Consider the following 57,671-nt stretch of genomic DNA (forward strand, 5'->3'; position numbering starts at 1 on the left):
TGCCAACCACAAGTTGTAGTATACTGGTATTTGTTTACAGTGGAAAGTCTGTTTACTATATGTTGTTTACAATTAATGTTTATCTCGGGACATAGTCACTAGAGTAGATGAATGAATTCTATTCAGGCTAGCGCATAAAAAAACCCGGTATGCGCTACCGGGCCAAGTAAGTTGGATTTAAATGCTAGTATTCCGTACTCTCTAACCAGCCGTTAGCCAATACATCCGCAAGATGCATGGTCTTTAAGGGAATATTGTTCTTTTCGATGTATCCTTTTATATGGAGCAGACACGAGTGGTCTGTCGATATGATGTAATCAACATCCTGCTCGAGCGCATTATTCACCTTCTGCTCGGCCATTGCTGAAGATATCGAGTCAAATTTCACGGAAAAAGTACCGCCAAAACCGCAGCACATATCGGTATCGCGCATCTCCACCATTTCGAGTCCAATTACCTTCGACAATAACTGCCTTGGCTCCTCTTTAATTTTGCATTCGCGCAAACCACTACAGGAATCATGGTAAACCGCGCGCCCGCCAAGCTCTGCCCCAAAATAGTCGCGCTTGAGGACATTAATCAGGAAGTCTGAAAGTTCGAAGATATTACTCTGAATGCTTCTGCATCGATTATGAACGTTAGAGTTGGTGAATAGGTCGTTAAAACCAGATTTAACCATCCCTACGCAGGATGCAGATGGTGAGACAATATATTTGGTATCAGAAAAATCATTGAGGAATTTGTTACCGATCACTTTTGCTTCTTCCCAGTATCCCGCATTATACGCAGGCTGTCCACAACAAGTCTGACTGGAATTATAGCTTACCTCACACCCTGCTTTCTCCAGAACCTTGACCGTATTAAAGGCAGTTTCAGGATATAATTGATCTATAAAACAGGGTACAAAAAGTTCTACTTTCATTTTGATGTATATAATGGTCGTGATGCCTTTTTAAGGGCCAGCAAAAATACCAATCCCAGGGCAAAAAACAGGGTCAGTGCAATAACGGAGTTTCGCATGTTGCCGGTTAGCTGCTCAATGTAAGCGAAACATGCCAATCCTGCAACAATGGCCAGCTTTTCAGTAACGTCATAAAAGCTAAAAAAAGATGCGGTGTCGGGTGTATTTTCGGGTAGGAACTTGGAATAGGTTGAGCGTGAGAGCGATTGAATACCACCCATCACCAATCCTACTACACCAGCGAGCAGATAGAACATTTCAATAGAGTTCACGAAATAAGCAGCGATACAGATGCCGATCCAAACGACAACTACAAACAAGAGCACCTGCACATTGCCATATAATTTGGAAAGTTTCGACATCAGGTTTGCGCCAGCGATCGCCACCAACTGAATGATCAGTATCGTAATGATCAGACTTGAAGTTGGAAGCTGTAAGACTTTGGCGCCGAAACCAGCAGCTGCTAACATCGTTGTTTGCACACCCATAGCGTAAAAGAAAAATGCCAGCAGAAACTTCTTCAATTGCGTCATGTTCTTCAGTTGGCGCCAGACCTTGGCAAGTTCTGCAAAGCCACTCGAAATCTTACGCTGCACATCCACATTGAAATTGGGACTTCCCTTTGGTAGCACAAAAAAGGGAATTTGTGCAAATACAATCCACCAGAGCCCCACAAGGAGAAAAGATAATCTTGGAGGGAAACTGGCATCCGAGATGCCGAACCAGTCTGGTTTAAGGACAAAAACCAGGCATATCAGTTGTAACACTACACTACCCACGTATCCATAAGTAAAACCCTTTGCGCTTACCGCATCCTGGCGGTCAACGGAAGCAATCTCGGGCAAGTAAGAGTTGTAAAACACGAATCCTCCAGCATAACCGATTGCAGCAAGCGCAAAGCAAATGACGCCAAGTTCAAGCGTTTCCAATTTAAAGAAGAACAGTAAACAGCATGAAATTGAGCCAAGCCAGGTGAACATTTGCATATAGATCTTCTTATTGCCCCGGTAATCCGCAATTGAACTAAGCAAGGGCGAGATCAACACGATGATCAGGTAGGCAAAGGCAAGCGCATAGTTACTCAGTGCCGTGTTCACCACATTCCAGCCGAAGAAGGATACCCGATCACCCTGTGCCGCGGTAGTCGTAATCGCAGTGAAGTAAGCCGGGAAAATCGTTGAAGTAATCACCAGATTGTAGGCCGAATTCGCCCAGTCGAACATGGCCCATGCCCGGATGACCTTCTTATTATTCTTGATTTCCACCTAGTTAACTTTTTCCAGTTTGGATGTTCCGGATTTCTTATCCGATACGTTCTTTGGATTTCCTTTATAGTAGATGGTGCTGGACCCGCTGGTTTTCACCTTAAGATCATTCAGTACATTGATGTTCGATTTTCCTGTACCTTGGATATCAATATCATATTGAGCAACAACAAAGTCAAAGGCATTCAACTCAAGTACACCTTTGCTATCAAGTTCGTGCGCTCCGGCCTGTCCACTTAAGGTTAACCTTGCCGCACCGTCACTTTCAGTTTTAACTTTACCAGCATATAGGTTAAGATTTAGTTCGGTTGCACCCGAAAGCTTCATATCGATATCTCCAACATGCAAGGAACCTTCACTGTAGACTTTGCTTGCACCGGCAGCTTTGATCTCCGTCAGTGCACCGATACCGGCATGTATAACAATAGAGTCACCGCCGCAGTACTGCATTGGATCTAAAGAAACTTTAAACTTTTCGCCGCTAACCGTGGTCTTGATCTTGTCTATGATACTGGAGTCGGCCGAAACCGCTAGCTTGAATGAACTATCCTGACGAAGGACAAGCTTTACAGGTCCATCGATCTCAATTTCATCGAAGGGTGAAACCGTGATATCTCTGACGATGTGGTTTCCGGAATCCTCGATACATTTGGATGAACATCCGGCGAATGAGATCGCTGCCACGAGCAGCAGGCTGAACTTGTGTTTTAGGAGAAATTGTTTCATTTTTTTCTATTTATGGTTCATATATAGTAACAACTAATTTTCAGGAAAGGTTACAAGTAATAGTTCTTACCATCAGTCTTAATCTTTCCTGCGTCTAAAAGATTGCGAATTTGTTTTAAGCGATCCGCTTCGGTTCCGGTTTTCAGTGCCGGTACCAAGGCATCCAACGTGTGTGGATCTGATTGCAACAAAGTTGCGATTTCGAACGAGATTTTTTCTTCAAGTTCATCCAGGTCCTGCTGCTTTTTCTCGGCTACGCAGATGTCACAAAGTCCACATTTGTCTGCAGCAGGCTCGTCGAAATAAGCCAGCAGCTGCACACTCCGGCATAGTGGCGTAGCGGCATAAGCAAGTACAGCTGAAATCTGGTCTTCCTGACGCTTCTTCCTAAGTTCTATGTAGCGCACATCGATGTCCATGTGCAGCTGATCTACCCTCGGCACAACAAACTGTAACTGCGGTTTGTCCGTATGTGGAAGATAAGATATGATTTCCTGCTCCTCTAATTTCCGGAGCATGTTTATGACCGTTTGATAGGACACCTTTAACCTGCCTGCAATTTCATTTTCATTGACCTTCACGTACTGATCGAAGGATCCGCCATAAGCACGAAGTACGGTCTTAATCAAAGGGTCATATCCGGCATTTTCTATCTGAAAGCGGTAAACGTCTTCGTGGCCTTGAATAAACATCAAACGAGATTGCAAGAAGATATTCTCCGACAGGGTGAGGTATCCGTCATGCTCCAGAAACTTCAACGCAGCAATCGTTTTAAGCACGCTAAGATTAAATCGTTTGCAGAAATCTGCCAGATCAAAGGGAAAGCTTAGCCCCTGCCCGGCCCCATAAGCAAGCTGGTAGTAGCTACCAAGGTAATGATAAGTCTTTTTGATGTCTTCTGGTGTCGGAAAGCTATCGGCATATTTGGACTGTAATGCCAGGCGATCTGATTTGTTTGCGAGTAATACCGCGAAGGCTTTGTGTTCATCCCGGCCGGCACGGCCAGCCTCCTGGTAATAAGCCTCTAGGCTCTCTGGCAGATCCAGGTGCACAACAAAACGTACATCGGGCTTATCGATCCCCATTCCGAAAGCATTTGTTGCAACCATCACCCGGATCTTATTCTGCTTCCATGCTTCCTGCCGCGTGCTCCGCTCATTTTTCTCTAGTCCTGCATGATAGAAGTCGGCGGCAATGCCTTTACGCTGAAGGAATAGCGCCACTTCAGTCGTTTCACGCCTGTTGCGAACATAAATAAGTCCGCTGCCTTTAACATTTTTCAGGATGTCTAGCAGCTTGCCATATTTGTCTTCAAGGTCCATAACCACGTAACTCAAATTTCTGCGGGCAAAGCTCTTAACGAAGATCTGAGGATCGCGGAGTTCAAGCTTCTCCACAATATCTTTGCGTACAAAACTGGTTGCTGTAGCCGTGAGCGCAATCATGGGGACATCCGGGTGGATCTCACGCAGATCTTTTAACAACAGGTAAGGCGGACGGAAATCATAACCCCATTGAGAGATGCAATGTGCTTCGTCAATGGCGAAGAGGTTAACTTTCATGTAAGATAACCGTTCTTTAACTAGAGTAGAAAGCAGACGTTCCGGGGAGAGGTATAGGAACTTGATGTTGCCGTAAATGCAGTTATCCAACAAGATATCGATTTCCCGCTTACCCATTCCAGCGTAAATAGCCACCGCCTGTATGCCTTTGGCTTTAAGGTTTTCTACCTGATCCTTCATCAGAGCGATGAGTGGAGAAACAACAATACAGATCCCTTCTTTTAACAAGGCGGGTAATTGAAAGCATAACGATTTACCACCACCTGTAGGTAACAGCGCCAGCGTATCTTGTCCGTTCAAAACAGCATCAATAATGTCTTCCTGTAAAGGTCTGAAAGTATCGAAGCCCCAATATTGCTTTAAAAGCTCGGTTTTATTCATAAAGGTCCCGATCAAAACTATAAAAACGAAGCGATATTATTAAATTGCCCGCTCATAAATCGATTTAAAATATGCGTAAGACCTTACTAAGTGTTTTAATTATTGCTGCTGCTCATCCTGCATTTTCGCAGGAAAAGAAAGAGGCTCCTAAATGGGACGTTGAGAAGTTCCGCGGAACGACAAAGAATTTCACCATCAATACCGACGAAGGAACCTGGATGAACCTGGATGTTAGTCCTGATGGAAAAGACATTGTATTCGACATCCTTGGTGATATTTATATTATGCCAATATCAGGCGGAACGGCTAAACTACTAAGTGGTGGTGCTGCATTCGATGTGCAGCCGCGCTTTAGTCCAAACGGCCGGTATATTTCATATACCAGCGATAAATCTGGCGGCGATAACATCTGGATCATGAACCGGGATGGCGCAAACAAACGGCAGATTACAAAGGAGAGTTTCAGGCTGCTGAATAATGCAACCTGGATGCCTAATAGCGAATATATCGTAGCACGAAAGCACTTTACCGGCACACGTTCTTTAGGTGCAGGAGAAATGTGGATGTACAACATCAACGGCGGTGATGGTGTGCAGCTTACGAAGCGGAAAAATGACCAGCAAGATGCGGGTGAACCGAACATTTCGCCCAACGGCAAGTTCCTTTATTATAGTGAAGATGTTACGCCAGGGCCGACTTTCGAGTACAGCAAAGATCCAAATGGCACCATTTACGCCATCAAACAACTTGACCTGAATACAGGCAAGACGATAGACCTGATCAAACAACAGGGCGGTGCTGCAAGACCACAGATCTCCCCGGATGGTAAGTTGATGGCTTTTGTGAAGCGGGTTAGGTTAAAATCTGTACTCTACATTCAAAACATTCAAACTGGCGAGGAGTCTCCTGTTTTTGATGATCTAAGTAAGGACCAGCAGGAAACCTGGGCAATATTCGGGGTGTATCCGAACTTCGCCTGGACGCCGGATTCAAGAAGCCTGGTCTTCTATGCTAAAGGAAAGATTAAAAAAGTTGACCTATCCTCCCTTTCAGTGGCAGAGATTCCATTTCAGGTAACAACAAATCAGTCCGTGCAACAATCCCTGCATTTTCCGCAGCAGGTATTCACACCGGAGTTCAACGCTAAAATGATCCGGCAGTTAACTACTTCACCGGATGGCAAAATGGTTGTTTTCAATGCAGCAGGCTTTTTATACAAGAAAGAGCTGCCAAATGGCACACCAGAGCGCCTGACTAACGGTCTTGATTTTGAATTTGAACCATCATTTAGTCCGGATGGTAAGTATGTGGTATATACCAGCTGGAGTGATGAATTTAAAGGCTCGATAAAACGTGCTGATGTACGTTCGGGACGATTTACCACGCTTACAGACGAGAAAGGATTCTACTACTCTCCATCTTACTCCAGCAATGGTGATCGCATTGTTTTTAGAAAGGGTCGTGGCAATGATGTGCTGGGACATACTTTCGGCAGAGGCGGCGGTATTTACGTCATGTCTGCGAATGGTGGTGCGAAGACCTTAGTCTCCGAAAGTGGCATAAAGCCGAAGTTTAACGCCGATAACAGCCGTATTTTCTTCCAATCTTCTGAGAACGGCAAAAAGGCTTATAAGAGCATTGGCGTAAATGGTGGCGGGGAAATCACCCACTATACTTCAGGTTATGCCACGCAGTTTGAGCCAAGTCCAGATGGTAAGTGGATGGCGTTTACAGAGTTCTTCAACGTCTACCTCACGCCTATGGTATTAACGGGCAGTCCACTTGACCTTTCCTCTGGTAATAAATCCATTCCACTAACCCGTTTAACTAAAGACGCAGGATCCTACATTCACTGGAGCAATGATAGCAAGCGTCTTTTCTGGACTTTAGGTGAGCAATATTATGCACAAGACATTAAAAATGCTTTCCCTTTCGTAGAGGGCGCTTCAGGTCAAAGGGAAGTTGCACCTGACAGCCTTTCAGTCGGATTAAAGCTCAAAGCTGATGCACCTACTGGAATGATCGCACTTACGGGTGCTCGCATCATCACCATGAAAGGCGACGAGGTTATCGACAATGGTGCCCTGCTGATTGAGAATAACAAGATTGTCAGCATTGGAAAAGCTGCTGATGTTAAAATTCCGGAACAAGCCAAAGTTGTAGATCTGAATGGAAAAACCATTATGCCTGGAATGGTGGATGTGCATGCACATTTACGTACGAGCCCGGATGGCATTAGTCCGCAGACAGATTGGTCTTACCTTGCAAACCTTGCTTTCGGTGTAACCACTGCACATGATCCTTCAAGTAACACCGAAATGGTGTTTAGTCAGGCCGAGATGTTGAAAGCTGGCAGGATGATCGGTCCGAGGCTTTATTCTACCGGCTCGATTCTATATGGTGCAGATGCAGACATGAAAGTAGTAATTAACAGTCTGGACGATGCACTTTCCAGTCTTCGCAGACTAAAAGCTGTTGGGGCATTCTCGGTTAAATCTTACAATCAACCTCGACGTGAGCAGCGTCAGCAAGTGCTGGAGGCGGCAAGACAATTAAAAATGGAGGTGGTGCCTGAAGGAGGTTCAACGTTCTTTACCAACCTGAACATGGTGATAGATGGGCATACAGGCGTTGAACATAGTCTTCCAGTAGCCCCTGTTTACAAGGATGTGCTTGGCTTATGGAAGAATACTCAGGTTGGTTATACCCCTACTTTAATTGTGGCTTACGGAGGCCAATGGGGTGAAAATTACTGGTATGACCGCACCAACGTTTGGGAAAACGAAAGGTTACTTGCTTTTACGCCACGATCAATTATCGATGAGCGTTCCAGGAGAAGAACCACTTCGGAGTATGGCGATTACAACCACATTGACATATCTAAAGCAACTAAGCAGCTTGCTGACGCGGGTGTAAAGGTTAACTTGGGCGCCCATGGTCAGATTCAGGGGCTCGGTGCACACTGGGAATTGTGGATGCTTGCACAAGGTGGCATGTCACCATTGCAGGCGATCCGCGCAGCAACCATCAATGGGGCAAGTTACTTAGGCATGGAAAAAGAGATCGGTTCTCTTGAAGTCGGTAAGTTGGCAGACCTTCTGGTAATGGATGCAAATCCTCTTGAAGATATCCGCAATTCGGAGAAGATCAAATACGTGATGATCAATGGCAGGCTTTATGACAGCATGACCATGAACGAGCTGATCTCAAGAGAAAAGATCAGAGGTAAAATGTGGTTTGAGATGGGTAATGGCAACAGCTATTCCCTACCATCGGGGCCATCAGAAACCTGGACTTTCACTGTTCCGCAATGCGATTAATATAACAACAAAAACGAATTGGCCTTGAGAATTGTTCTTAAGGCCAATTTCGTTTTATACAAAATTAACAATATGAAAATGTTTCAGCGGGCGATAACGCTTAGATCTTACCCAAGAGGGTTCCACTTAATTACGACTGAGGTGTTGCAGGCTTTTCCAGAGTTGCAAGAAATTCAGACTGGAATCTGTCAGGTTTTTATACAACATACATCGGCTTCACTTACCATCAACGAGAATGCTGACCCTACCGTAAGATCTGATTTCAAGATGTACTTTGACAAAATTGTTCCAGAAGAAGACCCGAACTATAAGCACGACGACGAAGGGCCTGATGATATGCCTGCACATTTGAAAAGCGCTCTTTTAGATACCGGATTAACTATTCCTGTAACGAAAGGCCGGTTAGCCTTAGGCATATGGCAGGGGATTTACCTATGTGAACATCGAAATCATGGTGGCCGGAGAAATCTTGTCATTACAGCATGGGGCATATAGCGTTTCACTTTTAATGACATAAAGCTTTCTATTTCACTTTTTATGACATAAACTACTTTATTTCATTATTTTTGACATAACAATTGCCAGAAATGAAAAGAAGAGACCATATAATCCTGATGGCTGATATCGTCGATAGCCGAAAAAGTGACCAGAATGAACTCATGAGCACATTTAAAAAGCTTACCGCCGAAGTAAATCTAAAGCACAAAAAAAAGCTGCTCTCTCCAATAACCATCACCCTTGGTGACGAATTCCAATGTATAGTAAAAGACATTTCCAAAGCCGTAACACTAATCCTGGAGCTGGAAGAAAAGTTGGTTGTTAGTCAGGCAGGATTCAGATTGAGATATGTGTTATATGAAGGCATAATAGATACGCCCATTAATCAGGATATTGCATATGGCATGCTTGGTGAGGGCCTTACCAAAGCCAGGGAAGCCCTCGAAAACTCCAAGCAAACCAACAACAGGTATAGCTTTCATCTGCGCAAACAGCAGACAGCAGCGGCCCTGACAGCAAGCTTAAGTATTTACCAAAGTATAACAGACGACTGGAAATTAGAAAAGGATCATGCCCTGATTAGCAAGTTTATTGAACTACAAGATTATAAGTTAGTTGCTGCAGCCCTGGGAAAGACAAGATCTCAAATTTGGAAAAGGCACAAGAATTTAAAAATAGAACCGTATTTTGCAGTTAAACAGGTAACGCAATACATAGCTGATCAGGTATGAGATTATTAATTATAATAGCCGTGATGGCTGTTTGTGAAATATTACTTTGGTTTATTTTCTCGGTAGTCGCAAAGTTCTACTACAAGAAAACAGAGATAGACTTAGAGTCCTTGTTCAAAGGTTGCCTGGAGCGACTCTTCCTCGCTTTATTCCTGTACAACGATCTGCCACATGCCCTGACTGTATTCAGCGCACTTAAAATAGCCACTCGCCTGAAACACGAGGAAAGACATGAGGAAACCCAACGGTTTAACAACTATTATCTGATTGGCAATTTAATCTCGGTAAGTATGTCTTTATTTTATCTGTTTCTATGGAACCACGCTGGCACCATTGACGCAGGACTGGAAAAACTCTTTTCAAAATAACCGGACATTATTACTGAAGCGGTTCTTTAAGTTGAACCAAAAACATGGGATCAGTACGAAACATAGCCCAGTGAGACAAACATTGTTTGTATAAGGCTTCAATATCTTCACGTACCTGCGGATCGAGGCTGGCATATTGCTGCTCATCCTTAGCATACTTCAGCTGTTCTATGTAGAGCATCAGGTTGAAACACATGGTCATCTGGCCGGTTGCCACCAGCTTCTTCAATACATTATCCAACTTTTCCTGTTCGGTAAACCACAAGGTAGTGCCGAAAGCTGCGGCCTCCTCAACCACCGCTTGAATAGCCGGGCCAACATCAGCATCATAATTGCCGCTAAAAAAGCCTTTACGCGTTTTAGTGCCACTATTTGCGCCCGTCAGGTTTTCCCGGGTAAGACATTTGATCAGGGTGGAAACCCTTCGAAACTGATACGTATCCTCCTCATAGAGCCTATTATAATTTAGGCGGCGTACAACTTTCAGGAATACACTGCTGAGCAGTGTTAGCAGCGAATTTACCCGATCCATGATCAGTGGCTCAGCGCGGTGTACAGATAATTCGTCGATATCAAAATTTGCAAGCCGCTTCAGGTAAAATGCTGGTATATGATCCCTGATTTTAAATAAAAGCCTAAACAGTATAGACTTAAGCTTCTTTTTAACCACAAACCGGGCACCAAGGAAGAGCAAGGCAAATACGGCAACAGTCCAGCAAACACCAGCCAGCCAGTTTGTGCCAAAGCCAAAAAGGACAGGTGCAAGTATGCCAAGGCAGGCTACAGCCCAAAGCAAAAGGCTCCCAATGCGGTCAAACCGCTCCGCACGATGCTTCAGTGTTCGTAACGTAAGTGCTCGAAAGCCGGTTTTGGGATTCTCCTTAAACGGGACAAACGCCTTCATATCCGGAGAAGCAACATCAGAAAGAATGATCAGGTCGAAGTAAGGCTGTTCTGAATTATCTTTATACCGGAGGATACTATCGATCCCCTGGTTGTCATAGATTCCACCATCCATAATACCCAAAGGACTGATATCTGCAGCGGCATTCATCGTTGCCATGTCCTCCAGATGCGGAGACTGTGCATGTACAAAATCATCAGGCCAGCACATCGGCTCAAATCCACCAGGAAAACAGGACGAACTTGCCATTACGTCTGAAAGTTTAACCTCCCGGAGCATCCTGACAGGAATACGGTTGTAATAATTTCCGGAGTAGCTCCATTCCGTATTTCGAAAGCGAAAGTTTACGGCATTCTCAAATTCCGTACAGTTGAAGACAACCGCTTCCAAATGAGATTTCATCTCATCGAACACCTGCATCAAGGCACCCTTGGTAAAGGCTTGATCATACTGCTCCGCAAAAACATTAATCAAATTTTTCCGCTTAAAAGTATAGGGCCATGTTGCTGTGGGGTTCAGCTTGTCGATACCAGCGTGTAAAAGATCTATATTGATCAGCCGCTCTAAAAGAAAATGATAGACTTCGTCAAAAGACTTCCCCTCCTGTTTCATTAAAGCATATACGACCCCAGTGATAGAGCCACCCGAAACAGTGGAAATAAGTTTCACCTGCTCCAGCAAGGGTGTGGCCCCAAGTTTAACATGATTCAGGTAGGACATGCTGCCCAAATGAAATGAAGCAGCGCGATAACCACCGCCGGAACAACTCAGTGCAATTTTTCCGAACGGCTTTTCAGGTAGCGGTATGTTTCCCATAGGATGATTTTAGTTCACATTGCCTTACCCTAATTTAGCAAATAAAAAAACCCGGTGAAAGCCGGGTTTAATACTTAGCCATGAATGGCTTCTTTAGTACCGAAACTTTGGATCAATTCTCCTTCAAATTCCAGCCATTGCTTCCATCTTTTATCAACGTCTACATCAATTGTGTATTTACGTGCAAAGTTCAAAAATGTGGTATAATGGTTTGCTTCCGAGACCATCAGGTCGTAGTAGAACTTGGCCAGCTCGGCATCCTTGATGTTCTGCGAAAGCACCCTGAAGCGCTCACAGCTTCGGGCCTCAATCATTGCTGCAAACAACAGACGATCAATGAATGCAGTGTTTCTGCTACCATCTTTTTTGCTGAACTTGATGAGCTTACCTACATAATCATCCTTGCGCTCCCGCCCCAAAGTATATCCCCGTTGCTTGATGATTTCAATCACCATCTGAAAGTGCTGCATTTCCTCAATTGCAATTGCCGTAAGTTCTTCGACCAGATCCATATGCTCTGAATTGTTGGCGATTAAACTTATCGCATTGCTTGCAGCCTTTTGCTCACACCAGGCATGATCAGTTAAGATCTCTTCGAGATTAGATTCTGCAATGTTTGCCCAACGAGGGTCGGTAAGTAATTTTAATCCCAGCATGTCTGTGTATGTTTATAACGGCAAAATTAGGAATAATCGTCTCCATTTGAAATGCCTGAATATAAAACTGCTGAATGCATGGATGAAAACTCCTTACTTTGCGCAAATTAAGCTATGCAAGAGAAAAGGGTTCTGATAATAGGATTAGTTTGGCCGGAGCCAGATTCCTCAGCTGCCGGCACCAGGATGATACAACTACTGCAGCTCTTCCTGGACAACCAGTATGAGGTGGTGTTTGCCTCTGCGGCACAAAAAAGCGAATTCAGTGTTGACCTAAAAAGCCTGGGTGTGCTGGAAGAAGTTATAAAGCTAAATGACGATTCCTTTAATGACTATGTACGTAATCTGCAGCCCCATGTAGTCATATATGATCGCTACATGATTGAGGAACAATTTGGCTGGCGGGTAAGACAAGAATGCCCGGATGTTTTAGCCATCCTGGACACCGAAGATTTACATTGCCTGCGAGCTGCGCGACAACAGGCTGTGAAAGCTGGCAATATGGATCAAGCCGACCTATACAATGATACCGCCAAACGCGAGATTGCTTCCATCCTACGTAGTGATCTATCGCTTATTATCTCCGAGGTCGAAATGGACTTGCTGGTTACACAGTACGGAATAGACCGATCCTTATTGCACTACCTTCCATTTTTAGAGCCGCCGATAACAGCAGAAGTTCAGCAAACATGGCAGGCTTTCGAAGATCGTGAAGGTTTCCTCTTTATTGGTAACTACCTGCACGAACCGAATTGGCATACGCTACAGGTGTTGAAATCGGAGGTTTGGCCCTGTTTAAGCAAACACCTCCCGGGTGTAAACATGCACATCTATGGCGCTTATCCCGGTCAAAAGGTGATGCAGCTACACAATCATAGGCAACGGTTTTTGGTCCATGGACGTGCCTATAGCGCTGCAAGGGTGATGTCAGCACACCGGGTCCTGCTGGCACCTATTAAATTTGGCGCCGGACTCAAAGGCAAGTTTATTGATGCCATGCAGACCGGAACACCAACGGTGACGACCAGCATTGGCATGGAAGCTATGGCAGGCACCTTGCCCTGGAATGGCATCGTGGCCGATGATATGACTAATTTTTGCAGGGCGGCAGCCAGATTGTACAACGATAAAGCCGCTTGGATGCAGGCCCGGGAAAACGGCGCAACGATAATAAACGCCCGGTATGCACTGACACTATTTGGGCCGCAGTTTATGGAGGCAATAGAAGTGCTAAAAAGCAATTTGGAGCAACATAGGAGAAATAACTTTATTGGCCAGATTTTGCAACACCATACGTTGAACAGCCTGAAATATATGTCGCTCTGGATCTCGGAGAAAAACAAACGCTAGCGGTGCCACGCTGAAACTTGATCAATCATACCTTCCGTAGCAATAGCTGCAAAATCCCTGTTGCTTCATTTTCAAATGACCTGCTTGTACTAAGCTTCTATGTAGCATATAGACACAGTATAAAATCTTAACTAAGAACAGTTAACTAACGCGCTTAAACGATAACTACAGTGCGCTGTGATTAGCATATAGATATTATACGTTAAATACGTGTTACCACCTAAGACCCAGCAGATTACATCATAAAAAAATGACAATCCACCTGTAATTTTTCTCATAAATACAGTAGAAACTAACTAATCTATACAGTACTTTTGCGCCATGTTTTTAGCGTTAAATACGCACCACGTATAAAACGCAAAACACTACTACCTACAGAAAAAGAAAATGAACTTAAACACGATCCCGGCGCTTAACGACAACCAGATTAATGCCGGTCAGAAATTTATCTTAAAAGACAGCTTAGCTGGCGAAGCCATGGTAAATTTATCAGGCGGGGCCTTTATCACTGCCATGGCCCTTCATTTAGGCGCTTCAAACTTTCAGATTGGCCTTTTAGCCAGTTTGCCCATTTTAACCAATATCTTTCAGCTATTTTCCATCTGGCTGGTACAGCGATACAATAACCGGCGCGCAGTTACGGTAATAAGTGCTATTCTGGGGCGTTTCCCAATGCTATTCGCTGCATTTCTGCCATTCATGTTCTCTACTGAAGTGAGTTTACAGTTATTACTTGTGATCTTATTTGTACATTATGTTTTTGGCTCGATTGCTGGTGCAAGTTGGAACTCCTGGGTAAAGGATCTTATTCCCGAAAATCGCTTAGGTAGCTTTTTCTCACACCGTACGAAACTTACGACGATATTAAGTGCCTCTTTAGGCTTGGCAATGTCGATCTCGATAGACTTCGTTAAAGCAAATTATACTGAATACCTCACTTTGATGTATTACACGATCTTCGTTTTAGGTGGTCTTATAGGACTAGTAGGTGTTTATTGGCTCGCCAATGCACCGGAGCCGACACCTATGGTTAACAAGGATAGCGTATTTGAGCAATTCAAAAAGCCACTTAAAGATAAGAACTTCAAAAACCTGCTTGTTTTTAATGCCGCATGGGCTTTTGCTTTGAACCTTGCGGTGCCGTTCTTCACGGTTTATCTGATGAAAACCATGGGTCTACCGCTGTCGTACGTTATTGGCTTTACCATACTTGCCCAGATCAGTAATATTTTATCAATAAAAACACTTGGACAGTATGCGGATCGCTTCAGCAACAAGACCATCCTGAACATCTGCGCCCCTGTCTATATTGCCTGCATCTTAGCTTGGATCTATGCATCTATGCCCGAACAGCGAATTTATGGATTAATTATCCTTACTGTCATCAGCATCTTTAGTGGCACTGCAACCGGTGGAATTAATCTTGCTTTGTACAACATCGGAATGAAACTGGCTCCTAGAAGAGAGGCGATGGCTTACATGTCTTCTTTAAATATGGTCGTTGCCGTATTTTCGGCAATTTCACCGATCATCGCCGGGCTTTTAGCCGATCAATTCGCCAATCAGCAGCTGCTATGGGATATACAATTCAAGAATGCTGAGGGTATTGTGAGTAACTTTGTAATCATCAATATCCAAGGTTGGGGATTTTTGTTCATCCTGGGTGGACTAATGGCAGCGGCCTCCCTTAAGCTTCTATCAAAGGTAAAAGAACAGGGCGAGATTAGACGTGAACTGGTGATGAACTATATGCAACTGCGTCTAAACAAGCGAATTCGAATGAATTCTACCAGCCTCTATAGACGTGGGGTAATGAGACCGATATTAAAAGCACAAAGTATGTTTCGCGATAGTTCCAAGGAGGCTGCATAGTACAACCTTAGCAAGGCGTTTACAGATTAGTAATACAAACCCATAACCTTGGGATCGAAGATGATATGATCAATGTGTTCCCGGTGTGTGTTAAAATCGGGACACTTATTCAGAATCGCTTTATTCCGATAATCTACTACGCAGACAACAATTGCATCCTGGAGTGAAGCCTGCTTTTCCGCCGCAGAAAACTCCACTTCACTTTTGTAGTCAACGTGTTTGTAGCCGGTTGAGTGGTTAAAATAGATTAATCTGTACATGTCAAAATTTTACACTAACGTAAGTAAAGTGGGAAAATCTGTGAAAGGTAAAAACACCTTTTTTTGTATGGATAAGTACTATAATTAAGGTGAGAAATTTAAGCATATGACTTGTAGAGCGTATTATGCATCACCTATTAACAGTTATTAAGAACCAATGTATCACATTAAGGAAATCCGTACGCGCACAAAATGTATCTTTGAAAGATTATATATCCGATAACTTGCGAGAACTAGCTTTTACATCTTTAATAAAAAAAACATCCATAAGTTGTTAAACACGCTCCATCGATGGCTTAGAACTTACTATAGAACAGTATTCGCCATTACCTTGCTGACTGTTATTTTCTGGATCAGCATTACCTACAATTATCTGTTATTCCACACCTTGGTGGAGCTCTTTTCCATTATTGTTGCTTTTGCAGTTTTCACGGTTACCTGGAACTCCAGAAAGATGCTCGACAGCAACTATCTGTATTTCCAGGGTATCACCTACCTGTTTATTGGAGCACTGGATCTACTGCATACCATTACTTTCAATGGCATGAACATTATTCCAAATCCAATTTATTATTCTAACCAGTTCTGGGTTGCGACGCGCTTTTTAGAAGCAACAGCATTAGTGGTTGGATTCCGCTTTATGCTGCAAAAACGGCGGCTGAATGCAGACCTTGTCTTTTTGAGTTACGGGATAATTACTACGCTGATTATCCTGTCAATTTTGGTATGGAAAATCTTTCCAATTTGTTTTATTGAAGGCGTTGGACAAACTCCATTTAAGATTTATGCAGAGTATGCCATCATATTGATGTTACTCATCGGGGCCGGCTTGTTATTGAAATTCAGGAAAAACTTTGAGCCTTCAATATTTCAGTCGCTAATTTTATCGGTTAGCTTTGCTGTGCTCAGCGAGTTTTGCTTCACCCTATACGTTTCCAATTACAGTGCCTCAAATGCTGTGGGGCATTGTGCTAAGCTTATCACCTTCTTCTTCACCTACAAGGCTGTAGTAGAGAAAGGGTTTATCCAGCCTACCACACTTATATTCAAAAATCTAAGTGATAGCGAAAAGAACTATCGCACGCTCTCCGAAAACCTGCCCGTGCTGATTTTCAGGTTTGACGACGCTGGTACTTGTATTTATGCAAATAAGGCCGTCCAACTGCTTATCGGCGCGCGGCCGGACTTCTTTTCCGGCAAAGATGTTTCACAATTGGGTCTTCCTGCTAGCTTCGCAAGCTGCATCACAAACCTGCTCGCGGAAGCCAGGCTTAGTAAACAGGAACAGGAGTTAGACTACAGTTTTGATGCAAGCAAACATTATGCGCTTAAAGTTATTCCCGAGTATACTTCTGGACATGATGGATTTAGCTACCTGATCATTAGTTATGATATTACCCAGTTGAAGATCACTGAAAAAGCCTTACAAGACCTAAACGCAACAAAAGATAAGTTCTTCTCCATTATTGCCCATGACCTTAAAACCCCTTTTACTTCTATCTTAGCCTTCAGCGACTTGATTGCAAAAAACACCCTGAAATTCAGTCCTGCTAAACTTGAACAGATGGCACTAACCATCCGGAAGGCGGCTCAAAATGCTTATTCCCTGTTGGAAAACTTACTTAGCTGGTCCAGGTTGCAAACGGGGGCGCTTGTGCCCAAGCCTGAACTTCTAGATGTACGTCAACTCCTAACAGAGGACATCGAACTACTATCTACAATTGCTGTTCTCAAAGGTATCACCCTGGAATTGGCTGAGGAAACAGCCGGAAAGGTTCATTCTGATAAACAGATGCTGAACACGGTGCTGAGAAACCTTACTACCAATGCGATTAAATTCAGCCACACGAATAGCAAGGTTATTCTTAAAGCAGTTCCAAAAGGAAGTGATATACTATTTTCTGTTCAGGATTTTGGAACCGGAATATCTCCGGAGTATATGGAGAGGCTTTTTAAACTTGAGAGCTCCTTTAGCACTACCGGCACGGAAAATGAAAAAGGCAGCGGCCTGGGACTTATCTTATCTAAAGAGTTTATCGAAAAAAGCGATGGTAAAATCTGGCTTGATAGCACGCCTGGTTCAGGCACAACATTCTACTTTAGCCTTCCAGCTGCCAATCAGCCCAACACTGTAGCTTAATGCATGTAAGTGCAATAATCAAGGATTGACTAATTAGATTGTATCTTATCGCAGCAAAAAATCACTTTAAAAAGAGAATCCTCATCTTAATAGCAGCTGATGCTAAAAAATGAAAAGATATATTCAGCACTGGAGCAAAAACAGCTTCGATTATCACCTATAATTCTAATTTTTCATATCTAACATCAACGTAATCAACAATACGATATAAAAATTAATCCAATTTCACATAAATGATACTACCTAATTAGATATTTTATTATTTATTTTTAATTTTCAACGAATTTATTTGAACAACTTATCATTTATACATATATTAGTTAAACATTTTAGAGGTTGAATTATGTATTAGGAACAAAAAAGGCTTTTCATTTACTGAAAAGCCTTTTTTGTTCCTGTATATTTTTATAGAAAGAAATAGATCTACCGATTCTTACGTATAGCTGCTCTACTTTTGATGTAAATATGTTTAACATTGGGTTTTCCGGTATCACGTTCATCAACTTCAAACTTGTTAATGCTTTTAATTAAGGGAAGCATCTTTGGAAATCCATAATTACGCGCATCAAAATCTGGCTTTTTCTTCAGCAGCAGATTACCGAGATCACCTAAAAATGCCCAGCCATTCTCGTCCGCCAGATCACTAATACTGTCTTTGATCAGCTTGATTAGTTTTGCATCTACCTCATTAAGCGGCTTCGAGTCGGACTCCGCTTCAGGAAGTTGCTGCTTCGCTTTAGACAACTTTCTTTTAGGACTGGCTCCGCTATCCGTCTTCGGCTTCAAAATTTCGATATAGATAAATTTATCACAAGCAGTAATAAATGGGGTTAATGTCTTCTTTTCGCCGATACCGATTACCTTCATGCCTGCTTCTCTAAGGCGGGTTGCAAGGCGGGTAAAATCACTATCACTGGATACTATACAAAAACCATCCACTTTCCCGGTGTAAAGTATATCCATCGCATCAATGATCAATGCACTGTCTGAAGCGTTCTTCCCTGTTGAGTAGCTGTATTGTTGAATAGGTGTTATGGCATTTTCAAGCAATACATTCTTCCATCCCGACACGGTTGGTTTGGTCCAGTCCGCATAAATTCGTTTGAAAGTAGGCGTTCCATACTTTGCAATCTCTTCAAACATCTCTTTCACGTTCGCATACGGAACATTATCTGCATCAATTAGCACGGCAAGCTTTAGATCTTTCTTATTTTCCATATCGCGATCCTCATTTTTTATAAGCAGGCAGGGAGAAATAAAACTCAGAACCAACGCCAAACTCACTTTCAACACCAATTTGCCCGTTGTGCCTGTCGATAATCTCTTTAGTAAGGTGAAGACCAATTCCCAATCCGGAAACATTAACAACCCCGTCAGCACGATAAAAGCGCGTAAAGATTTTATGTTTATGCTCCTCTTTTAATCCGATCCCAAAATCCTTCACCTTTACAGTAACCAGGTCAGCATCTTTACTTACAGAAACCTCTACCAGGTCGGCACCTGGAGAGTATTTAATCGCGTTAGTTAGCAAGTTATTGATCACCTGTTCAATTCTCTGCTTATCAGCATGAACAAAAACTGGTTCTGGCATGTCGTGGAAGATAATCTTGTGCGTTTTATAGGTGTAAGGGAAAGTTTCCATGACATCTTTCAGCACCAGGCGAAGATCAAATACTTCAAGATTAAACTGCAATTTACCTGCTTCAATCTTTGACACATCGAGCAGGTCGGCCACAAGGGCATTCAACTTGCCCACCTGATCCAGCGTCTTATCTATAAACAAGGCGTTTACACGATCCTGCTCCTTCCTTGCGAGCAGCTGTAAATACCCCTTAATGGTTGTTAAAGGAGTTTTTAGCTCATGACTTGCAAGCGCAATGAACTCATCTTTCTTGTCGCTCATCGTTTTCAGTTCTTCGAAGAGCCGGGAGTTATCTAAAGCAACCGCCGCCTGCGAGGCTATGCTTTCAACAAGGTCCACGTGTTCTGCTTTAAACCGTTCTGCTTGTGGATGGCCAAAAATCAAACCTCCAATGATTTCTCCATTGGCGGCAACCACCGGTACTGCCAGATAGCTTCTTGCATTTAGGTGCCCTACAGACATCTCAAGCAATGGCAGGTTCTTTCCATACCGGCTTTCCTTTGTTACATCATCAATTATTATCACCTTATTTCCTCCAAAAGAGGGATTAAACACGTCGGTTAGCTGCTGTATTTCAAGTGATTCAAAAGCATCCCTCGGTGCTCCAGACAGGGTAAATAACATAACAGCTTCACCCTCTTCATCAAGCGTATTGTAAAAAAAGGCACCGAAGGCAGCACCGGTGATTCTGGTCGTCACATCGGTAACTTGCTGCAATACTTCATTCACACTAAGCTTTTCAAGGATTGCCTTCCCAATGGAATTCAGTAGTTCTAAGTTTTGGGCATTGCGCTTGATGGCAGCTTGTGCCTCCACCTGTTCTGTAATGTCCCGCGCAATTTTCGAAGCGCCGATGATCTTTCCAGACATATCCTTTACTGGTGATACCGTTAAAGATATTGGAATGAGGCGCCCTGTTTTAGAAACCCGAATGGTCTCAAAGTGCTTAACCTTGTTTCCCTGCCGAATTTGCCCCAGAATATTATCCTCCTCCTGCAAACGCGGCTTTGGAATGAGTATTGAAACTGGTCTGCCAATGACCTCTTTTTCGGTATACCCAAAAATCCGTTCCGCTCCCTGATTCCAACTTGAGATGATGCCGTTGAGATCCTTGCTGATTATTGCATCATCTGAGGATTCGACGATCGCCGATAAAACAGACTGCTTTGTTTCATAAGAAGTTTTTGCGGTGATATCCACGAAGGTGTTGTAGGTACCGGAAAAGGCCTTAGCTGCAGTATATACGGGTATGGAGTAAGCCAGCAACCTTTTGAAAGTGTTGTCTGGTCGCTGAATAACAATTTCCTCATTTTCAAAGCGGGCCATGTGTTGCAGTGCTTTAGCCATCGGAGAATCCCTGAGCTCCATCGGTCGCCCGTCTGGATAGTACATTTTCCAATTACCGGCCCACAAATCCTCACCAAGTACCGGGGTTATACCCCAGATTTCCACAGCAGCCTGATTAAAGAAGGTCAAATAACCATGCATATCACTAGTATATACTGCCAATGGTGATGCTTCGAGTAAGGACTGAAATTGGTTATCTTTATGTTCAATATCAATAGAGTCCTGCATATTGTTCAAGTACGTGTTAGCTTGTAAAAGTAATAAATGAATCCGCATTATCTTCATCAGTCCGGTATTATTTACCGGTCTCTAAATGAGAAGCATCGACCGGTTTAGATTCTGGAGAACCGTATTGTCGTAAGTAAATAGTCAGAAACACGATGGCCAATACCGACAAAAATTCACTCTGCCAGTTCTGGAAAGTTTCGAACCAAAAACTTGGTCCGCTGATAAACTTTAGGAGAGAATCCGCCGGTTTATCTTGCAACGCCTGTTCAATGTTATGAGCTTTGAAACTCCCAAAAAGATGTAAGCCCCAGCTGACAAAAAACAGCAACATAAAAGCTATTGACAAGGAATTGCTATACACCTTTAAAATCCATCCACCTTTACGCACTGGCCATGGCGCAGCTGCTGAAGGTTGGGGAATTCTATCCACTTCCTCTTGATTATCAAGGGATTTAGACTCAGCCGAACCAAGTTGTCTGAGCTTTACTGTTAATAATACGTATAAAGCCATTTGCAAGAATTCACTCTCGAAATTCTCAAAGGTGGCAGAAATGAAATGTGCGCTGCGTAGATAGGTCGCAAAGCCGATCGCTGGCGCATGCAGGTCTGAAAGCTCCTCATTATGTGTCTTCCAACCCGTATATGCCTGTGCAACCAGTGTAAGAAGAAAGATAAACAGAAATACTAGTGACAGCCCGTTCCGATATAGAAACGAGTGCCGGTGTGATTTTCCCATTAAATGGCCAAATTAGATAAGCTAAAAACCTTACCAAAAAGCCCGCCAATCTTATAATTAAAAGGCTGATAACGTAGTTACCACCGCTGTAACCTTCTCCAACGCTGTTAAACGATAAGGTATATCTACAGAAAATGAGCCATGTACAGCACGGGCTCCGGTTAATTCGACCAGCGAGGCTACATTGTCGGGCGTTACCCCAGCACCTGGCATCACTTCAATCCGATCTCCTGCTGCATCAATCAGTCTTTTAAGTACATGGGCGCCGGCAAGTGCAGTGGCCTCAGCACCAGAGGTAAGTATCCGTTCAAATCCCAGTGAAATTAGCGCTTCCATAGCCTGAAATAGATCAGAAGTGTCGTCAAACGCACGATGAAATGTGGCGGGAAGTGGATGGGCAAGTTCAAGCAGTAGCTTACACCGCTCCACATCTACAGCACCATTGACCAAAAGTATTCCAAAAACAACACCATCACAGCCAAGAGCTTTACAATTTACAACATCGGCTTTCATCACTTCAAACTCCAAATCTGAATAGACGAAGTCGCCCCCACGCGGCCGTATGATGGGATATAACTTGATGTTTAGCAACTTTCTGGCTAAGGCTATTTGCCCGTAGGAAGGCGTGGTTCCACCTTCAAGCAGATTATCACATAACTCTACCCGATAGGCTCCCCCCTCCTGCGCCACCAGCGCAGAATTTACGCCGTTAGCACATACTTCCAATTGTACCATTCTAATAATAACTTTTACCTGGAATAATTAAGTCCTGTTTTTTTTCATCGCACACCGCAAAAGAAAAACCCTTTTGAATAGCGTATGCACCATACTCACCCTTTTTATTGATAGCTAGAAACCCTACCTGAATGTTCTTGGCAGTTTCGGGTTTTTTCTTGATGATACGCATCACCGCCTCTTTACAGGCAGCTTCCGGCGAATAACCCTGACGCATCAATTCCACCACAAGGAAAGAACCTACATTGCGTACAACTTCTTCTCCAACTCCCGTCGAGGTAGCACCACCAACCTCATTGTCCACATACAATCCTGCGCCAATGATGGGGCTGTCGCCGATACGGCCATGCAGCTTATAGGCCATGCCGCTGGTCGTACAACCGCCAGAAATATTTCCTTTGGCATCAAGGGCAAGTATGCCAATGGTGTCATGGTTATATTGGTTGCCCGGCAATTTCTGGGGGCTCGCCTTATCGTATTGCTTGTTCTCAATATTCATTACAGGGGCATATTCTGCGGTCTTAAGCCATTCTTTCCATGCTTTTTCACTTTCAGGCGTAAGCAGGTTTTCTTTGACAAAGCCATTTTCCAATGCAAATTGAAGTGCGCCGGCACCAGCAAGCATAACATGCGGCGTTTTCTCCATTACCTTCCTTGCAACAGAAATTGGATGTTTGATATGCTCCAATGCAAGTACAGCTCCACAGTTGCCCTGTTCATCCATGATGCAGGCATCAAGGGTGACCTTACCATCCCTGTCAGGTAAGCCACCATATCCTACTGTCTGGTTCTTTACATCAGCCTCAGGCACCCATCCGGCTTGCTCAACGGCATCCAGTGCCCTGCCCCCTTTAGATAAAATTGCCCAACCAGCCTTATTTGCCGCAACTCCGAAATCCCAGGTCGATATGATGATCGGCTTGGCGGGTGCTGATAACATTGCGCCGGGTAAGCCTGTGGCGACAGCGTTCTGATTTAAAGCAAGTGCTCCTGCAGAAAGTGCAGAGGCTTTGATAAATTTCCTTCGGTTGAACATAGTTGAGGTATAAAGCTTAAAAAGGCCAAAATAAAGAAAAGACCTCAAAAAACACCATCTTGCTGCAGGATCAACAGATAACATGGGTAAAAGAAGTAATCTTATACCTGTTTACTGTGCCCAGCCTGCTAAGGGGCCAACGCTTGTTCAACAAAATGCAAAACCTCGGATGCAGGAATTACGAGGTTGCTCACGCGACTGTAGCGGCCGATGTTTAAACCATAAAAACGCCCATCAAGGTCGAACACCGCAGCGCCACATTCTTCCGGCTTCAATCTTGCATCATGCGCAAACACGGTGTTAAAGCCATCCCGCCGCCTGCTTTTTCCACCCTCAAATCTTTCCGATTGGTGACTCCCTGCGGTTTCCGGCTTCCAGCCCAGTACAACATCATGAACAAGGGTATTTCCCGCACGCTTCAGCTCTACACTAACACTGTCTCCTGGCCAATACTTTTTTGACACGCGAAGGAAATCCGCCCGGCTAGCCACCTGCTCACCATTCAAAACCAGCAATTCATCACCTTTCTCAAAAGTAGCAGTCCCTGCAATTGCAGCTGCTTCAGTAATCTCAAGCGGCCCGAAGTAGGCGACTTGCGCACCCAGATAACCTACACTCTCCTGCTTGGGTAAACTAAATGTCCCCGTGCCCAGCACACTTATACGATATTTCCCCGCAGCGAGTGGCGAAGCCAAGAAACGTCCTAAGTCACCTAAGCCAATAGATGCAGTATCAACCTTTGCCAGTTCAATTCCGCCCTTTAATTGCTTATCTATAGCAATCAGAACTAAATCATTCAGCTTATCTCTTGTAAGCACTTTAGCCCTCAGCGTTTTACCTGCAAGCGATACCGTGGGATGATCGCCTACATACGAAGACTTGCTAATCACCAGGCTTGTATCCGGTTGCTTTGCAACCCTCTTCATTCCTTTAGTCTCAATTAAAGCACCCATGATCTGTTTCGGGGCACCAGACACCGTGCTACTAATCAAGACAGCACTGCTCATGATCTCCTTTTTTACCCTGATCAATTGATCTGGCTCATCCAGTTCAGGAAAGATCTTTAAGCTGCCGGAAACCGTCTCGATTCCAACACTGTCTTTTTGCTTCGGATAATCACCATAGGTGTTCGCTTGCTGTAAGGCTGTCCAGTACGTCCGGTATAAATCAACAGGCACTTCAAAGTTTTCCTTTTCTGACACGTCCACAGCACTGTGAATACCGATGACATTCCCAAAGCCATCAAACAAGGGGCCTCCGGAATCACCGGGCTCCATCAGACAGGTCGATTGCAGAAAGCCATACTCATTATGTACGTCGTATATCTCGCCTACACGGATCATCGGTAGTGCCTGATCCAGTGACTCGGGATATGCAATACTTATGCTCAGCATACCTTTGGTAAGTTTAGCCGAATGCCCCATTGGAGCAAACGGCCAAACACCCTCATTAACGATCTTCAGCATGGCAACATCAGGCATAAACGGCCTTGATTCCAACTCAATCTCCCCCCTGCCCACCGCAACCGTCGATCGGCCATCCGGAAACATGACCTTGTAGGTCGTTCCGGGAGTATTTACATGCGCTGCAGTTAAGATGTGTCCTTCTGGTGTAGCGACAACACCGGTAAATTGTGGCCCTGTACGTACATTCCGGACAGTATCAAAAGCCCAAATCCGGACGCTTGCCGGATAAGCGCGTTTTATCGCGCGATGTATGGTTTCCTGCAAGTCTCTTGCGTTAGCCTGCTGAGCGACGGCAGTACCCGAAGCAGTACAGCAAACTAACATCAGCAAAAATATAAGCTGCCTCATGCGCTTAGTTGTACAACGCTGCAAGTTTAGCCTTCAAGCTTTCACCACGCAGCTCGTTGCCAATCACTTTCCCATCTTTATCAACCAGCACACTTGCAGGAACTGCTCTTACGCCATATAGTCGTCCAACAGCATTGTTCCAGCCTTTAAGGTCGGATACATGTAACCATGGCAAACCATCCGCCTTGATGGCTTTCTCCCATGCCGTTTTATCGCTATCTAAGGAAACTGCTAAAATTTCAAACCCTTTGTCCTTGTACTGATTGTAAAGTTTAACCAGGTTCGGGTTCTCTGCGCGACATGGGCCACACCAGCTTGCCCAGAACTCTACCAGCACAACTTTACCTTTTAAGTCAGCCAATGAAATAGACTTTCCGTTAACATCCTTTTGCGAAAACACTGGTGCGGTTGCGCCAATTGCGGTCATCGTTGAGGCATCAATACGTTGAGCCAGTTCAACACCCATATCTAGCGACCTTAACTGCGGGTTCAGCTTTTTAAAGGCAGCCGCAATCCGGCCTTCATTCGCTTTGTCTTTCTGCGTTTCAGACAAGGCAACCAAGGCAAAAAATGAATTGGGGTTCTTTTCTGCAAAAAGAAGTTGCTGCTCGTTCTTGTTATCAAGCTTGGCCCGGTACCAGTCATTAACAGCTTTCATGAAGCCTGGATCTTTCTGATCTTCCGGACTTCCGCTCGAAAACTTAGCGTTTACCGCTTTAGTGAGCTCCATAATAGAACCACCTATCGTTTTATTATAGGCCATATGCTCATCATAAATTTTTGAACCCGTAAATACTGCAGTAGCTAAAGAATCTTTGGAATTCACCGTGATGTTTTCCGGACCGAAATAGAAATAGATTACATCTCCAGTGTAAACCGCTTTGTTTTTACCTTCCCCGGTATGGTCCAGGGCCATGCGCGCATAAGCATTACTTTTAATTTGCCCGGTAAACTTAAATTTACCATCTACCAATAAGGCCGAGTCGGCATGCCCTTCGCCATTGTCCATGTAATCCAGGTAAACCATCGCTGGCTTGTTTAATGCACCTAGCTTACCAGCCATGGTGAACGGTTTGTTTTGTGCAACAGCTAGAAAGCTGACGAATAATGCAGGTAGAATAAGGAATTTCTTCATGTTTTCTTGTAATAAGTTCTAATTAGGTTTTGTATTAATAGTCTTTAACCACCAGATCAAGCGGGTCTCCCGGGATGCCGGAAATGGTGTTCAGAATTTTGCCGGTCTCTCCAACGCGGACGTCAAGCCGGAGCAGCGCTCCAGGTACCCCAACCCGTAGCTCGTTGCCATCGCCGCTAAGCTGCAGCATCGTCACTTTCCTTCCGCCAAGATCAGCGGTAAGCTGGCGGATATCCTCATTGATCGGGTTATATCGATAGATCTTGTCATCAGAAGAAAAATAAAAGATATCGACAGGTGATTTAACCCACTTGGTGTCGACCTTCACCAAAGTGGATCCTTTAAACACCTTTTTGTGCAGCGGTGTTATCGCCCGGTTGTTATAATCATCCATGGCGAGGTTAAATCCATACTCATAGGTCTCGCCAGCTGGGCTGCGGAAATAAGCATAGGAGTTACCCGAAACAGCACGCATGAAGATCAGATTGTCCATGTCCAGCTTCTTAGGGTCGAAAGGAAGCCCGGTACCATTTACCTTATAGGTCGTACCGGTAAACCCTCCTGATGAATTGAAGGATACAAAGGCTTTTGACTTCTTGTCGAAGCCGAAATAATACCTGCCCTGCGCAAAAGTGAAGAATGGAGACAGGTCATAGTCTCCTGCTTCCGCATTCGCGAACTTCCCGAAATCTGGAGCAAACGGCGCAGTAGTGATTATACTTTGGTAGAGCTTTCCATTAATCAGACCTACGGGATAGCCTGCGGAGCCATCAAACACTGCGGGCACTACACTAGGTGGTGTAATGAGGAACTGCGCCCTGAAGTCCTTTTTCTTCAACATGGAAGAACCATCCAGGATTACCCCTCCCGTAGCATTGTCTTGACATACCACCCAATAATCTTCAACGGTACCACCTTGATAAACAATAGGCTTAGCGAATAGCTGCACGGGATTTTCAGGCAGGTCGACGCCGTGCAGACTTCGATAAATATCACTCAGAACTGTACCATCAGCCTTTACAAAGGATAGCTTCGTCACACCATTTTCTACACTGAGAATGGTCTGGCCAGTTGAAAAAGGCGTAGTCCCCAAAATTTTAAAGGGAAAGGTATACTTCATGCCATTGCGATTGTCCGTTATCGTCAGTTTGGCGTCGCGCAGTCGTGGCGCCAGATTATAAACCAGCTTCAATGGGTAGCCTTTATAATCATCGGAACGCGCCTCTTCAGAAACATCAATTTTCCAGTCGTAAGTTAGATCCTTCAAAGGATCAGCACCTTCAATAACCACATTCGGTTCAATGATTAGCGTATCACCGAGGTTGGCGTCGAAAGTGGCATCGCGGAAATCCTCCAATACCGGTTCAGATGGCGGACTATAATCATAGTTGCCGAGGTCCTTCTTACAGCCTAAGATGCCCAGGAACAGTAATAGGGCAATATATATTTGTCTTTGTTTCATGGATCTAGAGTTAAAATTTACATCGTGATCTGGTTCCCATTTTCATCAAGGAAAATATAGGTATCAGCGGCACTAAAGTATTTGAGGTGGAACTTGGTGGCTGGTGCATCCTTTTGGTACAGGTCGTAATCACCTGAACCATCCGTCCTTGCAGTCAACACGTAACCTAGCTCCGGGTGTGTATCCACCCAGCTAAATGGAAACTTCAGTAAAGAACGTGTGTTCGAGATATAGAACAGACTTCTCGGTATTTCCATAAATTCCGATTGTGGTAACAGGTCCCTGGTACCTGACGAAATCAAAAATAGCTGATGTTTCACCCGGCTATAGGCCCCAAGTTCACCCACCCATAACATCCACCATGATGGCATTTCCAGGCGATTTGAGAAAAGCAGGCTTTTCGTTCTGGTCTTCTTTGGCAGCTTGTTGTCAAAATCCTCACCTCCAACTACCTGAAAAGTCAGCTTTACAGATTGCGACTCCAGCCCGGGTGCATTTAGCAAAACAATTGGGACCTTTACCATTCCTGAATCTGAGGGCATGATGTAAAATGGCTTCAGCGCCTCGTAGTGTACATCAGGCTTAGCTGTGGTACCAGTGTCGGTAGCCTGGATCTGGAACTTGCGCTCGCGACTTACGCGTTTACCCGAAATCTTCACCGGAACCCATATGGTATCCTTGGGGAGACCTGGAGTATAGGCAAAACTATACGTGAGTTGTTCTTCGTCCTGGTAGTCCAGGTAAATGTTGTCAATCTCCACATCATAAAGGAACTTTTCATCCTTTTTGCAAGCCAGCATCACGCTACAGGCAAGTAAGAAAATCAATATTCTATGCTTCATGTCTAATTAGTTGTTGGTGTTTAACTCGGTTGCAGGTATCGGAAACACGAAGATCTTATCGGATGGACTGATGCTTTGTGTTTGTGAAATCTTAATCGCATGGTTTAGGCGTTTGTACATAAAGAAAGTCTGGCTCTCCCCATAGAATTCCTTTCTCGCCTCAAGAAGGAGGAGATCGAGAAATTCGCCCTTGTTGGCGACCGTCGTCAGGTCATCCGGAATCCCCCGGTTTCTCCGAACCGTGTTGTAATACATCAGTGCTTCCGACGGATTCTGGTCAAAACTTGCTTCTGCAGCGATATAGTACATTTCACTCAAACGCAATGCCGGAGCGACTAAGGGATGTAGGTTTGACAGCGGTGCAGAATTCACCACATATTTCTGTAATAAGCTCCGATCTTCAGCCGATTGCTGACCTTTAACATTTACAAACCATTGCTTGTAGCGGTTATCTTCCGCACCAAAGCGTTGTTTCTCGTATATCTCGTCAAGTTGACTAACTGTGGGGCTATAGTCAGGTGCCTCTTTGGAAAACAGGTTAATCAGCATGTCTTTCGCATTAGGGATGTACCATGAAGCGATAAGTTCCTTATACAGGATCCGGTCTTTTTTACTTAGATCACCCTGGATAAAATCTTCTACTTTGGTAAAGGGAAATTTCTCAGAATCGATAACAATCTTGGCATTTAGCAATGCTTTATCAAAGTCAGCTTTATAAAGGTAAGCCCTGGCCAACTGCGCGCACACTGCGAAATAGTTCATCCGGTGTCTTCGGTTCTGCAGAAAAAGATCCGGGTGGTTTAACTCCGTTGCTTTCTGCTCATCAGGGTAGCCAACGACATATCCGGAAGAAAGGATCGGATCAGAAAGGCTCAGTAAGGCCTTTGCAGCTTCCAGATCAGCAATCGTGAGGTCCAGCACTTCGGTCACGTTCAGGAAAGGTGTGTTGGTAGGCGTTACCGTGGTCACATAGGGAATAGCTTTCCCCAATGGTTTACTAACGAAAGATGGGGCGAACATCCGAAGCATATCAAAATGCAGGTAAGCCCGCAAGGCCAGAGCCTCCCCTTTTATAATCTCGTAATTTTTATCCCGGAAAAGCGATTTACGTTCGTCAATTGTAGTTAAGATGTAGTTTGCATTTGCCACACCACGATATGCCTGTTCCCAAATCGTTCTGGTGTCCGATATTAGTGTTGCGGATGCGTAGTTGAAATTGGCAATCTCCTGAAATTTGACATCGGTAAATCTATAGTTCTGTGCCATGATGTCCAACAGACTGAAGGTCATATAACCTCCATATAGCTGTCCTCCTGCACAATGCAGGTACACACCGTTTAATGCTTCTTTGAAACCAGCCTCGGTCGTAAACAGCTCGTTTTTATCTATTTCAGATTCTGGTTTAACATCCAGAAATTTCTTGCATGATGACAAGCTTAGCATCATCAATATAATTGTACAGATTTTCTTCATGTTTTGAGTTTTTTAAAATGTTGCTGCTAAGGCGAAGGTCACGCTTCTTACAAAAGGATATACTGTTCCCCGTTCAATCTCAATGCTTGAACTTCTGAACAGGTCATTAGCCGTAATAGAAGGTCTCAGTGCTTGTAATCCAAGTTTCTTAGCCACACTGCGTTTGAAATCATAGGATAGGTAAACCGATTGTAAGTTGATGGTATTATATCGCTGAACAAAACGCGAGGATGTTCTGGTATTATCCAGATAGGTTCCTGGATCTGCAATGTTTTTGTAGAAGGCAATATCACCGGGTTTTTGCCACTTTTCGGTGAGCGCTCTGGCATCCACGTTAAACCTGGGATCCGCATTCTCAACACGATCTACCAAGGTCTGATTATACCTGTCGCCGCCGAACTCATAACCTACACTGAAGCTTAGCATAAACTGTTTATAGGTTACACTTCCGCCCATGCTTCCGAGCAACTGCGGTGTTTCATCGCCCACAGGTTGTGTATCTTTAATATCGTAGTCGTAGGTATAGGTACCATCCAGTTTTTCGAAGATCTCCTTACCATTTTCCGGATCAATACCCCTAGACTTTACGGCATATATGGTGTTTATGGACTGGCCTTCTTTGAAACGCAGCATTGGGATTGAAGTGGCGTTATTGTCCGGATCATCTTGCTGTTCGTCAATCTTGTTGTTAAAGGCCTGCAGCGCATCATAGATCTTCACAACTTTATTTTTGTTGTGGGCAAGATTACCCATCAAATTGACATTCCATTCAGCCGATTTGTAAGCATTCAGGGTCAGGTATACTTCATAACCTTGGTTAACCATATCACCAAGATTTGCTTTATACACGGTGAAACCCGTTGAAGGCGAAATATCAATATCGGTTAACAATCCCTCCGTAAGTTTATAGTAGTATACCGGCCTGATGGAAACGCGATCGTTAAACAGCCCAAGGTCTAGACTCAGGTCATAGTTCCTTGTTTTCTGCCACTTTAAATTTTCATTTCCATAGCCGTTTACAACTGCCCCTACGCCTGTAGAATACCAGTTCGATTTTTGATAACTATAGATGGATTTAGATAGGTAAGCAGGAAAAGATGCAGAACCGGTGAAACCTGTGGTTGTGGTCAGACGCATTCTGGAAATCACGGGTAAAAGCCTGTTCATGAAGCTTTCCTTATGAATGTTCCAGCCTAAGCCCAAGGACCAAAAAGGAGAAAAACGACCTTCTTCACCAAAAATGGATGATCCATCTAAACGAAAGGAAGCATCCAGAAGGTATCTGTCTTTCAAAGCATAGTTCTCCGCAGCTACAAATCCAAGCAAACGTCTTTCAGAAACCTCCCCTGAAGGTGAGGTATTTTCCGCATAGCCTCGTGCAAAGCCAATACCTGAAAACTTGTCATTGCTGAACCCCCGCGCAGCGAAAGATTTATAGTTCCCTTTACTAGCAATCCCGTTTGCACCCAAGGTGGTATTAAAACTGTGGTCACCCACTTGTTTATTATGCAGCAATCGCAGGGTACCATCTGCTGTCCAGGTATCGGTAGTACTGTAGTCATAGCTGCCACGGTTCTGAATCTCGTTGGTTGGGCCATCAATGAACGTATTGCTGAAGGGCGAAACAAACCTGTCGCTGTTTGCTTTATTCTGGTTGAAACTGAAAGATCCAATAAACCTCAGGTCTGGTGTAATCCGCCAGTCAGCGGATAGGTTATCAATGAATTCAAAATATGAATTCTTATCGAAGTTACCCAGCGTTGATTCGTAAAGCGGACTAAAAACCTTCACCGTTCTGTACTGATCCCCGCCATCCAAATGCGTATCTATTTGCCAATTGGCGATCTCCTGGATCAAATTACCTTCAGCATCTGTCATCGGGTAATAAGGGTTCATTCGTACGTAAGAGGAAAAATCGCCATACTTTGAATTCTGCGCATTCACCTGAGTCAGCGTTACCTCGTTCTTAATGAGAAGTTTACGTGTCGGATTATAATTAAATACCATCCCTCCACTATACTGATTCCGGTCAGAGCCCATCATCGCACCCGGACGGGTTTGATAACGTAAATCAACACCATATCTAAAGGTCGAATCCCCTCCTTGGGCATATAGGCTGTGTTTTTGCCCATAAGTATTACGTAATGGCTGCGATAACCAGTAGGTGTTTACACCACTTAATACATTTTTAAGTTTACTGTAATAAAGTTCATCCAGATCATCCTGGTTGCCCACATTATTCCTCCCGTTCGTGTATAGACCCGACAGGCGCTCATATTCAAGCTTTTGTTCCGCATTGAGCACATTGTAATCGCTCAAATCGGGTGCTGTAGGATTTAGCTCATAGTTGTAGGTTAGCTGTAGCTTTCCCGGAATAGGCGCTTTGGTGGTGATAACCATTACACCATTGGCTGCACGTGATCCGTAGATCGCTGTCGCGGCTGCATCTTTCAGCAAGGTCACACTCGCAATACGATTGATGTCCAGATCGGTGATTTTTTGCAGGGATACTTCAAATCCATCAAGAATAAAAGTTGGCAAGTTATAGCTACTTGAAAGATTATTCCGGTCCAACACATTATCGTTAATGGAAGGAACAGCAGTTGCACCCCGGACGTTAATTTTTGGCAAGGCATTGGGGTCTGAACCCAGCAGGTTATTATCGAGTATCCGAAAGGAAGGGTCAAAATTCTGAATACTTTTAAGAATGTTCTGTGAGTTGATCTGTTTCAGCTGATCGCCCTGGATGGTGATGGTATTTCCGGTATAGGTGTCCTTTTTGACGATCTGGTATCCGGTGATCACAACATCATCCATGCTGTTTACTTGTGTTTCCATCACGACCGTGATGATTTTCGCTTCTGCAACCTTCAGCTCCTTAGGTTTATAGCCAATATAGCTGAATACAATGATGTCTCCGGCATTTGCATTGATACTAAACTCCCCCTGGTTGTTGGTTTGCGTTTTTACCGCCTTGTTATCTTTCAAAGTGACATTCACACCCGGTATTGGCTCCTTGGTATCCGGGTCCAGTACAGTACCCTTGATGATGGTCTGTTGAATGCGTTGTCCAGATAAGGACTTTTCGGGCACCTTCTCCCGAATCACTATGGTTTTATTTACAATATCATAAACAAGATCCTGCCCCTTTAAGCAGGCATCCAACGCTTGTTCAAGCGTAACGCTTTTTAGTTCTACACTAACGTTGGGTTTCCTGGTATTCAGCTTTTCATTGTAAAAAAAAAGGTAGCCAGTCTGCGCCTTTATTTCCCTGAATACACTTTCCAAAGAACTGTTCTTCCTTGATAAGGAAACGGTTTGCGAAAAGCTGGCAGCAGAGAGATGTAAGGCACTGATGAATAATAAAATAGAAGTCAATTTCATCACCAGAAGAAGTTTAAACTTTACGGCACGCGGCACCTGGGCCGCCTTGTAAAGACAGGTTAATTTCATACTTTTGTTTAGGATTAAGATTCAATTAAGCAGCTGGTTCGAAGGCAGCTGCAGACTTCATTCGGCCGGGATATGTGAAGGTATCCCGGTTTTTTCTTGTGATGACTAGTGTAGCATTTTAATCATGTTCTTAGGTTTATAAGGTTAATAATCTATTGTTTTCTTGCAGAAACAGTCATCTGATTTCCTTCGATCTTGAACTGGAGGTTGTTAAGTTCTAGAATCCGGCATACCTCAGAAAGCTTACTATTTCGGGGGATCTCACCGACAAATTTTTCCTTCGGGAGAGGGCCATCATAAATGATCTTAATGTCGTACCAGCGACTGACCTCCCTCATGATCATCTCCAGATCCTCATTCTCAAAAGAGAATACACCATTCTTCCAGGCAATGGCATTACCCGCATCCACCCCGGAGGTCATCAAAATAGTTCCACTGTTCGCATTTGTCTGCGCCTGCTCACCCGGCTTAAGGACCTTTTTACCAGCAGCGCTCGAAATCCTTACTGAACCTTCAAGCAAAGTGGTGGTTGTCGCCGCTTCGTCCACATAGGCGTTGACATTAAAGTGTGTGCCTAAAACCTCCACCGTTTGATTTGGAGTTACAACTTTGAATGCTGCGCTTGCATTCTTGACAACCTCAAAATAGGCTTCTCCTGTTAACATGACCTTGCGCTCATGCAAGTCAAATGCTGTGGGATAGGTTAGTGAAGATGCCGCATTCAGCCAAACCTTCGTACCGTCGGCCAGTATAAGCTGATACTGTCCACCTTTAGGCGTAGCAATTGTGTTTTGCAGTTGAGCTGCGGCGGTTCGAGTACTTGCGGAATTACCGCTATAAATGATCGTACCATCAGCCGAATTCAGGATCTTTGTTCCAGCTTCATCTGCGATTTTCCCGGTAGCAGTACCATCAAGGGTTATGACATCGCCGTTAGCAAGTGTGAGGGTAGCTTTCTGACCTCCGGGTGCCCGGTCTTGAACCAGAAACTGCCGCTTCGCACTATCATGCTTATAAAGGGTAAAATATAAACCTGCAGTCAGGGAGAGCAAAATTACCGCCGCTGCAGCATACCGGCGCAAGGCAATGTTCAGCACCTTGCTCCGGCCGCCGAGACGAGTATCTATCTTCGCCTTTACACTTGCTTTCAGTTCAGCTTCCCCTTGCTGAATTGCATCTAGCTCGTTAACCTCATATAAGTTGTAATAGGCTTCTAAGTACGCAATCTCTTCTTTGGTAGCCCGGCCAGCATTGTATTTGGCCAGAATTTCTAAGAATAGTTGCTCATTTAATGGTTCCATCGGGCAGCATTTACATATATGAGTCGAGATAAACAGAATCCGCCCACGCGCTGCAAAAAAAAATCAAAAAGAATGTAAAGAATGGGACTTACAACCTGCCAGAGATTATAAAGTAGAACAAAATCGAAATTGCTACAGCACTTTTTAATCTAAATAAGGCTTTCCCGAGTTGGTTTCTCACTGTTTTCGGGGAGATATCTAGCTTATCAGCAATTTCAGCTGGGCTTAACTCCTGTTCATAGCGCATTCTGAAGATAATTTGCTGTTGTGGAGATAACGCGCTAACGAGTTGTTCAAAGGCAACAACAAACTCCTGGTAAAGTAAAACTGCGTCCGCATTACCGGTGCTACCGTCCCATCGATCAAAAAGTTCAGGCAGGGGCTGATATCTTTGTTCACGTTCCAAAAACTTGAAAACGTTGTTACGCACCAGTGTAAATAAATATGCAGGTAAATTCTCGATTGGAGCGGTGGATTTCCTTGTCCAAAGCTGAACAAACACTTCCTGAGCAATATCGGCTGCCTGATCAGCACTATTTAGCCTTTTAAATGCAGCATTATAGACCAATTTGAAGTGACGGTCGTACAATTCATCAAATGCCAGACGATTTTGTGCGGCAACTTGCAGTACAAGTGCTGAATCTTCTAATATTTTTACGTTTTCCTCGTACATGTTTGACCTTTAAGGTAAACATATAAAAAATCCCGCATTCTTTTGGAGAAATATAGCAACTTATAAGTGCTGTACTTTCATCTAATACCGGGATCTATCTGTAAATGCCCGGTGCCTTCTTGTCCCTTTGATGAGATAGATAATTAAAAAGGCCACAATTGGAGTAGTAAGCATAGCGGTTAATCAACGTTCAGCATCCGAATGAAGCCAAACAACCTTCTGTTCAGCGAGATGATCTGCGCCAATAACACCTGCATAGAGCTCGGGTCTTCTGGCATTCTTATAGCGATACCCACCGGATTGCGTTACCTTTTCTCGGGTAATCAATGCAGTTACCACCTCATCCTCAAGGCTTCTGCACTCTGCAATCACGTCTCCAAACGGGTCGAGGATCATGGAGCAGCCGTTTTTAAGCTGATCATCATCCATGCCGATTGGATTGGAGAATATGGCGTATAACCCGTTATCGTAAGCACGTGCCGGCAACCACTTCATCAACCAGGCCCGCCCTTTCAGGCCATCGAACTCCAGCCGCAATGATGTCGGATCTTTTTCACGATTGTACCAAAGCGTTGGATCCACAAAGCCCGCACCTGGTCTGGTCAACGGCGTGCACATGGTAACATGAGGCATAAAGATGATGTCTGCGCCAAGTAAATTGGTCGCGCGTACATTTTCAATAATGTTGTTGTCGTAGCAGATCAAAATGCCACATTTCCAACCAAAGAGATCAAACACCACATACTCGTTTCCAGGCGTGATGTGTGGATTAATAAAAGGATGTAACTTTCGGAATTTAGCGATTAGCCCGTTTTCACCGACGCAGACATAAGCTTTGAAGATCCGGCCCTCGGCATCTTTCTCGAAGAGGCCCGCAAGGATCACCATCTGATGAGCGCTCGCAATTTGAGTTAGACGGCGAATAGATGGGCCCTCAGGAAGGAACTCCGCCACATCAAGGAGCTCTGCTTTTGAAAGATTTCGGGCGAAAGTGTATCCAGTAATGGAGCATTCATGGAAAGCGACAACCTTTGCACCCTGTGCTTTCGCCACTGCTGTAAGCGCCTCTATCCTATTTAAATTAAATACTTTGTCACCACTGCTATTTTCAAATTGTGCGGTCGCAATTCGCAAGTCTTCCATCAAATCAGATTTAAATCAATTTATTCCTTTTACTTTTTCTTAGGCACTTTAGCGCCTTCTTTCTTTGCCTCTGAAAGCCCGATAGCTACGGCCTGCTTCTGAGAAGTAACTTTCTTTCCAGCACCGGTCTTTAACTTTCCCGCTTTCATCTCATGCATGGCTTCTTCTACTTTTTCGCCTGCTTTTTTAGAATACTTTGCCATAATTTAGCATTTATTATTGTCTCAAGAACTTTCAACCAGTTTTTCTTAAAATTCAAATGGATAGGTCTCAGGCACCAGCGCTGGATCAGGGTGGAGCTCTAAAGGATGAACAGCACGTGTATGATCAAGATATAGAAATGCATCATATCTGGAGCTAAGCACCGTTGGCACATAATTCCCGTATCGCTCATGCTGTGGGTTGTACACTACACCTATTGCTCTATGTGGCAGCACCGAATCAAAGGCCTTGCGGTTATGATCATCAAAAACAATCAGCTTATTCTCAGCTGATGAAGCGTGCAACATTTCCTCAATACTGCCGCTCCGCGCTGCCGGAACAGGCATAACCTCCATTTCTGCAGCCCAGTGATCAGCAGCAACAACCGTTCCCTGATAGGAACCGAATCCAACAAGAACAACTTCCTCTTCACCAAGTTGTTCGCGTGCAAGCTGGCCAACGTTAATCATCCCGGCTTTCCGCATATCAGTAAACCTCGCATCTCCAATATGGGTATTATGTTCCCATACAATTGCTTTGCTACCAGGACCATGAAATTCAAGTACGCGGTTTAGGGTTTCCATCATATGGGTATCTCGTAAGTTCCAGGTGTCATCATTGAACCCGCTCATATTGCTATAATATTCCTCTGCGTTAAGGGCGACATAAGCATTCTGACTGGTGTTCAATGCCGCTTCCGGATCATGATCAAAGCCTGGAGCTTTTTTTCTGATCTCTGCGAGCAATCGAATCAATGGCTCCCGACAGCTATCATTAATGGTAAACTGCGCTCTTGCATACTTTCGTTCATCACGGCCATATGGCTGGAAGCATTCAATCGCCTGCCTTGCTGTACGGGCAGCCAATGGATCATGTTCCTCCAGATATTTAACCATCACCTCCATGGACTCCCAAAGGCTATATACATCCAGGCCATAGAATCCTACTTTGCGGGAAGCGGTATTCAGGTTGTGTTTCTTTAGCCAGCTTACCAAAGCTGCAATCTCCCAATTTCCCCACATCCATGTCGGCCACCTGGTAAATGCGCTTAGCACTTCATGTGCTGCCGCATCCTGCTGTTCATAACCCTTAATATAGCGGTTAACCCGATAACAGTCCGGCCAATCACCCTCTACGGCGATAAAGTTAAAGTCCTTTTCCGCAATCAACCTTTTAGTAATCGCAGTACGCCAGGTATAATATTCATGTGTACCGTGTGATGCTTCTCCTAGAAGCACACAGGTTGCATCACCAATACGGTCCATCAAAGGATCCAGATCAGCAGTTGTCTTTAGTTTATGTATTCCCTGGCCTACCATGTTTTTCTTGACATCTTTTACAACAAACAACCCTGCTATTCAGATGGTTTAACAAAAAAGAACGGGAAATTCAATTGATTCGGAAGGCTTTTTCTATCGCGTGGGATAAGAGACAGGATCCTGTAAAGAATCATGGCTTTTATTGATAATAACCCTGATGGTCTCGTCCAGTTGTGCTGCCGACCGATCTAAGTAGGCGATGATCGCATCCCGCGTATTCTCGTCCGTCGTGGGATCCTTCAATAATTCCATTAAGCCTAAAATGCTGGTGAGCGGACCTCGTACCAGATGGGCCTGGGTCCAGGCGATTTCTTTAAGACGCTTGTTATGTGCTTCAATAGTTTTGGTGTAGGCAACCCGTTCACTGATGTCCTGCAATGCACCAATCATGCGGAGCACGTGACCTTCTTGGTCAAAGATCAGGAAGCCCCTGTCCAGCACATACTTGTAATGGCCGTTGGCACACCTGAACCGGTATTCACTTGTCCAACGCGGAAGCCTGTGCTCCACGTGGTGGTTAACCACGCCCGTTACCCGCTCAACGTCTTCAGGATGTACGCGATCATACCACCACTGGAAATTTACCTCCAACTCTTGATGTCCAAATACAGCTTGCATCCCGTGGTTCCATAACACCCCCCCGGTAATGATGTTAAAATCCCAGATCACGTCACTCGTTGCTTTCGACACTGCATTGAAGCGCTCCAGGTGCTCCTTAATTTTTAAATCCTGTTCAACCCGATCTGTTACCACGCGGGCATTGCAAACAATTCCGCCGATGGCACTGTCGTTCCTCAGGTCAGTAATAATCGTTTCCATCCACTGTGTTTTACCTTGCTGATCAACAATCCGGTACGGCGGCAACTTCATGCAAGTTCTATCCTTGAGATTTTGAAGTTGTGTAGCCAGTATTTCGCGGTCGGGCCCATGGATAGCATCGAAGGCATTTTGACCAATAAGTTGTTCTGGCTTTATGCCCAACAGTCGCTCCACTGGCGGACTTACGTATTTATAAGTTCCGTCAGCATCAAGAATGGCTATAAAGTCCGAACTCTCCTGGATCAAGGTTTTAAAACGGCGTTCACTGTCCTTAAGCGCTTCTTCTGATTTAATCTTTTCTGTAACGTCAATAGCTACAGCAATTCTCGCCGCCCGGGAACCATATCTGATCGATTTCCCCTTAACATACACAAAAATGACCTCTCCGGATTTCTTCTGGTGGCGAACGGTCGAAACATGTTCGAAACCGGGCCTTACTTCATTTTCGATGATCTGAAGAAATCCATCACGGTCTTCTGTGGGACGAATGTCTCTGGGCGACATGCTTAGAAATTCCTCCTTTGAATATCCATAATGACCTACTGCGGCCTCGTTTACATCCAGAAACATCAACGACTCCAGATCAAATACCCACATTGGGAATGGATTCAAATGGAATAGATCACTGAAAGTATCTTTGAGCGATTGTAGTTCTGCTTCCGCAAGTTTTCGCGCGGAAACATCCCGCAACACACCAATCATGCGCTTGGCAAGGCCTTTTTCATTTCTAAGAATATAGCCGTTTGCTTCTACATCCGCATAGCTGCCGTCCATTCTTCGTAGTCGATATTCTCCGGTCCAGCTGTGCCTGCTGTGATCGTTAAGCGCTGCATTTAAACTGCGCACCAATCTGGTATTATCTTCCGGATGAAGCAGCTCCATCCATTTTTCAATCGGGAATTGTTCATCGGTAGAATATCCATAAAGGTTTAAAAAAGCCTGCCCCCACTCGATATTGTTGCAGGTGATATTCCAATCGTAAATGGCGTCGTTAGTCGCCATATTAACGTATGTAAACCGCTCATTGCTAAGCTGAAGAGCTGCTTCCATGAAGTCCCGTGCTTCCAATTCATGTAACAGGCGTTCATTATTATCTTCCAATTGGCGCTCCGCTTGCACCAAGGTGGTTACATCAGTAGAACTCTGAACGATATACTGCACGCTTCCATCCTGATCCATTAATGGATAGGTTTCAATGTTCCAGTAACGGACCTCCTGATCAGAACCAATCGCCGCAGGTAAATCATAACGGTGTCTCGTCACAAGATGAGGTGTTTTCTGCTGAAAAGCGTGGTCAAAGGCTTCCGTAATATTTACAGTCCTACTTCCATCATCATCGGCGTTGGCCGGAAACACTTCGAAAAAAGGGCGTCCAATGATGTATTCCCAATTCGAATAAGTCGCTTTTATAAAAGCAGGATTGGCTATAGCGATGGTGTATGTCGGTGCGTTGGCTTCCAGAATTACACAGGGGGTTGGGATACAATTGTAGATCAGTTCAATCTCTTCCAAGTTGACCATAGGTGGGATGCGGTAATAGAATAACTAGTATTAGGAGATAATTTCACACTAATTTATGCAAATATTTTCCACCGGGGCAACAAACTGAAATATTCTTCCGTTCTAAGCGCTAGTTCAGGAGAATTCATTACTAATGAAATTCAGGTATTCATCATTGTTCGAATTAATAAAACGAATATCGATGCATTGGTTGAAGAGGACAAAGGCCTTCAGCGCCATAGTCAATTTCAGCAGGTGATCTGGAAGAATGTTTAGCGGTTCGAAGTGCAGATTATGTATGATCAGCACTTTGTTCTTCCGATCTGCCTTGGCATCCATTCTTGCAACAAAGGTATCTCCGGCGAGTATCGGCAAAGAGAAATAGCCGTATTTACGTTTAGAAGCCGGCACAAAACATTCGAGCTGGTAGTCGAAATCAAAAAAGTCTTTAAGGCGGTACCGGAAAACATTAAGAATATCGAAGGGTGAAAGAATGAAGACTTCAGCCGTGATTTCAGGCTGTGCCGGCTGATTTGCCAGCATGTACAGCCGATCTTTTAAACCCTCCACCTGCACCAGCTTTACTACTCCGCTTTGGACCATATTGTCCAGCTCCTGCCTTACCAGGTTTCCTTTAACGCGTCGTGCACGCCAGGCCAGCTCTTTTGCATAAGCCACACCCAAAGCGCCCAGGCTTCGATGAATGATATATTGCGCGTATTCCTCCGCACTGGGTAAACGCTGATCAATTTCTTCAGGTACGAAGTTCAGCGGGAGATCGTAAACTTTCTGAAAGCTTTTGTTCCGCCGGATCATCAATTTACCATCAAGATATAACCTTTCCAAAGCCACCTTCGCGGGGCGCCAGTCCCACCATCCTGAACTAGCTTCCAATCGGTCATTTTCAAAATCTCCAATTCTGACTGGTCCATCCCGCTCTACCTGGTCAAGAATCTGATTCATTAAATCTACCTCCATTTTTGTGAGCACCCCACGTTGTGTTGAAAAGGCTTGTTTTACAGGCAAGGTATAGCGGAAATCGCTCATCGGCATGAAGCCTGCATCGGATGCGAAATATTCAAACACGCGACCTTCTTCGCAGAGTTCGTCTAACCAGCTTGTTTGATAATCCGGTATCCGGCTCGCAAACACATGATGATGCGCGCGCTCCACTACAAGATTGGTGTCTAGCTGCACAAAACCAAGTTGCTCAATGACGCGATAGACGGCCTCCTTGCCCATGCCGAATTGCGCCGCTCTGGCAAGACCGGCAGCATCAAGAATTATCCTTCGGGCTTGTGCTTTAGTCAGAAAAGGAATATCCATTAAACAAGATCATGTATCGTGGAAAGATGATATAAGTGCTTCAGAGATGAGACATTAGATTTTTCATTTCCTTGGTGGAAGTGGTAAAATCAGAAAGTCTTTTGCTCTTTCCAATGTGTATCGGTATTCTGTTCATTCGACTCGATAACTCCGTCATTGGCATTTGCTCTAAAGTTCTGAATTCTGCTTTCCAAATTTCCAATTCATATATGCGCTGGTTCTGAAACCCTTTGGTGACATGATCATTGTCCGTAGGCAGAAAGTCCAGGGCACCAATAAGCGCATCAACCTTTTTGAAATCGGCAATAATTCCATCATAAATTAGTTGATTGATGAAAGTACTTTTAAACCTTTCTTCAAGATTCTTAAAGTCCGATGATTTGATGTCTGCCAGGATCACACTGTATTTGGTAAAGCCATTCGTAAACAATAAACATTTTTTCCGTTCTACATAAAAGAGCGTAGCATTCCATTTACCTAGAAAACCGGTTTCAGCATCAGTGTCGGAGGTGATGAGCTTTTCGACGAATTTCTGCAGTTTTTTCGTTGTATAGACTTTCGTTCGCATACGTGTTAGACTACTTAGACAAAACTATTTTTTAACTTCTACTCGTAAAAATAATCATTTTATCATTGCCCGGCCGGGCCATCCACCTTAAAAACGCAAACACGTAGAAAAAGCTCGTTTACCTCAGGAGCTTTTAACCCGCTAGCAATCATCCCTTGAAAGTGATGAGGTTAGTTCTAAAATGAAAAAAGCCTCTAAGTTTGCACTTAGAGGCTTTTTAAGTCGGGGTGGCAGGATTCGAACCTACGACCTCCACATCCCAAATGTGGCGCGATACCGGGCTACGCTACACCCCGAACTGGTGTTGTCCAACTTCAAAATTTGCATTCTGTCGTTGTTTGGGATTGCAAAAGTAGAACTTTTACTTTGATAAAGAAATTTATTTTAAAATATTTTTCTTTCTCTTTTCAAACCGTTACCGCATATCCTTGCGATTGGTATGGTTCAAAGGTAGAAACATTTTTCAATTCCAGGAAGTCTTCACAAACCAAAAGCATCATCTTTCCTGTAAGCGGTTCATGATCAACTAGAAAAATTTTCATCTATTCTTCTCGTGCATGCCTTAAACCAATGATTTATGCTGCCCGAGCTACCTTATACGGCAAATCAGCACTGCAATTTTCAGCCAATAAAGGCTTATTCCGCTTAAAATATCCAGTAAGCTTACAAAGTTGAGCATTCATGTGGCGGGGAAAATGATTGTTCCTAGGTGTTTGAGACGTACTTGCAAGGTAGTTGCTACGTGGTTGCTACGTATGGAGACGTAGCAAATCCCTATTAACCACCTCGCAAGTGCTCACAAAAATATGATCTACCGGTTACCCGCTAAGCCCCGAATGAAAAGTTAAAGGCAACTTTAGATCCATCTGGTGCAATCGCCAGGATTTGAATCCTGGACCGGCCAGCTTCGATCAATGCAGTCTCGATATCATTAGGGCTCAGGATCTCCGCTCCGTTGATGTACACGATGATCGTTCCTGGAGGAATACCAAGCTGCCCGAACACCCCATTCCGACTAACCTCGGTTACAACCACTCCCGCGTTTAGCTGCAACCGTTGTTTTAGCGCAGGCGACAATGGCGTAAATCGTGCGCCCAGCTTTTCGTACATCTCGTTTAAACTTTGGCTGGCTGCCAGATCAGGGGACCGGTCCTCTGCCTTCAGTTTCGCTGTGGTGTTTTGTGCTTTACCATTCCTCAGATAGGTTAACTTCACTTCATCACCAGGGCGCCGCCTTGCAATGCGCTCGGAGAACTCGGACGACGAATAGATCTGTTGCCCGTCTATTTTCTGAATGATATCCCCAGCTTTTAACCCGGCAGCTGCAGCTGCACTGCCGCCTTGAATGTCTGTGATGAAAACACCGTTGACAGAACCAGGCTTTATACCTTGTTGCTTTAAAAATTGATCCTCTATAGATGGAGATGGAAAGCTTACACCAAGAATACCACGTCTAACTTCGCCAAATTCCTTAAAGTCGTCCAGGATCTTCTTCGCTAAATTGACTGGAATGGCAAAGGCATAACCCGCGTAACTTCCGGTCATTGATGCAATTGCTGCATTGATCCCTATCAACTCTCCCCTGGTGTTGACCAATGCACCCCCACTATTTCCCGGATTAATGGCCGCATCAGTCTGAATGAACGATTCAATAGCCCCACTAGCCTGCTCCGCCGCCGCCTGCTGACTGGCTTCTATGATACCGATGTTGCGTCCTTTTGCACTTACAATACCTGCAGTGGCTGTTGTGCTTAAGGAGAATGGGTAACCTACTGCCAACACCCACTCACCGACCAGCACCTCGTCGGAGTTACCCAGCTTCACGGTGGGCAACTTATTCACATTGATCTTCAGTAAGGCCAGATCGGTATTCGGGTCACGGCCAACGAGCTTAGCCTGAAACTCCCGCCGGTCAGGCAGGATCACGGTGATGGCTTCCGCATTTTCAATCACGTGGTTGTTTGTGGCAATATAGCCATCGGCTGCAATGATCACGCCCGAGCCTAAACCAGAGGCCGTTCTGATGTGTACCACTGCCGGAGTCACCAACTGTGCCGCATTTACGAAATCGGCCCGATTGCTCATGTCACCGTGTTTGCTTGTTACACGTGACGTTGTCGAGGCTTCTTCGGCGCTATTCCTGTTTAGAAAATAGAAACCAATACCTATGATAATCCAGGTCAGGATAAATAAGAACAAAGTTGCAGATTTCTTCATTTGATTTAATTTGTTTCTGAATCGTGAGTGATCTATGATCTCCTTTAGCTAACAGTTGAGTAGCTAAACAGTTTCCAAATACATCAGAACAGCGTAAAATCACAGACCCGTTCAGAACATCTCACTTAAAATGCTGTTATATCAAATACAACACCGGACGGTACAGTAATTAACCCGCTATAAGTCGTTGATAATGTACCGTTCATCTGAAAACCAAAAATGTGATCCTATGAAAAACATGCTTAAAACGATCGCCCTTGCTGTAGCAGTAACCTGCAGCACGGCAGCATTTGCGCAAGAGAAGAAAGATACCTTGAAGATTGATCCAGATAAAAAGATCAAGAAAACTGCGAAAAGTGTCGGCAATAAAACTGCAGAGGTCGCAGTTAAAGGTGCCTCCACCATTGTAGATAAAACTTACAAAGACATGGTCGGACCTGCCGGACAAAAGATTTATATTGACAACAAGTCGAGGTACTACTATGTTGATGAGCGCGGTGCAAAGATCTATGTATCTAAATCACAACTTAAACCAAAACCGGTTGAGTAATACATTTAAGCTGTTGGACAGGTGTCCAACAGCTTAATTATAAACAACAAACTCCCCTTTAGCCATTACCGATCCGTTGACGATCATCTCCAGCATATGGCCGCCTTCATAGAATCTTCGTGTTGTGATCAGTTTAAATGATTGATTCCGGCTAATTGTTTCAGCCTGACCTGCCTGGTAGATCCTTTCACTTATTTTAAAAACCTTCTTGTTTAACTGTCCATTTGCTTTTCTATAGTGAATGGCATATTCCAGTCGTACCGTTTTCGACTTTTCTGCGGTATTTTGAATCCGGAAGGTAAAGCTTAAAGTATCCCCTATTTTGACTTCAGGACTCAGGATGCTAAACTCATCTAAAGAAAGACCGTCACTGTTCAGACCATAATGATCAAGCACTGAGGCATGCCCACGTTTAAGCAAAGACCTGCAACCGTGTTTAATTATGGCATCGGTTTCCTTACTATGACCTTTCCAGGCTTGAGCGATCTTTACCACGAGCTCAGGATGATCTTTAGAAATATCATTGAGGTTGTTTGCTACACTACGTCTTACGGCCTCGTCCGGATCATTTTTTAAAGCCTCCAAAATAGGAAGCAATGGAGCAGGATCTTTCTTCAAGGTCGGCACAGAAAGTCCCCAGGGTAGCCGGGGACGGCAGCCTTCAGAGGCGAGGCGGCGTACACGGGCATGTGAATGTTGTGTCCAGGTCAACATCCTGCTAATAGTTTGATCGAAATATTTGTTCAGAAAAGGCCGGATCGCAAATTCACAACTTACGTATTGCGTTATAAACACCATTCCCTCTAACGAAGTTTCCAGATCATCCAGCCCGTAAACCTCTATGTAATTCGGAAGGAACATCATTTCAAGCCGCTCCTGCCAGAATCCATGAGCGCGCAAACGATCAACCAGGCGCTGCAGCAGTATAACAGCTTCTTGGTAGGCATCCGGCATAAACTGATGCAAACATACTGCGGTGTGTTTCATCCGTGCTTTAAGCTCCATGGCCTCAAATGCCGGTGTGTAAATCAGCTTTATGAAAGCAGGTTCATCAAAGCCAGGGATGCTTTCGCGCATACATTGGGCAATGCCGCTGTAAAACGCAGGTGTATAAAGATCTTTTAATGCCGACATCGTTTTCCTTCATTTGTTACAGCAAAATTAAAATATTTATTTTACAAATTTAACATTCTTGCTTGTAACCATTGGGTATTTATCGTCGTCTTATAGCCAAAGATTACAATCATGAAAACGATATTTACGACCGCCCTATTATGTCTATTTTACTTGCTCCCACTCACATCTTTTTCGCAAGATTTAATCAGTGTGGAAGGCCTGGTTAAAGACGACAAACAAAGTATTCCTGCTGCCACTGTATTACTATATTCCGGCATAGATTCAGCACTTGTTAGTACTGCTATGACCAATGAAAATGGCCAGTATAATTTTAAAACAAAGTCTGGATCATATTACATTGTAGCAACATCAATGGGATATAACAAAGTGAATTCAAAGCCGATTAAATTAAACGGTGAAAAGAATTTTTCTGTACCAGCATTACTACTTAAGGAAACTTCAAATAATTTAAATGAAGTTGTTGTAACCGCAGCACGACCAGTATTGGAACGAAAGGCAGATAAGCTGGTATTTAACCTTGACGCCACACCTTCTGCAGCTGGATTAAATGCATTGGAGGCGTTACGAAAAGCACCGGGTGTTGTGGTCGATCATAACGAGAACATCTCGCTTTCCGGTAAGAGTAATGTACTGGTAACGATAGATGGAAAACAGACCTACTTAAGCCAGGAGGAAGTGGTAAACCTGCTGAAATCGATGCAGAGCAGCGAGATCGAAAGCATTGAAATAATGAACAATCCCGGCGCTCGCTATGAAGCTAACAGTACAGGTGGTGTCATTAACATCAAAACGAAAAAAAACAAAGCAGATGGTTTCAATGGTAATATCGCAATTGGTGCGGGATACAATAAACGTGCTTCCAGCAACAATAACATTAACCTGAATTACCGCAAAAACTTTTTCAACACCTTTGGATCTTATAGCTATAACACGAACAAATGGGAACAAAACTTACTTATTGACCGTGTAACACCGAATGTAGATAATCGCTTGTATTTTAGCCAACGGAACACAGACACTTCAAGTAACAAGTCACACAACTTCAAAGTAGGGACAGATTTCTTTCTGTCGGATAAACATACCGTAGGATTTTTGGTGAAGGGTAACATTTACAACCGCGAAGAGGATAGCTTCAGCAGAACCAACATCGGCGGTAGCCTGGGGCAAACAGACTCGATCCTGAGGACACCTGCTCGTAATGAAGGTGCACGTAAAAACTTTTCTTACAACCTGAACTATAAGGGTGTGTTAGACACTGCAGGGCAGGAACTGACCATAGATGCAGATTATAGTACCTTTGACGGCGATAATGATGCTTTCTATCAAAACCGTTTCTTCCGTCCGGATGGAACATTCTTCAAAAATGGACAGATTTACAGAAGTTTTGCGCCATCAGACATCAACATAAAAGCCTTAAAGGCTGACTATGTGTTGCCACTGAACAAGAAGTTAAAAATTGAAGCCGGATTGAAGTATGCTGACGTAGAAAGTGACAACAACTTCATTTTTGAAAATCAGGTCGCAGCGGGCTGGCTTGGTGATCCGAACCGCAGTAATCGGTTTAAATACAGCGAGGAAGTAAGCGCTGCCTATACCACCTTCAGTGCGACACTTGGGAAGCTATCGGTGCAGGCCGGGTTACGCGCAGAAAGGACACATTCCATCGGTACCTCCGTGACCATGAACGAGAAAATTGACCGAAAATATACCAACCTCTTTCCATCAGTATTTGTAAGTCAGAATTTCAGTGAAAACAGTGTACTTAATTTCTCCTATTCAAGAAAGATAAACCGCCCGAATTACCAGAATTTAAACCCATTTATGTACTACCTGGATCAGTACACCTATAATCAGGGAAATCCAAACTTAAGGCCTGAATTTGCGACAAATTTTGAGCTGAATTATTTATTCAAACAGAAGTATAGTGTTGCCTTAGCATACACCCATGTTTCAGATGTAATTACACAAATTCTATTGCAGAATGCCGCATTAAACTCCATGTATCAAACCAATCTAAACCTTGCTTCTGATGATGTGGTATCCTTAACTTTAAACATCCCGGTAAAGATCACAAAATGGTGGAATTTCAACAATAATATCGTCGCTTATCATAAGCAATTAAAGAGTCCGAATTTGAATGGTTTCGAATTAAACTCTAAGCAGTTTACAGGTAACATTTACATGCAACATAACTTTACTTTATCTAGTTCATGGAGTGCCGATGCCAGCTTCTTCTATAGCACGCCGCAGATTGATAATGCATTAAATTTGAAGACATTCTTCACTTCGGATGCGGGACTTCGTTACAACTTCCCTAATAAAAACGGAAACTTAAAACTAGGGGTAAGTGACGTGTTCCATACACAAAAACCAAGGATATCCAGCAACCTGGAAGGTAATGAATACACCTTAAAGCAATGGGGTACATCTACCAGTGTGAGACTTACTTACACGCAGCGTTTTGGTAAATCAACGGTAAAATCAGCAAGAGATCGCCAAACTGCACTTGACGCGGAACAAAAGCGCCTGGGACAATAATCCCAAAAAGTGACCAGCATCATTTTTTCGAAAAAGGCTGGTCATTTTGTAGCATGGGTGGATATGTCATCTTTGGGCATATTGAAAATTCATGTTACAAACCAAAGAATTACAACTCGATACCATTTGTTTTCACTGCGGGGAGGCACTCCCAGCCTCTCCGCTGCTGAAAGACGATAGAAAGTTTTGTTGCATTGGATGTGTTGGCGTTTATAGCATTTTACACGAGCATAACCTCAGCGACTACTACATCTATAATGATGTACCCGGGCAGACCCAGAAACCAAGGGCTTTAAATCTCGACTACCTTAACGAACCGGAGATTGCGGCTGGGCTGGTTGACTACCAGGATGATCAGATCACCATCATTACGCTCTACATTCCAGCCATTCATTGCAGCTCCTGCATCTGGCTGCTGGAATCCCTTCATAAGATCAATCCTGCGATAACACAGTCCCGTGTAGATTTTCTTAAAAAGCAGGTTTACATCACCTTTAAATATCAGGAATTAAGTCTAAAGGCACTTGCAGAAACGCTGCTGAACATTGGCTATGAACCTTTGATCAGCCTGCAGGATGTGTTAAAGGAGCAACAGAAACAGTCCACCGACCGTAGTTTGATCACCAAGATTGCTGTTGCAGGCTTTTGTTTCGGAAATACCATGTTGCTGTACTTCCCGGAGTATTTCGGCTTGTCCAGCTTCGAACAGGATCTTAAAACCTTTTTTGGCTGGTTAAATCTTGCATTCGCCTTCCCCGTTGTATTCTACAGTGGACGCGACTATTTCTCCAGCGCCTGGCTAAACCTTAAAAAAGGGGTACTTAACCTCGACTTCCCCTTAGCACTTGGAATTGCGGTGATGTTTATCCGTTCCATTGTAGAAGTAGTTACCAATTCCGGCCCAGGCTGGGTCGATACCCTATGTGGCTTAATCTTCTTCCTGCTGGTTGGCAAGTGGATGCAACAACGCACCTATCACCACCTATCCTTCGAGCGCGACTACCGTTCTTACTTTCCTGTAGCGGTGACCATCCTCGAGGATGGACGTGAGCGCCCGATTCCATTGGATCAACTTAAAAAAGGTCAGCGAATGCTCATCCGCAGCAATGAGATCGTACCTGCCGACGCCATACTGCTAAAAGGTAACGCAAATGTAGACTTCAGCTTCGTTACCGGTGAATCTAAGCCCGTGCATAAGGTACTTGGAGAAATTGTTTATGCCGGCGGCAGACAGCTGGATGGAGCGATTGAACTGGAGGTTGTAAAAGCAGTGTCTCAAAGTCACCTGACGAAACTTTGGAACAATGAGACGTTCAGCATGGAGAAGAACACCATTATGACCTTCAGCGCAACGGCGAGCAAATATTTCAGCATCATGCTCTTGACGGTTGCCCTTGGAAGTGCTTTGTTCTGGATGTTTCATGCTGATCCCACAAGAGCGATTGCTTCTTTTTCTGCCGTGCTGATTATTGCCTGTCCATGCGCTCTGGCCCTCGCCTCTCCTTTTACCCTGGCAGCAGTATTAAGCATCTTTGATAAAAATAAATTCTACCTGAAGAATACCGCTGTTATTGAGCAACTGGCTCGTATCGACACCTTCGTTTTTGATAAAACCGGCACAATCAGCAATCCTGATGGGGCTGGCTTCAGCTTTCAGGGAAATATCAGTCAGGAACAACTGCAATGGGTCAGTGACCTTTCCAGAAACTCTGGTCATCCATTAAGCCGTACGCTGGTGAAGTGGCTCGACTTGCCCGAACAGCATACTGTGAACAACTATCGTGAGATGGTTGGCCGTGGCTTAAGTGGGTCCATCCTGGATCATGAGCTCAAAATTGGCAATGCTGCTTTCACGGAAATTGCACCGGAAAAGTCAATCACAGGAACGACCGTCCATGTGGTGATCGATAATCAATATCTCGGCTATTTTCTGTTCAGGCAGCAATGGCGCGACGGCTTGAAGGCTTTAACCATAAGCCTGCGAAAGGGTGCTAACCTGCATCTGCTGTCGGGAGATCAGGATCATGACCGTATGGACCTATTGACCATTTTTCCTGAAGGGAACCAAATGCACTTCAAACAAAGTCCGCAGCAGAAATTGGAATATATCAAGGCGCTGCAGGAAAAAGGTCATAAGGTTTTGATGTTTGGCGATGGGCTGAACGACGCCGGAGCGCTGAAACAAAGTGATCTTGGTGTCGCGGTAACGGACAACATCAACAACTTCAGCCCGGGCTGTGAGGCCATTCTGGATGGCGCAAGCTTTAGCAAGATCCCGGCTTTTATCCAGCAGGCTAAAGATGCTGTTAAGGTGATCCACATGAGTTTCGCCATTTCCCTTGTATACAATATTGTGGGACTTTCGTTTGCCGTGCAGGGACTTCTGTCACCGCTGATTGCGGCCATCTTAATGCCGGCAAGTACTGCAACCATCATCCTTTTCACCAGTATCACCGCAAGGTTATACGCCCGTAAAAACGATCTGCTATGAACATGATCTATATGCTCATTGGCGTCAGCATTCTGCTGGCGCTAATCTTTTTAGTCGCCTTTTTCTGGGCGAGCAAGTCCGGACAACATGACGACACCTATACTCCAGGACTCCGGATCCTGTTTGATGATGAGGTTAAACCCGGTATTGAAAAAAGTGATGAGGATCATATTTAGCCGGAATTAGCATCATTACCAGGCTGAGCGCAGCCCCCTACTTTTACACCATCAAACATTCAAACAACAAATCGTTATGACTGAGAAATTCTACTATGACAATAAGATTGTGCGGGACTTTGCCATTGCCACCATCGTATGGGGTATCATTGGCATGACCGTCGGCCTGCTTGTTGCCATGCAGCTGTTTACCCCGGAATTGAATATGGGTAGCCAGTACACCACTTTTGGCCGAATCAGGCCTTTGCACACCAACGCGGTAATCTTTGCTTTTGTTGGAAATGCAATCTTTATGGGCGTTTATTATTCGCTTCAACGCCTTTTAAAAGCACGTATGTACAGTAATGTGCTTAGTAAGATTCACTTTTGGGGCTGGCAGCTGATCATTGTGGCTGCAGTGATCACCTTGCCACTAGGCTTATCTTCATCACACGAATATGCTGAGCTGGAGTGGCCGATTGATATTGCCATCACCTTGATATGGGTGGTATTCGGTATCAATATGTTCGGAACGATCATTAAACGTCGTGAGAAGCACATGTATGTAGCCATCTGGTTTTACATCGCAACGTTCGTGACTGTAGCAGTACTACACATCGTAAACTCGTTTCAATTACCGATCTCTGCCTTTAAAAGTTACTACGTATTTGCAGGTGTACAGGACGCGCTGGTACAATGGTGGTATGGCCATAATGCGGTGGCATTCTTTTTAACGACCCCATACCTTGGAATGATGTACTACTTCCTTCCGAAAATGGCCAATCGCCCGGTTTATTCTTATAAACTTAGTATCCTGCACTTCTGGTCACTAATTTTTATCTACATCTGGGCTGGTCCACACCACTTGCTGTATACATCATTACCGGGATGGGCACAATCTTTAGGTGTAGCATTCTCCGTGATGTTGATCGCACCGAGTTGGGGCGGTATGATCAATGGATTGTTAACACTTCGCGGCGCATGGGACAAGGTACGTGAAGATCCGATTCTGAAATTCATGGTCGTGGGTCTTACCGCCTATGGTATGGCGACTTTCGAAGGTCCGATGTTAGCCTTTAAACAGATCAATGCCATAGCGCATTATACCGACTGGATCGTAGCACACGTACACGTAGGCGCTTTAGGCTGGAATGGTTTCTTGACTTTTGCTATTCTGTACTGGTTGATTCCAAGAATATACAAAACTGAACTATACTCTAAGAAACTGGCATCTTTCCACTTCTGGATTGGCACACTAGGTATTATCTTCTACGCAGTTCCATTATACTTTGCGGGATTTACACAAGGCTTGATGTGGAAAGAGTTTACACCAGAAGGTGTACTGAAATATCCAAACTTCCTGGAAACCGTGATCCAGATCATCCCGATGTATATGCTTAGAGCATTGGGTGGGTTCTTCTACCTCGTGGGTGTGATCGTAATGACTTACAACATCATCAAAACTGCGAAAGCCGGTAAACTCGTAGCGGATGAGGCTGCTGAAGCACAAGCACTGCCACAAGAGTTTGTGGCTGTAGGTACAGACCGAAAATGGCACAGGGTATTAGAACGCAAACCAATGGTGTTTATGGTACTATCCCTGATCGTTATCCTGATCGGTGGTATGATCGAGATGATGCCAACATTCAGCATTAAATCCAATATCCCGACGATTGCTAGTGTAAAACCATATAGCGCATTGGAACTTCAGGGCCGCGATTTATACATCAAAGAGGGCTGTGTAAACTGCCACTCACAGATGATCCGCCCCTTCCGCTCCGAAACGGAACGTTATGGCGAGTACAGCAAGGCAGGCGAGTTTGTTTATGATCATCCCTTTCTCTGGGGCTCCAAACGTACCGGACCAGATCTGGCACGTGAAGGTGGAAAATATTCAAACGCCTGGCACTTCAACCACCTGGTAGATCCGCAAACCATGTCACCTGGTAGTATCATGCCACCGTACGAATGGTTAAGTACCCAGGCATTGGATACCAGCAGCACCGTAGCAAAGATCAATGCGATGAGAAGCCTGGGTGTACCTTATGCTGAAGGCTATGAACATCAGGCGAATCAGGATCTTGATGCACAAGCGAAAGAGATCGCAGCCGATTTAAGAAAGAACAACATCAAAGTGAAAAGTGATGCAGAGATCGTAGCGCTAATTGCGTACCTGCAACGCCTTGGAACAGACATTAAAGCACAATAATCTATAGGGATATGTTTAAGCAATTTCAAACCCTGGTAAACGGTAGTGAAGTTTACCTGATCAGTTCACTGAGCATCTTTGTACTATTCTTCCTCCTGGTAGGCGTGGTATTACTGATGATGAAAAAGGACGAAGTAAAATATATGAGTGAGCTACCCTTAAACGATAAAGAATCTTAATCATGAGCTACCAAGACTTAATGGTGATTGTACTCTGTATCACCGCAATGATAATTCTCTTCGTAGCGATGCTTATGCTTAAAGTGATAAGACTTTTTGCGAATGAGGCGCTTAATCCAACACCTTTTGCAAGCAATGAAGAACGTGAACAACGCAGGCTGGCCGAACAACAAGCCGCCGCGTTGTTGCCTCCGAAGCCATCCATCTGGACCAGGCTAATGGGCTTGAAGCCGCTGTCTGAAGAAAAGGACCTGGTCATGGAGCATACCTTTGATGGTATTGCAGAGCTGGACAACCCAACACCGCGCTGGTTTATGGTGTTGTTTTATGGAACATTGATATTCTCTGTGGCTTACCTGTTCCACTATGAGGTATTTGGTACCGGAATGGATCAGGATCAGGAATACCTGGCAGAAATTGAACAAGCTGCACGTGATAAAGAAGCCTTTCTTTCGGATCCTAAGAACGCAAAGAATTCTGTGAATGAAAATAACATTGAGCAATCTAAAGATGAGGTTATCATCAAATCCGGGGCGGCCTTATTTGTGAACCGCTGTACACCATGCCACGGCGAAAATGGAGAGGGTATCGTTGGACCCAATTTAACAGACGAATACTGGTTACACGGTGGAACCGTTAAAGACGTGTTTAAGGTAATTAAATACGGTGTTCCCGAAAAAGGTATGGTGGCATGGGAAAAATCCCTTAGTGCACAGCAGATTGCTGACCTGACCAATTACGTGCTTTCGCTACAAGGAAGCAACCCTGCGAATGCAAAAGCTGCGCAGGGTGAAAAACAACCTTAGCAATGGCTATACATCCAAAAATCATAAAGGGTAAACTTTACCAATACCGTACGCTTTTAAGTTACTTTTTTCTGGGGCTGCTTTTCGCCGCCCCATTTATAAAGTTTAATGGAGAACAACTCATCCTCCTTAATATTCTGGAACGTAAGTTCGTGTTCTTCGGGATAATATTCTGGCCACAGGATTTCTACCTCTTTGTGTTGGCGCTACTCAGCTTTGTTGTATTCATCGTCCTATTTACCGTGGTATTCGGACGGGTTTTCTGTGGCTGGGCTTGCCCTCAGACGATCTTCCTGGAGATGGTATTCCGAAAAATAGAATACTGGATTGAAGGTGAGCCCATCAAACAGAGGAAGCTGAATGACAGACCAATGGACCTGGACAAGTTTATGAGGAAAGCTGTTAAACACAGCATCTTCTTTCTGATCTCCTTTTTTATTGCAAATATCTTCCTGGCCTATGTAATTGGAACAGACACCCTGCTGGCCATCATCACCGAGCCAGTCTCTACCCACCTTTCTGGATTTATTTCCATCCTGATCTTCACCATCATCTTTTACCTGGTATTCTCCAGGATCCGATCGATCGTATGTACGGTCATCTGTCCATACGGTCGACTGCAGGGGGTACTGCTTGATGATCAAAGTATGATCGTTGCCTATGATTACAATCGCGGGGAACCCCGGGGAAAAGTGCAGAAGGGCATCGAAATGGTAAAGGGCGACTGCATCGACTGCAAGTTGTGTGTTCAGGTATGCCCTACTGGCATTGACATCCGTAACGGCACCCAGATGGAGTGCATCAACTGTACCGCTTGTATTGACGCCTGCGATATGGTGATGGAGAAAATTGAAAGACCCTTGCGCCTGATCGGCTTTAAGTCGGAAGACGAGATCAAGTTCAGCAAGCCATTCCGGGTAAGTCGTAAAATTTATGGCTATTCAGCCGTGCTTGTCGTATTGCTCTCGGCATTAACCTTCCTGATGCTTAGTCGATCGGATGTAAAAACTACGATACTGCGGGCAAGCGGAACACTCTACCAGATGCGTGATGACAAGCAGGTCAGTAACCTGTACAACGCCGAACTGGTGAACAAGACCAGTAAAGCGCTAAGTTTCGAGATTGTACCGGAAGATGCTTCGGCGAAGATTCAGTACATCCAAAAGGAAAATCAGCTTGGATATGGCGGCACGGTTAAACTCACCTTTTTTGTGCTGATGCCGCAGGATGCAGTGAAGCAGTTTAAAACAGAGATGAAGTTTAAACTGCTTTCGGAAGGCAAAGTTATCGACAGATTTAAAACAACATTTATTGCACCACCTAACAATTAAGATATGAACTGGGGAACAAAATTGATGATCGGCATGGGCTGTTTCATGACCATGATCATTGTATATGCGGTATTGATGATGCGCAGCGACAGTGATGCGCTGGTGGATACCGACTATTACGAAAAAGGGATTAACTACAACCTGGACTACCGTAAAAAATCGCACGTGAATATGGATCGGGCGGAGCCAACCATAGTACTTCGCAACGACAGCCTGGTGGTAACTTTCAAACGGGAGTCTACCGGCCAGATGAAGATGATCCGCACTGCGGATAAAAAGCTTGATCAACAGTTTGAAATCAACACCGATCAGGGAAATACTTTTGCAATACCAGTTGGCAGTCAGAAGACCGGCCTTTGGAAAGTGCAGCTGGACTGGACCAGTATGGGTAGACCTTATTTATATGAAAAAGAGATCATGTTACCATGAGTGAAACGTATTTAGCTTTCATGATCGGCTTGCTGGGTAGTGTGCATTGCATAGGCATGTGCGGCCCGCTTGCATTTGCCGTTCCTTCCCTACAGAAAGGCGCCGGCTGGCTATTGCTTGATAAGAGCATGTACCAGGCGGGCCGTATCATATCTTATTCTATACTGGGCTTGATTATAGGGCTGATCGGCAATCAGCTTTGGATGGCCGGTATGCAGCAGGGCTTGAGCATCTTTAGTGGCTTACTAATCCTCCTTGCAGCTTGTTCAAGGATATTTAAAGTAGCAGTACGTTCCAGTTCAAAGTACAACCTGTTGCTTAAGCCATTTCATCAGCTTTTTGGCTATGCTTTGAAGCACAAGGCCAACCATCTGATCATCGGTATGATCAACGGGTTGCTACCCTGCGGTTTTGTTTATCTGGCGCTTGCCGGTGCGGTAAATCAGCCTGGTGTTCCTGAAGCAATAACATATATGTTCTTCTTTGGATTAGGCACTGCTCCACTGATGCTTATCGCAGCGGTGACAAGCGGAATGACCGGGGCTATCCTGCGTAACCGCATAAACCGCGTTATTCCATATTTCATATTATGTTTAGGCATCTGGTTCATACTAAGAGGGCTGGACCTAAATATACCTTATTTAAGTCCAGCCCTTCATTCTGGTACTGCAGTTTGTAAGTAGTCGCTTAGCCCGCCATACTGAATAGTTGTGTCTTTGGCTGGTTCTCCCAAAGTCTTGCATCTAGGGTCATGCAGATATTACGCAAGTAACGCTTACCAGTGTCGGTAACATGAAGACTCGCTGCACCAATCTCTACTAAGCCATCGGCTTCAAGTTCCTCCATCCTTTTCAAGCCTTCAAAAAAGGCTGTGCAGAATTCATCGGGTTGTTCCCAGCTGGTATAACCCTGACACATGATATTCAGGATATGCTGTCTGAGGATCAGATCTTCTGTATTCGACAGGTGGCCTTTAAATACTGGCAGCTGCCCTTGATTGATCATTTCCAAATAGGTTTCCACTTTCTTCTCGTTTTGCGCAAAGCCTGCCCAGGAGTCGGAAATG

Annotated in this window: 46 protein-coding genes and 1 tRNA gene (1 of these 47 running past the window's edge); 17 read left to right on the forward strand and 30 right to left on the reverse strand. The window is 44.4% G+C overall.

Features of this window, described 5'->3' with window-relative positions; all coding sequences use genetic code 11:
- Nucleotides 1-184 precede the first annotated feature (184 nt).
- From ACTHQF_RS08345 to ACTHQF_RS08360, 4 genes are read right to left on the reverse strand one after another with little or no spacing between them, the layout of a single operon-like run.
- A complete protein-coding gene (locus ACTHQF_RS08345; protein WP_440429636.1) occupies nucleotides 185-922 on the reverse strand; it encodes a (Fe-S)-binding protein in 738 nt (245 codons plus the stop codon).
- Complete coding sequence (locus ACTHQF_RS08350) at nucleotides 919-2,226, reverse strand: MFS transporter (RefSeq protein WP_440429638.1); 1,308 nt, start codon at nucleotides 2,224-2,226, stop codon at nucleotides 919-921. Before ACTHQF_RS08350 ends, ACTHQF_RS08345 begins: the two co-directional genes overlap by 4 nt.
- Nucleotides 2,227-2,952, reverse strand: coding sequence for a head GIN domain-containing protein (locus ACTHQF_RS08355; RefSeq protein ID WP_440429640.1), 726 nt, complete (start codon nucleotides 2,950-2,952; stop codon nucleotides 2,227-2,229).
- Between the two features lie 50 nt (nucleotides 2,953-3,002).
- Nucleotides 3,003-4,895, reverse strand: coding sequence for a RecQ family ATP-dependent DNA helicase (locus ACTHQF_RS08360; RefSeq protein ID WP_440429641.1), 1,893 nt, complete (start codon nucleotides 4,893-4,895; stop codon nucleotides 3,003-3,005).
- Nucleotides 4,896-4,966: 71 nt separating this feature from the next.
- Here ACTHQF_RS08360 and ACTHQF_RS08365 point away from each other — a divergent pair, with 71 nt between their 5' ends.
- The 4 genes from ACTHQF_RS08365 (at nucleotide 4,967) to ACTHQF_RS08380 (ending at nucleotide 9,812) form a co-directional block, all read left to right on the forward strand.
- Nucleotides 4,967-8,215 (forward strand): amidohydrolase family protein, encoded by a 3,249-nt coding sequence (locus ACTHQF_RS08365; protein ID WP_440429643.1) that lies wholly within the window; start codon nucleotides 4,967-4,969, stop codon nucleotides 8,213-8,215.
- Nucleotides 8,216-8,287: 72 nt separating this feature from the next.
- The gene (locus ACTHQF_RS08370) at nucleotides 8,288-8,710 is read left to right on the forward strand and encodes a secondary thiamine-phosphate synthase enzyme YjbQ (RefSeq protein WP_440429645.1); all 423 of its coding nucleotides are present in this window, start codon (nucleotides 8,288-8,290) and stop codon (nucleotides 8,708-8,710) included.
- Nucleotides 8,711-8,802: 92 nt separating this feature from the next.
- Nucleotides 8,803-9,444, forward strand: coding sequence for a SatD family protein (locus ACTHQF_RS08375; protein ID WP_440429647.1), 642 nt, complete (start codon nucleotides 8,803-8,805; stop codon nucleotides 9,442-9,444).
- Nucleotides 9,441-9,812: a hypothetical protein gene (locus tag ACTHQF_RS08380; protein WP_440429648.1), complete on the forward strand. Its 372-nt coding sequence runs from the start codon at nucleotides 9,441-9,443 to the stop codon at nucleotides 9,810-9,812. Before ACTHQF_RS08375 ends, ACTHQF_RS08380 begins: the two co-directional genes overlap by 4 nt.
- Nucleotides 9,813-9,822: 10 nt before the next feature.
- Here the strand turns inward: ACTHQF_RS08380 and ACTHQF_RS08385 are convergent, their stop codons facing one another.
- Both ACTHQF_RS08385 and ACTHQF_RS08390 read right to left on the reverse strand, forming a co-directional pair.
- A complete protein-coding gene (locus ACTHQF_RS08385; RefSeq protein WP_440429650.1) occupies nucleotides 9,823-11,532 on the reverse strand; it encodes a patatin-like phospholipase family protein in 1,710 nt (569 codons plus the stop codon).
- A gap of 74 nt (nucleotides 11,533-11,606) precedes the next feature.
- The gene (locus ACTHQF_RS08390) at nucleotides 11,607-12,188 is read right to left on the reverse strand and encodes a tRNA-(ms[2]io[6]A)-hydroxylase (RefSeq protein WP_440429652.1); all 582 of its coding nucleotides are present in this window, start codon (nucleotides 12,186-12,188) and stop codon (nucleotides 11,607-11,609) included.
- Between the two features lie 114 nt (nucleotides 12,189-12,302).
- Between ACTHQF_RS08390 and ACTHQF_RS08395 the strand changes: the two genes are divergently transcribed.
- Both ACTHQF_RS08395 and ACTHQF_RS08400 read left to right on the forward strand, forming a co-directional pair.
- Nucleotides 12,303-13,538, forward strand: a complete 1,236-nt coding sequence (locus ACTHQF_RS08395) for a glycosyltransferase (protein WP_440429654.1) — start codon at nucleotides 12,303-12,305, stop codon at nucleotides 13,536-13,538.
- A 387-nt stretch (nucleotides 13,539-13,925) separates the two neighbouring features.
- A complete protein-coding gene (locus ACTHQF_RS08400; protein WP_440429655.1) occupies nucleotides 13,926-15,410 on the forward strand; it encodes an MFS transporter in 1,485 nt (494 codons plus the stop codon).
- 26 nt (nucleotides 15,411-15,436) lie between these two features.
- Here the strand turns inward: ACTHQF_RS08400 and ACTHQF_RS08405 are convergent, their stop codons facing one another.
- Nucleotides 15,437-15,670 carry a hypothetical protein gene (locus tag ACTHQF_RS08405; RefSeq protein WP_440429656.1) on the reverse strand — a complete coding sequence of 78 codons (234 nt, stop codon included), beginning with the start codon at nucleotides 15,668-15,670 and terminating at the stop codon, nucleotides 15,437-15,439.
- 271 nt (nucleotides 15,671-15,941) lie between these two features.
- Between ACTHQF_RS08405 and ACTHQF_RS08410 the strand changes: the two genes are divergently transcribed.
- Nucleotides 15,942-17,810, forward strand: coding sequence for an MASE3 domain-containing protein (locus tag ACTHQF_RS08410; protein WP_440429657.1), 1,869 nt, complete (start codon nucleotides 15,942-15,944; stop codon nucleotides 17,808-17,810).
- A 423-nt stretch (nucleotides 17,811-18,233) separates the two neighbouring features.
- Here the strand turns inward: ACTHQF_RS08410 and ACTHQF_RS08415 are convergent, their stop codons facing one another.
- From ACTHQF_RS08415 to ACTHQF_RS08515, 21 genes are all read right to left on the reverse strand, one after another.
- Entirely contained in the window at nucleotides 18,234-19,028 is a 795-nt protein-coding gene (locus ACTHQF_RS08415; RefSeq protein ID WP_440429658.1) for an NYN domain-containing protein, read from the reverse strand.
- Between the two features lie 10 nt (nucleotides 19,029-19,038).
- The gene (locus ACTHQF_RS08420; RefSeq protein ID WP_440429659.1) at nucleotides 19,039-21,027 is read right to left on the reverse strand and encodes a PAS domain S-box protein; all 1,989 of its coding nucleotides are present in this window, start codon (nucleotides 21,025-21,027) and stop codon (nucleotides 19,039-19,041) included.
- A 67-nt stretch (nucleotides 21,028-21,094) separates the two neighbouring features.
- Complete coding sequence (locus ACTHQF_RS08425) at nucleotides 21,095-21,763, reverse strand: DUF6766 family protein (protein ID WP_440429660.1); 669 nt, start codon at nucleotides 21,761-21,763, stop codon at nucleotides 21,095-21,097.
- Between the two features lie 57 nt (nucleotides 21,764-21,820).
- Nucleotides 21,821-22,498, reverse strand: a complete 678-nt coding sequence (locus tag ACTHQF_RS08430; RefSeq protein WP_440429661.1) for a copper homeostasis protein CutC — start codon at nucleotides 22,496-22,498, stop codon at nucleotides 21,821-21,823.
- A 1-nt stretch (nucleotide 22,499) separates the two neighbouring features.
- A complete protein-coding gene (locus tag ACTHQF_RS08435) occupies nucleotides 22,500-23,534 on the reverse strand; it encodes a N(4)-(beta-N-acetylglucosaminyl)-L-asparaginase (protein WP_440429664.1) in 1,035 nt (344 codons plus the stop codon).
- A 128-nt stretch (nucleotides 23,535-23,662) separates the two neighbouring features.
- Nucleotides 23,663-25,324: a trypsin-like peptidase domain-containing protein gene (locus ACTHQF_RS08440; RefSeq protein ID WP_440429667.1), complete on the reverse strand. Its 1,662-nt coding sequence runs from the start codon at nucleotides 25,322-25,324 to the stop codon at nucleotides 23,663-23,665.
- Nucleotides 25,325-25,352: 28 nt separating this feature from the next.
- Entirely contained in the window at nucleotides 25,353-26,483 is a 1,131-nt protein-coding gene (locus ACTHQF_RS08445) for a redoxin family protein (protein ID WP_440429669.1), read from the reverse strand.
- A 34-nt stretch (nucleotides 26,484-26,517) separates the two neighbouring features.
- Nucleotides 26,518-27,945, reverse strand: a complete 1,428-nt coding sequence (locus ACTHQF_RS08450; protein WP_440429670.1) for a PKD-like family lipoprotein — start codon at nucleotides 27,943-27,945, stop codon at nucleotides 26,518-26,520.
- A 17-nt stretch (nucleotides 27,946-27,962) separates the two neighbouring features.
- Nucleotides 27,963-28,787, reverse strand: coding sequence for a DUF4843 domain-containing protein (locus tag ACTHQF_RS08455; protein WP_440429671.1), 825 nt, complete (start codon nucleotides 28,785-28,787; stop codon nucleotides 27,963-27,965).
- A gap of 6 nt (nucleotides 28,788-28,793) precedes the next feature.
- Nucleotides 28,794-30,260, reverse strand: coding sequence for a RagB/SusD family nutrient uptake outer membrane protein (locus ACTHQF_RS08460; protein ID WP_440429672.1), 1,467 nt, complete (start codon nucleotides 30,258-30,260; stop codon nucleotides 28,794-28,796).
- Between the two features lie 12 nt (nucleotides 30,261-30,272).
- Complete coding sequence (locus ACTHQF_RS08465) at nucleotides 30,273-33,713, reverse strand: SusC/RagA family TonB-linked outer membrane protein (protein WP_440429674.1); 3,441 nt, start codon at nucleotides 33,711-33,713, stop codon at nucleotides 30,273-30,275.
- 152 nt (nucleotides 33,714-33,865) lie between these two features.
- Complete coding sequence (locus tag ACTHQF_RS08470) at nucleotides 33,866-35,014, reverse strand: FecR family protein (protein WP_440429675.1); 1,149 nt, start codon at nucleotides 35,012-35,014, stop codon at nucleotides 33,866-33,868.
- Between the two features lie 88 nt (nucleotides 35,015-35,102).
- Nucleotides 35,103-35,687: an RNA polymerase sigma factor gene (locus ACTHQF_RS08475; RefSeq protein WP_440429676.1), complete on the reverse strand. Its 585-nt coding sequence runs from the start codon at nucleotides 35,685-35,687 to the stop codon at nucleotides 35,103-35,105.
- 183 nt (nucleotides 35,688-35,870) lie between these two features.
- On the reverse strand, nucleotides 35,871-36,830 hold the full coding sequence (locus ACTHQF_RS08480) for a nitrilase family protein (RefSeq protein WP_440429677.1): 960 nt from the start codon (nucleotides 36,828-36,830) through the stop codon (nucleotides 35,871-35,873).
- A gap of 29 nt (nucleotides 36,831-36,859) precedes the next feature.
- Nucleotides 36,860-37,033 (reverse strand): DUF6496 domain-containing protein, encoded by a 174-nt coding sequence (locus tag ACTHQF_RS08485; RefSeq protein WP_440429679.1) that lies wholly within the window; start codon nucleotides 37,031-37,033, stop codon nucleotides 36,860-36,862.
- A gap of 45 nt (nucleotides 37,034-37,078) precedes the next feature.
- Nucleotides 37,079-38,350, reverse strand: coding sequence for an erythromycin esterase family protein (locus ACTHQF_RS08490; RefSeq protein WP_440429681.1), 1,272 nt, complete (start codon nucleotides 38,348-38,350; stop codon nucleotides 37,079-37,081).
- A gap of 93 nt (nucleotides 38,351-38,443) precedes the next feature.
- Entirely contained in the window at nucleotides 38,444-40,690 is a 2,247-nt protein-coding gene (locus ACTHQF_RS08495) for a PAS domain S-box protein (protein WP_440429682.1), read from the reverse strand.
- Between the two features lie 114 nt (nucleotides 40,691-40,804).
- Complete coding sequence (locus tag ACTHQF_RS08500; protein WP_440429683.1) at nucleotides 40,805-41,995, reverse strand: winged helix-turn-helix domain-containing protein; 1,191 nt, start codon at nucleotides 41,993-41,995, stop codon at nucleotides 40,805-40,807.
- Nucleotides 41,996-42,035: 40 nt separating this feature from the next.
- Nucleotides 42,036-42,563 (reverse strand): DUF6933 domain-containing protein, encoded by a 528-nt coding sequence (locus ACTHQF_RS08505; protein WP_440429684.1) that lies wholly within the window; start codon nucleotides 42,561-42,563, stop codon nucleotides 42,036-42,038.
- Between the two features lie 222 nt (nucleotides 42,564-42,785).
- Nucleotides 42,786-42,859, reverse strand: a tRNA-Pro gene (locus tag ACTHQF_RS08510).
- Between the two features lie 529 nt (nucleotides 42,860-43,388).
- Nucleotides 43,389-44,780 (reverse strand): trypsin-like peptidase domain-containing protein, encoded by a 1,392-nt coding sequence (locus tag ACTHQF_RS08515; protein ID WP_440429685.1) that lies wholly within the window; start codon nucleotides 44,778-44,780, stop codon nucleotides 43,389-43,391.
- A gap of 229 nt (nucleotides 44,781-45,009) precedes the next feature.
- On the opposite strand from ACTHQF_RS08515, the gene ACTHQF_RS08520 reads away from it, so the two are divergent.
- Nucleotides 45,010-45,330: a hypothetical protein gene (locus ACTHQF_RS08520; protein ID WP_440429686.1), complete on the forward strand. Its 321-nt coding sequence runs from the start codon at nucleotides 45,010-45,012 to the stop codon at nucleotides 45,328-45,330.
- A gap of 33 nt (nucleotides 45,331-45,363) precedes the next feature.
- Here the strand turns inward: ACTHQF_RS08520 and ACTHQF_RS08525 are convergent, their stop codons facing one another.
- Entirely contained in the window at nucleotides 45,364-46,464 is a 1,101-nt protein-coding gene (locus ACTHQF_RS08525; protein WP_440429687.1) for a DNA alkylation repair protein, read from the reverse strand.
- 111 nt (nucleotides 46,465-46,575) lie between these two features.
- On the opposite strand from ACTHQF_RS08525, the gene ACTHQF_RS08530 reads away from it, so the two are divergent.
- From ACTHQF_RS08530 to ACTHQF_RS08570, 9 genes are all read left to right on the forward strand, one after another.
- Nucleotides 46,576-49,005, forward strand: a complete 2,430-nt coding sequence (locus ACTHQF_RS08530) for a TonB-dependent receptor domain-containing protein (protein WP_440429689.1) — start codon at nucleotides 46,576-46,578, stop codon at nucleotides 49,003-49,005.
- A gap of 91 nt (nucleotides 49,006-49,096) precedes the next feature.
- Nucleotides 49,097-51,496, forward strand: coding sequence for a heavy metal translocating P-type ATPase (locus ACTHQF_RS08535; RefSeq protein WP_440429691.1), 2,400 nt, complete (start codon nucleotides 49,097-49,099; stop codon nucleotides 51,494-51,496).
- Nucleotides 51,493-51,672, forward strand: coding sequence for a cbb3-type cytochrome oxidase assembly protein CcoS (gene ccoS / locus ACTHQF_RS08540; protein WP_440429692.1), 180 nt, complete (start codon nucleotides 51,493-51,495; stop codon nucleotides 51,670-51,672). The genes ACTHQF_RS08535 and ccoS overlap by 4 nt, the downstream gene beginning before the upstream one ends.
- A gap of 76 nt (nucleotides 51,673-51,748) precedes the next feature.
- Nucleotides 51,749-53,860 (forward strand): cytochrome-c oxidase, cbb3-type subunit I, encoded by a 2,112-nt coding sequence (ccoN, locus tag ACTHQF_RS08545; RefSeq protein ID WP_440429693.1) that lies wholly within the window; start codon nucleotides 51,749-51,751, stop codon nucleotides 53,858-53,860.
- A gap of 11 nt (nucleotides 53,861-53,871) precedes the next feature.
- The gene (locus ACTHQF_RS08550; RefSeq protein ID WP_440429694.1) at nucleotides 53,872-54,039 is read left to right on the forward strand and encodes a hypothetical protein; all 168 of its coding nucleotides are present in this window, start codon (nucleotides 53,872-53,874) and stop codon (nucleotides 54,037-54,039) included.
- 2 nt (nucleotides 54,040-54,041) lie between these two features.
- Nucleotides 54,042-54,845 (forward strand): cbb3-type cytochrome c oxidase N-terminal domain-containing protein, encoded by an 804-nt coding sequence (locus ACTHQF_RS08555; protein ID WP_440429695.1) that lies wholly within the window; start codon nucleotides 54,042-54,044, stop codon nucleotides 54,843-54,845.
- A 2-nt stretch (nucleotides 54,846-54,847) separates the two neighbouring features.
- Nucleotides 54,848-56,176 carry a cytochrome c oxidase accessory protein CcoG gene (gene ccoG, locus ACTHQF_RS08560; RefSeq protein ID WP_440429696.1) on the forward strand — a complete coding sequence of 443 codons (1,329 nt, stop codon included), beginning with the start codon at nucleotides 54,848-54,850 and terminating at the stop codon, nucleotides 56,174-56,176.
- Between the two features lie 3 nt (nucleotides 56,177-56,179).
- Complete coding sequence (locus tag ACTHQF_RS08565) at nucleotides 56,180-56,605, forward strand: FixH family protein (protein ID WP_440429697.1); 426 nt, start codon at nucleotides 56,180-56,182, stop codon at nucleotides 56,603-56,605.
- Nucleotides 56,602-57,288, forward strand: a complete 687-nt coding sequence (locus ACTHQF_RS08570) for a sulfite exporter TauE/SafE family protein (RefSeq protein ID WP_440429698.1) — start codon at nucleotides 56,602-56,604, stop codon at nucleotides 57,286-57,288. Before ACTHQF_RS08565 ends, ACTHQF_RS08570 begins: the two co-directional genes overlap by 4 nt.
- 4 nt (nucleotides 57,289-57,292) lie before the next feature.
- On the opposite strand, the gene hemN is transcribed toward ACTHQF_RS08570, so the two are convergent.
- On the reverse strand, nucleotides 57,293-57,671 hold the end of the coding sequence (hemN, locus tag ACTHQF_RS08575) for an oxygen-independent coproporphyrinogen III oxidase (RefSeq protein ID WP_440429699.1). 983 nt of this gene lie beyond the right edge of the window; the window shows 379 of its 1,362 coding nt (coding positions 984-1,362); its start codon lies off the right edge, out of view; its stop codon occupies nucleotides 57,293-57,295.

Origin of the sequence: Pedobacter sp. SAFR-022 (assembly GCF_051965375.1) — a bacterium.
Lineage (GTDB): Bacteria > Bacteroidota > Bacteroidia > Sphingobacteriales > Sphingobacteriaceae > Pedobacter.

Coding starts and splice junctions, on each gene's coding strand:
- ACTHQF_RS08370 (WP_440429645.1), top strand. CDS start 8,288: ATGAAAATGTTTCAGCGGGCGATAACGCTTAGATCTTACCCAAGAGGG.
- ACTHQF_RS08505 (WP_440429684.1), bottom strand. CDS start 42,563: ATGCGAACGAAAGTCTATACAACGAAAAAACTGCAGAAATTCGTCGAA.
- ACTHQF_RS08385 (WP_440429650.1), bottom strand. CDS start 11,532: ATGGGAAACATACCGCTACCTGAAAAGCCGTTCGGAAAAATTGCACTG.
- ccoS (WP_440429692.1), top strand. CDS start 51,493: ATGAACATGATCTATATGCTCATTGGCGTCAGCATTCTGCTGGCGCTA.
- ACTHQF_RS08355 (WP_440429640.1), bottom strand. CDS start 2,952: ATGAAACAATTTCTCCTAAAACACAAGTTCAGCCTGCTGCTCGTGGCA.
- ACTHQF_RS08425 (WP_440429660.1), bottom strand. CDS start 21,763: ATGGGAAAATCACACCGGCACTCGTTTCTATATCGGAACGGGCTGTCA.
- ACTHQF_RS08440 (WP_440429667.1), bottom strand. CDS start 25,324: ATGTTAGTTTGCTGTACTGCTTCGGGTACTGCCGTCGCTCAGCAGGCT.
- ACTHQF_RS08475 (WP_440429676.1), bottom strand. CDS start 35,687: ATGTACGAGGAAAACGTAAAAATATTAGAAGATTCAGCACTTGTACTG.
- ACTHQF_RS08445 (WP_440429669.1), bottom strand. CDS start 26,483: ATGAAGAAATTCCTTATTCTACCTGCATTATTCGTCAGCTTTCTAGCT.
- ACTHQF_RS08480 (WP_440429677.1), bottom strand. CDS start 36,830: ATGGAAGACTTGCGAATTGCGACCGCACAATTTGAAAATAGCAGTGGT.
- ACTHQF_RS08535 (WP_440429691.1), top strand. CDS start 49,097: ATGTTACAAACCAAAGAATTACAACTCGATACCATTTGTTTTCACTGC.
- ACTHQF_RS08345 (WP_440429636.1), bottom strand. CDS start 922: ATGAAAGTAGAACTTTTTGTACCCTGTTTTATAGATCAATTATATCCT.
- ACTHQF_RS08360 (WP_440429641.1), bottom strand. CDS start 4,895: ATGAATAAAACCGAGCTTTTAAAGCAATATTGGGGCTTCGATACTTTC.
- ccoG (WP_440429696.1), top strand. CDS start 54,848: ATGGCTATACATCCAAAAATCATAAAGGGTAAACTTTACCAATACCGT.
- ACTHQF_RS08520 (WP_440429686.1), top strand. CDS start 45,010: ATGAAAAACATGCTTAAAACGATCGCCCTTGCTGTAGCAGTAACCTGC.
- ccoN (WP_440429693.1), top strand. CDS start 51,749: ATGACTGAGAAATTCTACTATGACAATAAGATTGTGCGGGACTTTGCC.
- ACTHQF_RS08570 (WP_440429698.1), top strand. CDS start 56,602: ATGAGTGAAACGTATTTAGCTTTCATGATCGGCTTGCTGGGTAGTGTG.
- ACTHQF_RS08495 (WP_440429682.1), bottom strand. CDS start 40,690: ATGGTCAACTTGGAAGAGATTGAACTGATCTACAATTGTATCCCAACC.
- ACTHQF_RS08470 (WP_440429675.1), bottom strand. CDS start 35,014: ATGGAACCATTAAATGAGCAACTATTCTTAGAAATTCTGGCCAAATAC.
- ACTHQF_RS08490 (WP_440429681.1), bottom strand. CDS start 38,350: ATGGTAGGCCAGGGAATACATAAACTAAAGACAACTGCTGATCTGGAT.
- ACTHQF_RS08430 (WP_440429661.1), bottom strand. CDS start 22,498: ATGGTACAATTGGAAGTATGTGCTAACGGCGTAAATTCTGCGCTGGTG.
- ACTHQF_RS08565 (WP_440429697.1), top strand. CDS start 56,180: ATGAACTGGGGAACAAAATTGATGATCGGCATGGGCTGTTTCATGACC.
- ACTHQF_RS08485 (WP_440429679.1), bottom strand. CDS start 37,033: ATGGCAAAGTATTCTAAAAAAGCAGGCGAAAAAGTAGAAGAAGCCATG.
- ACTHQF_RS08460 (WP_440429672.1), bottom strand. CDS start 30,260: ATGAAGAAAATCTGTACAATTATATTGATGATGCTAAGCTTGTCATCA.
- ACTHQF_RS08390 (WP_440429652.1), bottom strand. CDS start 12,188: ATGCTGGGATTAAAATTACTTACCGACCCTCGTTGGGCAAACATTGCA.
- ACTHQF_RS08550 (WP_440429694.1), top strand. CDS start 53,872: ATGTTTAAGCAATTTCAAACCCTGGTAAACGGTAGTGAAGTTTACCTG.
- ACTHQF_RS08365 (WP_440429643.1), top strand. CDS start 4,967: ATGCGTAAGACCTTACTAAGTGTTTTAATTATTGCTGCTGCTCATCCT.
- ACTHQF_RS08455 (WP_440429671.1), bottom strand. CDS start 28,787: ATGAAGCATAGAATATTGATTTTCTTACTTGCCTGTAGCGTGATGCTG.
- ACTHQF_RS08380 (WP_440429648.1), top strand. CDS start 9,441: ATGAGATTATTAATTATAATAGCCGTGATGGCTGTTTGTGAAATATTA.
- ACTHQF_RS08450 (WP_440429670.1), bottom strand. CDS start 27,945: ATGAAACAAAGACAAATATATATTGCCCTATTACTGTTCCTGGGCATC.
- ACTHQF_RS08375 (WP_440429647.1), top strand. CDS start 8,803: ATGAAAAGAAGAGACCATATAATCCTGATGGCTGATATCGTCGATAGC.
- ACTHQF_RS08515 (WP_440429685.1), bottom strand. CDS start 44,780: ATGAAGAAATCTGCAACTTTGTTCTTATTTATCCTGACCTGGATTATC.
- ACTHQF_RS08500 (WP_440429683.1), bottom strand. CDS start 41,995: ATGGATATTCCTTTTCTGACTAAAGCACAAGCCCGAAGGATAATTCTT.
- ACTHQF_RS08395 (WP_440429654.1), top strand. CDS start 12,303: ATGCAAGAGAAAAGGGTTCTGATAATAGGATTAGTTTGGCCGGAGCCA.
- ACTHQF_RS08465 (WP_440429674.1), bottom strand. CDS start 33,713: ATGAAATTAACCTGTCTTTACAAGGCGGCCCAGGTGCCGCGTGCCGTA.
- ACTHQF_RS08420 (WP_440429659.1), bottom strand. CDS start 21,027: ATGCAGGACTCTATTGATATTGAACATAAAGATAACCAATTTCAGTCC.
- ACTHQF_RS08400 (WP_440429655.1), top strand. CDS start 13,926: ATGAACTTAAACACGATCCCGGCGCTTAACGACAACCAGATTAATGCC.
- ACTHQF_RS08415 (WP_440429658.1), bottom strand. CDS start 19,028: ATGGAAAATAAGAAAGATCTAAAGCTTGCCGTGCTAATTGATGCAGAT.
- ACTHQF_RS08530 (WP_440429689.1), top strand. CDS start 46,576: ATGAAAACGATATTTACGACCGCCCTATTATGTCTATTTTACTTGCTC.
- ACTHQF_RS08525 (WP_440429687.1), bottom strand. CDS start 46,464: ATGTCGGCATTAAAAGATCTTTATACACCTGCGTTTTACAGCGGCATT.
- ACTHQF_RS08405 (WP_440429656.1), bottom strand. CDS start 15,670: ATGTACAGATTAATCTATTTTAACCACTCAACCGGCTACAAACACGTT.
- ACTHQF_RS08555 (WP_440429695.1), top strand. CDS start 54,042: ATGAGCTACCAAGACTTAATGGTGATTGTACTCTGTATCACCGCAATG.
- ACTHQF_RS08435 (WP_440429664.1), bottom strand. CDS start 23,534: ATGTTCAACCGAAGGAAATTTATCAAAGCCTCTGCACTTTCTGCAGGA.